At 55.6% G+C, this 57,671-nt stretch carries 56 protein-coding genes (1 of these 56 only partly in view); 20 read left to right on the forward strand and 36 right to left on the reverse strand.

What is annotated here, in order from left to right:
* Positions 1-133 precede the first annotated feature (133 nt).
* The 8 genes from CIK78_RS17320 to CIK78_RS17355 all read left to right on the forward strand — a co-directional run bounded on the left by CIK78_RS17320 (position 134) and on the right by CIK78_RS17355 (position 9,467).
* Positions 134-1,177, forward strand: coding sequence for an aminoglycoside phosphotransferase family protein (locus tag CIK78_RS17320; RefSeq protein WP_096282145.1), 1,044 nt, complete (start codon positions 134-136; stop codon positions 1,175-1,177).
* 62 nt (positions 1,178-1,239) lie between these two features.
* Positions 1,240-2,451: an ABC transporter substrate-binding protein gene (locus CIK78_RS17325; RefSeq protein WP_318781540.1), complete on the forward strand. Its 1,212-nt coding sequence runs from the start codon at positions 1,240-1,242 to the stop codon at positions 2,449-2,451.
* A gap of 3 nt (positions 2,452-2,454) precedes the next feature.
* Positions 2,455-4,134 (forward strand): ABC transporter permease subunit, encoded by a 1,680-nt coding sequence (locus tag CIK78_RS17330; RefSeq protein ID WP_096282147.1) that lies wholly within the window; start codon positions 2,455-2,457, stop codon positions 4,132-4,134.
* Positions 4,131-4,763 (forward strand): ATP-binding cassette domain-containing protein, encoded by a 633-nt coding sequence (locus tag CIK78_RS17335; RefSeq protein WP_096282148.1) that lies wholly within the window; start codon positions 4,131-4,133, stop codon positions 4,761-4,763. The genes CIK78_RS17330 and CIK78_RS17335 overlap by 4 nt, the downstream gene beginning before the upstream one ends.
* Entirely contained in the window at positions 4,750-5,451 is a 702-nt protein-coding gene (locus CIK78_RS17340; RefSeq protein ID WP_225734339.1) for a TIGR04283 family arsenosugar biosynthesis glycosyltransferase, read from the forward strand. The genes CIK78_RS17335 and CIK78_RS17340 overlap by 14 nt, the downstream gene beginning before the upstream one ends.
* Positions 5,441-6,076, forward strand: a complete 636-nt coding sequence (locus tag CIK78_RS17345; protein WP_096282150.1) for a TIGR04282 family arsenosugar biosynthesis glycosyltransferase — start codon at positions 5,441-5,443, stop codon at positions 6,074-6,076. Before CIK78_RS17340 ends, CIK78_RS17345 begins: the two co-directional genes overlap by 11 nt.
* A 119-nt stretch (positions 6,077-6,195) precedes the next feature.
* A complete protein-coding gene (locus CIK78_RS17350) occupies positions 6,196-8,340 on the forward strand; it encodes an FAD-dependent oxidoreductase (RefSeq protein WP_096282151.1) in 2,145 nt (714 codons plus the stop codon).
* Positions 8,337-9,467: an FAD-dependent oxidoreductase gene (locus CIK78_RS17355; RefSeq protein WP_096282152.1), complete on the forward strand. Its 1,131-nt coding sequence runs from the start codon at positions 8,337-8,339 to the stop codon at positions 9,465-9,467. Before CIK78_RS17350 ends, CIK78_RS17355 begins: the two co-directional genes overlap by 4 nt.
* Before the next feature lie 13 nt (positions 9,468-9,480).
* On the opposite strand, the gene CIK78_RS17360 is transcribed toward CIK78_RS17355, so the two are convergent.
* Together CIK78_RS17360 and CIK78_RS17365 are read right to left on the reverse strand one after the other, a co-directional pair.
* Positions 9,481-9,942, reverse strand: a complete 462-nt coding sequence (locus CIK78_RS17360; RefSeq protein ID WP_096282153.1) for an META domain-containing protein — start codon at positions 9,940-9,942, stop codon at positions 9,481-9,483.
* 67 nt (positions 9,943-10,009) lie between these two features.
* Complete coding sequence (locus CIK78_RS17365) at positions 10,010-10,450, reverse strand: VOC family protein (protein ID WP_096282154.1); 441 nt, start codon at positions 10,448-10,450, stop codon at positions 10,010-10,012.
* A 129-nt stretch (positions 10,451-10,579) separates the two neighbouring features.
* Between CIK78_RS17365 and CIK78_RS17370 the strand changes: the two genes are divergently transcribed.
* On the forward strand, positions 10,580-11,650 hold the full coding sequence (locus tag CIK78_RS17370) for a metal-dependent hydrolase (RefSeq protein ID WP_096282155.1): 1,071 nt from the start codon (positions 10,580-10,582) through the stop codon (positions 11,648-11,650).
* Between the two features lie 26 nt (positions 11,651-11,676).
* Here CIK78_RS17370 and CIK78_RS17375 read toward each other — a convergent pair whose 3' ends face one another.
* From CIK78_RS17375 to rho, 8 genes are all read right to left on the reverse strand, one after another.
* Positions 11,677-12,402: an MliC family protein gene (locus CIK78_RS17375; protein WP_255249115.1), complete on the reverse strand. Its 726-nt coding sequence runs from the start codon at positions 12,400-12,402 to the stop codon at positions 11,677-11,679.
* Between the two features lie 65 nt (positions 12,403-12,467).
* Complete coding sequence (locus tag CIK78_RS17380) at positions 12,468-12,980, reverse strand: DUF3087 family protein (RefSeq protein WP_096282157.1); 513 nt, start codon at positions 12,978-12,980, stop codon at positions 12,468-12,470.
* A gap of 68 nt (positions 12,981-13,048) precedes the next feature.
* Positions 13,049-14,131 (reverse strand): 3-deoxy-7-phosphoheptulonate synthase, encoded by a 1,083-nt coding sequence (locus CIK78_RS17385; RefSeq protein WP_096282158.1) that lies wholly within the window; start codon positions 14,129-14,131, stop codon positions 13,049-13,051.
* Between the two features lie 2 nt (positions 14,132-14,133).
* Positions 14,134-14,292 (reverse strand): hypothetical protein, encoded by a 159-nt coding sequence (locus CIK78_RS17960; protein ID WP_192535969.1) that lies wholly within the window; start codon positions 14,290-14,292, stop codon positions 14,134-14,136.
* A gap of 154 nt (positions 14,293-14,446) precedes the next feature.
* Positions 14,447-14,614, reverse strand: a complete 168-nt coding sequence (locus CIK78_RS17900; RefSeq protein WP_176483420.1) for a hypothetical protein — start codon at positions 14,612-14,614, stop codon at positions 14,447-14,449.
* Positions 14,615-14,841: 227 nt separating this feature from the next.
* A complete protein-coding gene (locus CIK78_RS17390) occupies positions 14,842-15,582 on the reverse strand; it encodes an FAD-binding oxidoreductase (protein WP_096282159.1) in 741 nt (246 codons plus the stop codon).
* A gap of 57 nt (positions 15,583-15,639) precedes the next feature.
* On the reverse strand, positions 15,640-17,136 hold the full coding sequence (gene ubiD, locus CIK78_RS17395) for a 4-hydroxy-3-polyprenylbenzoate decarboxylase (protein WP_096282160.1): 1,497 nt from the start codon (positions 17,134-17,136) through the stop codon (positions 15,640-15,642).
* A 31-nt stretch (positions 17,137-17,167) separates the two neighbouring features.
* Positions 17,168-18,427 carry a transcription termination factor Rho gene (gene rho / locus CIK78_RS17400; RefSeq protein ID WP_007111700.1) on the reverse strand — a complete coding sequence of 420 codons (1,260 nt, stop codon included), beginning with the start codon at positions 18,425-18,427 and terminating at the stop codon, positions 17,168-17,170.
* Positions 18,428-18,928: 501 nt separating this feature from the next.
* On the opposite strand from rho, the gene ppx reads away from it, so the two are divergent.
* Positions 18,929-20,479 (forward strand): exopolyphosphatase, encoded by a 1,551-nt coding sequence (ppx, locus tag CIK78_RS17405; protein ID WP_096282161.1) that lies wholly within the window; start codon positions 18,929-18,931, stop codon positions 20,477-20,479.
* Here the strand turns inward: ppx and tilS are convergent.
* From tilS to rpsB, 18 genes are all read right to left on the reverse strand, one after another.
* Complete coding sequence (gene tilS, locus CIK78_RS17410; protein ID WP_096282162.1) at positions 20,454-21,740, reverse strand: tRNA lysidine(34) synthetase TilS; 1,287 nt, start codon at positions 21,738-21,740, stop codon at positions 20,454-20,456. The two genes, ppx and tilS, sit on opposite strands and share 26 nt — an antisense overlap.
* Complete coding sequence (gene accA, locus CIK78_RS17415) at positions 21,721-22,677, reverse strand: acetyl-CoA carboxylase carboxyl transferase subunit alpha (RefSeq protein ID WP_096282163.1); 957 nt, start codon at positions 22,675-22,677, stop codon at positions 21,721-21,723. The genes tilS and accA overlap by 20 nt, the downstream gene beginning before the upstream one ends.
* Positions 22,678-22,791: 114 nt before the next feature.
* A complete protein-coding gene (gene dnaE, locus CIK78_RS17420; RefSeq protein ID WP_096282164.1) occupies positions 22,792-26,298 on the reverse strand; it encodes a DNA polymerase III subunit alpha in 3,507 nt (1,168 codons plus the stop codon).
* 79 nt (positions 26,299-26,377) lie between these two features.
* Positions 26,378-27,004 carry a ribonuclease HII gene (gene rnhB, locus CIK78_RS17425; RefSeq protein ID WP_096282165.1) on the reverse strand — a complete coding sequence of 209 codons (627 nt, stop codon included), beginning with the start codon at positions 27,002-27,004 and terminating at the stop codon, positions 26,378-26,380.
* A complete protein-coding gene (gene lpxB / locus CIK78_RS17430; protein ID WP_096282166.1) occupies positions 26,994-28,166 on the reverse strand; it encodes a lipid-A-disaccharide synthase in 1,173 nt (390 codons plus the stop codon). Before lpxB ends, rnhB begins: the two co-directional genes overlap by 11 nt.
* Positions 28,167-28,183: 17 nt before the next feature.
* Positions 28,184-28,951: an acyl-ACP--UDP-N-acetylglucosamine O-acyltransferase gene (gene lpxA / locus CIK78_RS17435; RefSeq protein WP_096282167.1), complete on the reverse strand. Its 768-nt coding sequence runs from the start codon at positions 28,949-28,951 to the stop codon at positions 28,184-28,186.
* A complete protein-coding gene (gene fabZ / locus CIK78_RS17440; protein ID WP_096282168.1) occupies positions 28,948-29,391 on the reverse strand; it encodes a 3-hydroxyacyl-ACP dehydratase FabZ in 444 nt (147 codons plus the stop codon). Before fabZ ends, lpxA begins: the two co-directional genes overlap by 4 nt.
* A 149-nt stretch (positions 29,392-29,540) precedes the next feature.
* A complete protein-coding gene (lpxD, locus tag CIK78_RS17445; RefSeq protein ID WP_096282169.1) occupies positions 29,541-30,575 on the reverse strand; it encodes a UDP-3-O-(3-hydroxymyristoyl)glucosamine N-acyltransferase in 1,035 nt (344 codons plus the stop codon).
* Positions 30,576-30,628: 53 nt separating this feature from the next.
* A complete protein-coding gene (locus CIK78_RS17450) occupies positions 30,629-31,129 on the reverse strand; it encodes an OmpH family outer membrane protein (RefSeq protein WP_096282170.1) in 501 nt (166 codons plus the stop codon).
* An 83-nt stretch (positions 31,130-31,212) separates the two neighbouring features.
* Positions 31,213-33,543: an outer membrane protein assembly factor BamA gene (bamA, locus tag CIK78_RS17455; RefSeq protein ID WP_096282171.1), complete on the reverse strand. Its 2,331-nt coding sequence runs from the start codon at positions 33,541-33,543 to the stop codon at positions 31,213-31,215.
* Positions 33,544-33,664: 121 nt separating this feature from the next.
* Entirely contained in the window at positions 33,665-35,023 is a 1,359-nt protein-coding gene (gene rseP / locus CIK78_RS17460; protein WP_096282172.1) for an RIP metalloprotease RseP, read from the reverse strand.
* Positions 35,024-35,070: 47 nt separating this feature from the next.
* On the reverse strand, positions 35,071-36,279 hold the full coding sequence (gene ispC, locus CIK78_RS17465; protein WP_096282173.1) for a 1-deoxy-D-xylulose-5-phosphate reductoisomerase: 1,209 nt from the start codon (positions 36,277-36,279) through the stop codon (positions 35,071-35,073).
* Entirely contained in the window at positions 36,276-37,118 is an 843-nt protein-coding gene (locus tag CIK78_RS17470; protein WP_096282174.1) for a phosphatidate cytidylyltransferase, read from the reverse strand. Before CIK78_RS17470 ends, ispC begins: the two co-directional genes overlap by 4 nt.
* Positions 37,111-37,899 (reverse strand): polyprenyl diphosphate synthase, encoded by a 789-nt coding sequence (gene uppS, locus CIK78_RS17475; protein WP_096282175.1) that lies wholly within the window; start codon positions 37,897-37,899, stop codon positions 37,111-37,113. The genes CIK78_RS17470 and uppS overlap by 8 nt, the downstream gene beginning before the upstream one ends.
* Positions 37,900-37,991: 92 nt before the next feature.
* Positions 37,992-38,549, reverse strand: coding sequence for a ribosome recycling factor (gene frr / locus CIK78_RS17480; protein WP_096282176.1), 558 nt, complete (start codon positions 38,547-38,549; stop codon positions 37,992-37,994).
* A gap of 4 nt (positions 38,550-38,553) precedes the next feature.
* Positions 38,554-39,333, reverse strand: a complete 780-nt coding sequence (gene pyrH / locus CIK78_RS17485; protein WP_096282177.1) for a UMP kinase — start codon at positions 39,331-39,333, stop codon at positions 38,554-38,556.
* A 149-nt stretch (positions 39,334-39,482) separates the two neighbouring features.
* Entirely contained in the window at positions 39,483-40,352 is an 870-nt protein-coding gene (gene tsf / locus CIK78_RS17490) for a translation elongation factor Ts (RefSeq protein ID WP_096282178.1), read from the reverse strand.
* A 242-nt stretch (positions 40,353-40,594) separates the two neighbouring features.
* On the reverse strand, positions 40,595-41,344 hold the full coding sequence (rpsB, locus tag CIK78_RS17495; protein WP_096282179.1) for a 30S ribosomal protein S2: 750 nt from the start codon (positions 41,342-41,344) through the stop codon (positions 40,595-40,597).
* Between the two features lie 348 nt (positions 41,345-41,692).
* Here rpsB and map point away from each other — a divergent pair, with 348 nt between their 5' ends.
* From map to CIK78_RS17530, 7 genes are all read left to right on the forward strand, one after another.
* Positions 41,693-42,484, forward strand: coding sequence for a type I methionyl aminopeptidase (gene map, locus CIK78_RS17500; protein ID WP_096282180.1), 792 nt, complete (start codon positions 41,693-41,695; stop codon positions 42,482-42,484).
* Positions 42,484-45,159 (forward strand): [protein-PII] uridylyltransferase, encoded by a 2,676-nt coding sequence (locus CIK78_RS17505; RefSeq protein ID WP_096282181.1) that lies wholly within the window; start codon positions 42,484-42,486, stop codon positions 45,157-45,159. The genes map and CIK78_RS17505 overlap by 1 nt, the downstream gene beginning before the upstream one ends.
* A 91-nt stretch (positions 45,160-45,250) precedes the next feature.
* Positions 45,251-46,447 carry a succinyldiaminopimelate transaminase gene (gene dapC / locus CIK78_RS17510; protein WP_096282182.1) on the forward strand — a complete coding sequence of 399 codons (1,197 nt, stop codon included), beginning with the start codon at positions 45,251-45,253 and terminating at the stop codon, positions 46,445-46,447.
* A gap of 45 nt (positions 46,448-46,492) precedes the next feature.
* Positions 46,493-46,837, forward strand: coding sequence for a Spx/MgsR family RNA polymerase-binding regulatory protein (locus CIK78_RS17515; protein ID WP_096282183.1), 345 nt, complete (start codon positions 46,493-46,495; stop codon positions 46,835-46,837).
* A 59-nt stretch (positions 46,838-46,896) separates the two neighbouring features.
* Positions 46,897-47,922, forward strand: a complete 1,026-nt coding sequence (gene dapD, locus CIK78_RS17520) for a 2,3,4,5-tetrahydropyridine-2,6-dicarboxylate N-succinyltransferase (protein ID WP_096282184.1) — start codon at positions 46,897-46,899, stop codon at positions 47,920-47,922.
* Positions 47,909-49,081 (forward strand): succinyl-diaminopimelate desuccinylase, encoded by a 1,173-nt coding sequence (dapE, locus tag CIK78_RS17525; RefSeq protein ID WP_096282185.1) that lies wholly within the window; start codon positions 47,909-47,911, stop codon positions 49,079-49,081. Before dapD ends, dapE begins: the two co-directional genes overlap by 14 nt.
* On the forward strand, positions 49,078-49,467 hold the full coding sequence (locus tag CIK78_RS17530; protein ID WP_096282186.1) for a hypothetical protein: 390 nt from the start codon (positions 49,078-49,080) through the stop codon (positions 49,465-49,467). The genes dapE and CIK78_RS17530 overlap by 4 nt, the downstream gene beginning before the upstream one ends.
* Before the next feature lie 86 nt (positions 49,468-49,553).
* Here CIK78_RS17530 and CIK78_RS18145 read toward each other — a convergent pair whose 3' ends face one another.
* On the reverse strand, positions 49,554-50,093 hold the full coding sequence (locus tag CIK78_RS18145) for a cold shock domain-containing protein (RefSeq protein ID WP_096282187.1): 540 nt from the start codon (positions 50,091-50,093) through the stop codon (positions 49,554-49,556).
* Positions 50,094-50,205: 112 nt separating this feature from the next.
* Between CIK78_RS18145 and CIK78_RS17540 the strand changes: the two genes are divergently transcribed.
* Positions 50,206-50,454, forward strand: a complete 249-nt coding sequence (locus tag CIK78_RS17540) for a SlyX family protein (protein ID WP_096282188.1) — start codon at positions 50,206-50,208, stop codon at positions 50,452-50,454.
* A 24-nt stretch (positions 50,455-50,478) separates the two neighbouring features.
* On the opposite strand, the gene ald is transcribed toward CIK78_RS17540, so the two are convergent.
* The 7 genes from ald to radC all read right to left on the reverse strand — a co-directional run bounded on the left by ald (position 50,479) and on the right by radC (position 56,036).
* Positions 50,479-51,600 carry an alanine dehydrogenase gene (ald, locus tag CIK78_RS17545; RefSeq protein WP_096282189.1) on the reverse strand — a complete coding sequence of 374 codons (1,122 nt, stop codon included), beginning with the start codon at positions 51,598-51,600 and terminating at the stop codon, positions 50,479-50,481.
* Between the two features lie 190 nt (positions 51,601-51,790).
* On the reverse strand, positions 51,791-52,225 hold the full coding sequence (locus tag CIK78_RS17550; protein WP_096282190.1) for a thioesterase family protein: 435 nt from the start codon (positions 52,223-52,225) through the stop codon (positions 51,791-51,793).
* Between the two features lie 17 nt (positions 52,226-52,242).
* Positions 52,243-53,433 carry a class I SAM-dependent rRNA methyltransferase gene (locus CIK78_RS17555; RefSeq protein WP_096282191.1) on the reverse strand — a complete coding sequence of 397 codons (1,191 nt, stop codon included), beginning with the start codon at positions 53,431-53,433 and terminating at the stop codon, positions 52,243-52,245.
* 172 nt (positions 53,434-53,605) lie between these two features.
* A complete protein-coding gene (mutM, locus tag CIK78_RS17560; RefSeq protein WP_096282192.1) occupies positions 53,606-54,466 on the reverse strand; it encodes a bifunctional DNA-formamidopyrimidine glycosylase/DNA-(apurinic or apyrimidinic site) lyase in 861 nt (286 codons plus the stop codon).
* 156 nt (positions 54,467-54,622) lie between these two features.
* Positions 54,623-54,778, reverse strand: a complete 156-nt coding sequence (gene rpmG / locus CIK78_RS17565; RefSeq protein WP_096282193.1) for a 50S ribosomal protein L33 — start codon at positions 54,776-54,778, stop codon at positions 54,623-54,625.
* A gap of 51 nt (positions 54,779-54,829) precedes the next feature.
* Positions 54,830-55,066, reverse strand: coding sequence for a 50S ribosomal protein L28 (rpmB, locus tag CIK78_RS17570; protein WP_096282194.1), 237 nt, complete (start codon positions 55,064-55,066; stop codon positions 54,830-54,832).
* 295 nt (positions 55,067-55,361) lie between these two features.
* A complete protein-coding gene (radC, locus tag CIK78_RS17575) occupies positions 55,362-56,036 on the reverse strand; it encodes a DNA repair protein RadC (protein WP_096282195.1) in 675 nt (224 codons plus the stop codon).
* A 190-nt stretch (positions 56,037-56,226) separates the two neighbouring features.
* Between radC and coaBC the strand changes: the two genes are divergently transcribed.
* Both coaBC and dut read left to right on the forward strand, forming a co-directional pair.
* Entirely contained in the window at positions 56,227-57,546 is a 1,320-nt protein-coding gene (gene coaBC / locus CIK78_RS17580) for a bifunctional phosphopantothenoylcysteine decarboxylase/phosphopantothenate--cysteine ligase CoaBC (RefSeq protein WP_096282196.1), read from the forward strand.
* Positions 57,543-57,671, forward strand: partial view of a dUTP diphosphatase gene (dut, locus tag CIK78_RS17585; protein WP_096282197.1) — the 5' end (the start) only. The gene runs 330 nt beyond the window's last position; 129 of the gene's 459 nt are visible here — the first part of the coding sequence; its start codon is at positions 57,543-57,545; the stop codon falls past the right edge of the window. The genes coaBC and dut overlap by 4 nt, the downstream gene beginning before the upstream one ends.

Consider the following 57,671-nt stretch of genomic DNA (forward strand, 5'->3'; position numbering starts at 1 on the left):
CGGTTCTCCTAGCATGTTGTATTTTGCGTCCTGCTATCGCAGCTTAACTACTTTTTCTTACCAACCGTGTAAGGTTAGTCTCAAAACTCTGACTTACTAGCATCGCTGATTCAGCAACGACACGGACTGCTTTATGCCGACACCTATCGAGGCGCGACTAGAGGCGCTGGCAAGCGAACTTAAGCGGGCAGGGATTTCGTACCGCAAGCTATCGCCGATGGCGGATACCGGGCTTGCTCACGATCACGTATGGGTTCACCGCAGCGATGGTGACGACTGGGTGGCACGACTGCCAAAGCAGAGCCAAATGAACCTGCCACCACAAGAAAACCTGGCCTACCAAGCCGCCTGTTATCAGCGCGCTAGCCCAGGTGGTCATATGCCAAGGTTTTATGGCACCTTGCCACCCAGCGATACCCTGCCACGCGGCGGGCTATTGGTCGAGGCTATCCGTGGTCGCTTAGCCCAACTGCCGGATGATCTACCCGCCATTGCGGATGCCTTGGCGAGCCTGCATCGCCAACCGCTGCCCAGTCTCGCGGCGCGAAAACCGCTGCTTGCGCCTGACGACCCGTGGCAAGCAATGGTCACTGAAGTGCGCCAGCAGGCTAACTGGCTGAGTGATGCCCAGCTTTCAAGCAAAGTCACGCAACGCATTCAGCAAGAACTGGATATGCTCTCGCCCCGCTTGCGCGATGCCACGCCTACGCTCATTAGCTTTGATACTCACCCTGGCAACTTTTTAATCCGTGACGATGGCCGCGCTGTCTTAGTGGATTTGGAAAAGTGCCGCTATGGTTTACCGGGCATTGATCTTGCGCATACCTCGCTTTATACCTCGACTACGTGGGATATCAATAGCCAAGCGGTACTGTCGCTGGGCGAGGTGATTACGTTTTACCGCCGCTGGCAAACCGCCATGGACGAAACACCCAGTGCAGAGACCTTGGTCGCTTGTCGTCGCGCCACCTGGCTCTGGTCGCTGACATGGTGCACCAAATGGCGAGCCCAGCACTTAAACGCCAAGGATGCCCAACAGCGCGGTGAAGACTGGTCGGCGGAACTCACCGATGCGGCCGTCATTGAGCACGTCCGTGATCGCGTTGAGCATTATCTATCCTTACCCATTATTGACCATGTTCACAGCGAGCTGCAGTGCTTACAGGCCTCCCTGTAGCGCTTTACGCTTTTTCTATTGCCAATCCTAAAATATCAGTCCCCACGAGGTGTGCGATGCCGATGAACCGTAATTCCTTTCGTGCCACTATTGCCATGGCGATGATGCCCATGGCTGTTACTGCCATGGCCAACCCCGATCCCAACGATTGGCAAAGCGTAACGGCGCAAGCTGAAGGCCAAACCGTGTATTGGAATGCCTGGGGCGGCGAAGCACGTACCAATGCGTATATCGAGTGGGTGGCACAGCAAGTTGACGAGCTTTATGGCATCGACCTAGTTCACGTCAAGCTAGGCGATACGTCAGAATCGGTGTCACGGGTTTTAGCAGAGAAACAGGCGGGCAATGACGACGCAGGCAGCGTCGATATGATCTGGATTAACGGCGAGAACTTTGCCGCGATGAAAAGCAGCGACCTACTGTTCGGGCCTTGGGCGGACTCACTGCCCCACTACCCGCTTACCGACCCAGACAATACGCCTGCCGTGCGTTACGACTGGACGATTCCCGTCGACGGGCTAGAGTCCCCCTGGAGCAGCTCCCAGGTAGTGTTTTATTACGATACAGCGCTGGTAGAAGACCTCCCTCACAATATGCCAGAGCTTCTGGACTGGGCTAAGCAACACCCTGGAGAGTTTACCTACCCACAGGTGCCTAACTTCCTGGGCAATGCGTTTATTACCCAGGCCCTGCTGGAGCTAGTCGACAACACAGATCTGTTCTATGAACCGATGCAAACAGACGACTTTGACCAGGCCACCGCACCTCTTTGGGCGTATCTAGACGAGCTTCATCCACAGTTATGGCGTTCGGGCAGGGCCTTCCCCTCTAATAGCGCCGATTTACGCGGCTTAATGGGCGACAGCGAAATTGGCATTGCCCTTTCGTTCAGCGCCACGGAAGCATCGGGCGCTATCGCCAACTATGAGCTTCCCGAAACGGTACGCAGCTATGTTCACGACAGCGGCATGATCGGTAATATGAGCTTTATGGCAATTCCTTATAACGCCGAGCACAAGGCGGGTGCCATGGTGGTGGCCAACTACCTGATGTCCCCCGAGGCTCAGGCGGAAAAACACGATCCTGAAGTGTGGGGCAGTGGCACTGTATTAGCGATGGAGCAGCTCACTGACGAAGAGCGTGCGCTGTTTGATGGTATTGACCTAGGCATTGCCACACTCCCGCCTAGCGAGCTTGGTGAAGTGCTCGGCCAGCCGCATCCCAGCTGGGTGGATGCCCTCGCTGACGCGTGGCAACAACGCTACGTGAACTAAGCCATGCTTTTTCTGGCGCCCTGGGTATTGATAAGCGCGCTGGTGGTGCCGTTAGCGGCGGGCCTTGCGATGATCATCCTTCCGGCGTTTGGCTATTTGCCGGTACTGGGCGGTGAAACCTTTCACTTTGATGCCTGGCGGGCTCTTTGGGCGTACCCAGGGCTTCACCGCTCAATACTGCTGAGCTATGTGAGTGGGCTGATCACCACCCTGGTAGCGCTTAGCGTTGTGGTACTGTTCCTGGCGGCCAACCGTGGCACTTGGTTAGACCGCAGCATTCGACGACTGGTCTCGCCGCTACTAGCGATTCCTCATGCGGCAGTGGCGTTTGGTTTAGCGTTTCTTATCGCTCCTTCCGGGCTGTTTGTACGATGGATATCGCCTGGGTTGACCGGCTGGGAACGCCCACCGGATGTGTTGATCGTCAATGATCCTTGGGGGCTCTCATTGATGGCCGGGCTGATGCTTAAAGAAGTGCCTTTTTTACTCTTGATGTGCCTTGCAGCCCTCCCCCAGCTAGGCACAGAAAAGCGCTTAATGATGGCGCGCTCTCTGGGCTATACGCCCACGATTGCCTGGTTAAAAACCGTGCTGCCCTCACTTTACCCGCTGATTCGGCTGCCGGTGTATGCAGTGATCGCCTATGCCACGTCGGTTGTCGATATGGCGCTCATTCTCGGCCCCACACTGCCGCCAACCCTTAGCGTGTCGATTCTTAGCTGGTTCAATGATCCGAATTTGGATCGACGCTATATGGCCTCTGCAGGGGCGGTATTGCAGCTTGGGGTCACTCTGGCGGCGCTATTAACCTGGTGGCTGGGCGAACAGTGCATCAGGCGGTTCAGCCATTACTGGCTAGTAAATGGTGCCAGGAAAGCTGGCTCTACAACTATCGCCATTAGCGGCCGTATGTTGTTAACAACGACAACGCTGCTGGTCATCAGCGCGATAGGAGGGTTGGTCGTATTTTCGCTCGCCGGTTTTTGGCGCTTTCCTGATGCTTTCCCTGGCACTTTCACGCTGGATCACTGGCAACGCATTTTGCCGAGTGTGATAACACCACTGATGAATACGCTAAGCGTGGGGCTTGCCTCAACGCTCATTGCTGGCGTACTGGTCGTGGCAACGCTTGAGAACGCTGTGCGTCACCACTTGCCGGTTAGCCGCTCCCAGTGGCTGCTGTATCTACCGCTTATCGTTCCCCAGGTCGCCTTTCTATTTGGCTTAGTCGTCGCGGCGGAGAGTATGCGTATTCGCCCCCAGTTAGCATTAGTGATTGTGGCGCATTTACTGTTTGTGGCGCCTTATCTTTACTTATCGCTCTCTGAAGCGTATCGGCGTCTTGACCCGCGCTGGGTACAGGTCGCTCATTCCCTTGGAGTAGGGCCATGGCGTGCGTTCTGGCAGGTGCGCCTGCCGCTGCTATTGGCCCCGTTGCTCACTGCCTGCGCGGTCAGCTTAGCGGTCAGTATCAGCCAGTATTTACCCACGCTGTTGCTGGGCGGCGGGCGTATTCCTACGATTACTACCGAAGCGGTAGCCATGGCTTCTGGGGGCAATCGGCGCCTCATCGCGGTGCTTGCCTTACTGCAAGCGCTGCTGCCCTTTATCGGTTTTAGCCTCGCTTTATTGATCCCGCGATGGGTGTGGGCGAAACGGCGCACTATGCAAGGAGTGGTATGAACGCCAATCCCAGGCTTCACATCAAGCAACTGACTATCTCGCTAGAGAGCGAGATGCTGCTCGCTATCGACCGTGTGATACCACCGGGCGACGTATTGACCGTGATGGGCCCTTCCGGCTCGGGCAAGTCCACCCTGCTGGCTTATCTGGCGGGCTTTTTGTCACCCGCCTTCACTGCCTTGGGCCAGCTCTACCTGGATGAACAGCGCCTGGACACACTGCCCGCCGAGAAGCGTGGTATCGGGCTACTGTTTCAAGATCCACTGCTGTTTCCACACCTGAGCGTCGGCGGCAACCTACGCTTTGGGCTACCTCGTCAGAGTAACGATAAACACCGGCAAATCTCGCATGCCCTTGAACAGGTAGGCCTGGCAGGCTTTGAAAAGCGCGATCCCGCCACCCTTTCCGGTGGCCAGAAAGCACGGGTAGCCTTAATGCGCCTGCTGCTTTCGAAGCCGCAGGCAGTACTGTTGGATGAGCCGTTTTCAAAATTGGATACGGCACTACGTCAGGAGACGCGCTCGCTGGTATTTGGCCAGCTGCGCGAGGCTGGCCTGCCTACACTGCTGGTTACCCACGACCGCGCTGATGCCGACGCTGCAGGAGGGCCGGTCATTGAGCTTGGCTAAACAACTGCCTCGGCTCAGCATCATAATGCCGGTGCTGAACGAAGCCGCCAGCATTAAGAATGCGTTGGAACCACTGCGCACACCGAACGCTGCTCAGCAAATCGAGGTCATCGTAGTTGATGGCGGGAGCAGCGATGACAGCGTTCATATCGCCAGGCCGCTGGCAGACCATTTACTCAACAGCCCGGCCGGCCGGGCGACGCAAATGAACGTGGGCGCACAGCAGGCGAGTGCACCTACGCTATTGTTTCTGCATGCTGATACTCGCTTGCCCGAGGGCGCCATGGAGCAGATAGCCCAAGCGCTAACAACCCATGCCTGGGGCCGCTTTGATATTCAGCTTAACGGCCACAGTGGCTGGCTACCCGTGGTGAGTTGGATGATGAATAAGCGCTCGCGGCTCACCGGCATCGCGACCGGCGATCAAGGCATCTTTGTACGCACCAGCACGTTCCAAGCCATGGGCGGCTTTGCCGAGCAGCCGCTGATGGAAGATATTGAGCTGTGTAAGCGGCTCACTCGCGCATCGCCTCCCGCCTGCCTAACGGCAAAAGTGATAAGCTCAGGCAGACGCTGGGATCAGCACGGCGCGTTGAAAACCATCTGCCTGATGTGGCGGCTGCGCTATCGCTACTGGCGCGGCGTTAGCGCCACTCAGCTTGCCAAGGAATATCGCGATGCCCGCTAAGATGCCTATTCAGCGCAAACCGCTGCCTCATTTGCACCTGCTGGCCAAAGCGCCGCTTGCTGGGCAGGCAAAAACGCGCTTGGCACCATTGCTGGGAGAAAGCGGTGCGGCCAATGCACACGCTGAACTGGTGCGCCACTGTGTTGCCAACGCCTGCGGGGCACTGCCCGCTGAGCAGATTACGCTATGGACGGCGCTTGACCACACCCACCCGCTATTTATTGAGTTGCACAATCAATACGGCTTGGCGTTACGCCCTCAGCCGGACGGCGATCTAGGCACTCGGGTTCGCCAGGCTCTCAACAGTACGCCGGGGCCCGCCATGCTGATGGGCAGTGATTGCCCCAGTATTACCAGTGCGCTGATTACCACCTGTGCACAGCAGCTCGCCCGCTACGATGTGGTCATTTTACCCGCGGAAGACGGCGGCTACGGTTTTGTCGGCACCCAGCAAGATTACCCTGCACTCTTTACCGACATCCCCTGGGGAACCCACACCGTGCTGAAAACCACCCAGCAGCGTATTCAGGCGATGGGGCTGCAGGCCGCTTATCCGGCAACCATCTGGGATGTAGACCGTCCAGAAGATTGGCAGCGCTGGAAAGCGTTAGCGCTTTCCGTGTAAGGAAACAGATTCTGTTCTAACTGAGTGAATCTCCCTCTTTATATAAAAGCAGTTAAACGCAATATAAAAGCAGTTAAACACAGCATGCTTACTCCCGCCCCCTGCCCCTGGAGCTTATCGTGACCCGACAACGTTTGATTCTTGCCGTGCTACTGGTCATTGCCATTGGCGTGTTTTTTCTGAGCGGTGCCCACCAGTGGTTCACGCTAGAAACCCTTAAGGCGTACCAAAGCGACTTTCAAGCGGCGTTTAATCAAAATCCATGGCAGGTGGCGGGACTCTTTTTTGCCGTCTACGTGGTGATGACCGCCCTTTCGCTACCGGGTGCCACGCTGCTCACACTGCTTGGCGGTGCGCTGTTTGGTTTGGGCTGGGGGCTGCTCATTATCTCGTTTGCCAGCACGCTGGGTGCGACGTTAGCTTTCGTACTCTCACGGTTTTTATTTCGCCAACCGATTGAAAAACGCTTTCCGCGCCAGTTTGAAGCGGTAAACCGCGGCGTTGAGCGCGACGGCGCTTTTTATCTTTTTATGCTACGCCTTGTGCCGGTGTTTCCATTTTTCATGATCAACCTGGTCATGGGGCTAACGCGGATTAAAACCGTGACGTTTTACTGGGTGAGCCAGCTTGCGATGCTGCCGGGCACGGCGGTTTTCGTCAATGCCGGTGGCCAGCTGGGTGAGCTTGAGAGCCTGGGCGGCATCGTTTCCCCGACGCTGTTAGCCTCGTTTGCGCTGCTGGCGATTTTCCCCTGGATTGCCCGGCGCATCGTGCTATTAGTGCAGCAACGCAAGGCCTACCAGGGCTTCACCCGCCCCCAGCGCTTTGATTATGACATTGTGGTGATTGGCGCAGGCTCAGCGGGGCTGGTCACCAGCTACATCGCTAGCGCCGTGAACGCCAAAGTGGCTCTAGTGGAAAAAAATAAGATGGGTGGCGATTGTCTGAATACCGGCTGCGTACCGTCTAAAGCGCTGATACGCGCCGCCCGCGCAGCCCATGAGATTCGCACCGCGTCACGCTTTGGCGTCAGCGCCAGCGAACCAGAGATCGATTTTTCCAAGGTGATGGGGCACGTTCATCAGGCAATTCGTGATATCGAACCCCACGACAGCGTAGAGCGCTACAGCAGCTTAGGCGTGGAAGTGCATGAAAATCACGCCACGCTCATCTCGCCGTGGGAAGTCCAGGTCGGCGATAAAACGCTGACTGCCCGCCATATCGTGTTGGCCACCGGGGCACGGCCACGTATTCCAGCCCTGCCGGGCATTGAGGGCGCCCCCGTTTTAACCTCAGAAAACCTTTGGTCGCTCACGGAGCTACCCAAGCGCCTAGTTGTACTGGGGGGTGGTGCCATTGGCTGCGAGCTGAGCCAGAGTTTTGCTCGCCTGGGCAGCCACGTCACGCTGGTAGAAGAAGCTGCCCAGCTGCTGGGGCGTGAAGACCATGACGTTGGTGAACTGATTGAAAACACCTTGGCTGGAGAAGGCGTCACGGTGATGTCCCATACCAAGGCATTCGAAGTGATAAGTGATGCCGCTGGCTACCAGTTGGCCGTTGAGCATCAAGGCGAACGCACGCTGCTCGCCTTTGACTATCTATTAGTGAGTGCCGGACGCCAAGCCAACCTTGAGGGCTTGGGGCTAGAAGCGCTGGGTATCACTACCACTCAAGCGGGCACGCTGGAGCTTAACGAGCGGCTGCAAACGCGGCTTCCTAATATCTGGGCCTGCGGTGATTTAGCCGGGCCTTATCAGCTCACCCACGCTGCGTCACATCAAGCATGGCACGCAGCGGTCAACGCACTGTTTGGTGAATTCAAGAGCTTTGCGGTGGACTACCGTGTTATGCCCGCCGTCACCTACGTTCAGCCTGAGGTGGCCAGAGTAGGGCTGAATGAGAAAGAAGCTGAAGCAAAGGGTATTGCATTTGAAGTGACTCGCTATGCGATGAGCGAGAGCGACCGCGCCATTGCCGAAGGTGCCACTCAAGGCTTTATCAAGGTACTCACCGCACCCGGTAAAGATAAAATTCTCGGCGCGACGATTGTGGCTGAAAATGCTGGCGAGTGGCTGGGTGAGTTTACCCTCGCCATGAAGCATGGCCTGGGGCTTAACAAGCTGTTGGGCACTATTCATCCCTACCCCACGTTAGGTGAGGCGGCCAAGGCAACGGCAGGCGTATGGAAAAATGCGCATAAGCCCGAGCGGGTGCTGGCGCTATTGAAACGCTACTTCAACTGGCGGCGCGGTGACGCAAAATGAAGCAGCTGCTGCTGATCGGTGCAGGCCATGCCCATGCCTTTGTGCTGGAAGCGTTTGCAAAGCGGCCAGATCCAAACATTGCCATTACCGTTGTCAGCGACAGTGCTTTAGCAGCTTACTCGGGTAGCGTGCCGACATGGCTAGCAGGTGAATGTACGCTGCGTGAGACTCAGATCGACGTGGCGGCACTGTGCCAGCGCGCCAATGCACGGCTGCTGCTTTCTTCCGTTCGCCACATCGACACGCTATCGCGTTACGTAACGCTGGCAAATAGCGACCGGATTGATTTTGACATTGCCTCGTTCAACATCGGCTCCACCCTCGTTCCACCTCAGCAGCATGGCGAACGGCTGCCCAAGCTGATGGCGATGCGCCCGTTAAGCTCGCTACATGAGCGCTGGCAAGCCTTACAGGCGCATGTTCAGCACCTGCCCAGCGGCGGCGTTCAACGCGTTGTCGGCATTGGCGGCGGTGCGGCAGGCTGCGAAACGCTGATGAGCGTGATGGCGCAGCTACGCCACCAGCGTGCAGATATTGACTGGCAGGGGCATCTGCTCAGCGCATCTGATCGACTGTTGCCCGGCGCGGGACGCCTGCCTCGCGGCCTAACTCAGCGTGCGCTATCACGCGCGGGCATTAGTGTGCACACGCAAATACGCGGAGCCGCGCTGGTTGACGGCGGCGTTTTAACGCACTGCAACATGCTGATTCGCGCAGATATCGTGCTATGGGCAACCGGCGCCGTTGGCCATCGCTGGCTAGCAGAGTCGGCATTACCGCTGGATAAATATAACTTTATTCGGGTAAACAACACGCTAGAAGCCAGCGATCAGCCGGGGATTTTTGCCGCCGGTGACTGTGCCGCGCTAACGCCAGCACTGCCTAACGCCGGCGTTTACGCGGTGCGCATGGGGCCTCATCTAGCAGAGAACCTTCGCCGCGCTTGCCACGACGAGCCGCTGACGGACTGGCAGGCGCCGAAGCGCGTCCTGGCACTGATTGGCACCGGCGATGGCCGGGCCATTGCCAGCTATGGTCACGCTGGCATCTCAGGCCGATGGGTTTGGAAATGGAAAAAGCGGATCGATGCGCGCTTTATCGCACGCTTCAATCCGCCTAATAAGTAGTGCTCAGAACAGCCTACTTGCCTTCGCGCCAGCCGCCGAGCACTCGGCTGTCCGGACCAAAAAAGACCAGCCGATCATGATCAATTAAATAACGGTAGGCCGTTTCCATCATATCCGTTACCCGCTTTGCATCGGCCATTTGGGGGCACGCCATGCGGGTTGTCGCTAATTCGCTAAACGCTATGCGCTGGCTATCGCCAAGCGTCACTTCACCGGTAAAGCGGTTGCAGCCATCATAACCGCTGACCTTGCCGTCCTTTGCAATCTGGAAATAGGGCGTTTCCGACATGGACAGCCGCTCGTCAGTGCCAACCAGCAATAGATTCCAGCGCTGCTCAACGATAGGGCCTGAGAGCGAAGAGCCGCTCATTTGGCCTCCCCCTGCAGAGCTCGGCCCTGGGGTGCTGCTACAGGCACTTAACAACAGTGCGGCCGAAGCAAGCAGCGGCAATAAACGCCAACCTTTCATGGTCATGATGATCCTTTCCCTCTTTAGCGATTAAGCTTAACGACGATCAGCAGATAGATGACCCGCGAATGGATTACCAGCTACCGCTATTTTCCATAGAAGCCCAGGGTTCTTGCGGTGCTAACGCATCGCCTTTCTGCAGCAGCTCTACCGAAATACCATCCGGCGATTTAACAAACGCCATATAGCCGTCGCGCGGCGGACGGTTGATAGTGACGCCGTTATCCTGCAGGTATTGGCAAAGCGCGTAAATGTCATCGACACGATAGGCTAAATGGCCGAAATTGCGCCCACCTGAATACTCTTCTGGGTCCCAGTTGTAGGTCAGCTCTAGCTCAGGCGCGGTCAGCCGCTCTGAACGCTGCTCGTCCGCTGGCGCCGCTAGGAAAATCAGCGTGAAACGGCCTTGCTCATTTTCTTTGCGACGCACTTCCTTGAGGCCCAACAAGTCGCAGTAAAAATGTAGTGATGCGTCTAAATCGCTAACCCGCGCCATGGTATGAAGATATTGCATAACGACTCCTGTGAATAATTCATCTTAGCCATGCTTTACAAAAGCGTGACAACAAGACCAAAACATTGCAACGCTGTACAATGACACCATAACGTTTATCTTAACTGGGTTTACCCGACGGAGAAACCTGTGGATTCAGTCACTCAAGCCGCGCTGGGTGCTGCCATTGGCGGTGCTGTGCTAGGACGCCGCCTTGGCGGCAAAGCATTACTCATTGGCGCAGTGCTCGGCACCTTACCGGACCTGGACGTGGTGTTGGATTATGGCGATGCTGTGGCCAATGTCACCGAGCATCGCGGCTTTAGCCATTCGCTGTTTGTGCTTACCGGATTAGCCACGCTAATGGCACTGCTGTGCACACGCTTTGCCCCTGCCCGCGATATCTCCTTTCAACGTTGGTGGTGGCTTTTTACTCTGGGGCTGACCACTCACCCATTGTTAGATTCGCTGACCACTTACGGCACCCAGCTATTATGGCCTCTCGACCTCCCCCCAGCCGCGCTGCCCATTGTTTTTATTATCGATCCGTTCTACACGCTGCCCCTGCTGATTGCCCTCGGCATCGGCTTGGCTTCAAGGCGGATAGCTAAAGCCTGCACCTGGGGATTAGCCATCTCCAGCGTTTACCTCATCATGGCGATAGGCGCCAAAACCGCGGTGGAGCATCGTTTAGCGCCGGTGCTAGCGGCACAAGGCCTGGAAGATGCGCCCTTACTTATCCAACCAGCGCCGTTCAGTATCGCGCTATGGCGCGTAACGCTGGTGGACGGCGATCGCTACTATGAAAGTTTGGTCAGTCTGTTTGATGGCCAGCATTCACCACATCTTGAGCCGCTACGTCGAAACGCTGAGTTAGAACAGGCCGCTCTCGCTAGCCAGCAGGGCCAGCGTTTAGAATGGTTTGCCGGCCCATTCTTACGCTACGAGACACGCTTGCTGGACGGTAAAGAGACGCTGATTGCCACCGATGTCAGGCTCGGCTTTCCAGGCTTTCACCCGTTTAGCTTTACACTCGCAACCTTAGAGGATGGCGGCTGGACACCCATGGCGGTAACCGAGCAGCTAGAAAATACGCGTGAACTGCCTATGCAAACGCTGTTACGCCTCGCCGCTCGCGCCACCGGCAACCCTTCCGCTCTATGCGCTAACGAATTTGTGGCGGATGCATGGCGAGCGGAGCCCACGGCTTATCGCTGTTAAGTTAATGCCTGAGCATTGGGCAGGGCTTATGGAGCGATACCCTGGCCGCAGCCACTGTACTGCTCGCCACCATAGGTCAGCGTGACTCGGGCGGGGAAAGGCTTGCCGCTCATGTCATCGAAGCAGGCCCCCGCCTCAATGCGAACGCGAAAGAAGGGCTCGACATCGCCATTTTCAATCACCACTCGGCCGGCCTCGTTATCCATCACGCTGACCATGTAGGGCAGTTGGATTTTATCCTCACCATAATTGAGCTCGATCATTAGCGTCGGCGTGTCGTGGGCTAACGCAATCGACCATCCTGGCTCATTGCCCTGGCCAAAGAACATGACGCCGGGCTGCTCTGCACGAGTTAAGGCATCACGCTGCTCAGCAATCGAGCACTGCAGCTGGCCCCGCGGCGTTTCCACGCGTGCCTGGTCACCGCGATTCCAGAAGCTAATTTCACCATCCTGATAGCGAGCGCCGCTGGCCACAATCGCCTGGGGCAATCGCCAAGCACCATGCAGTGACCAAAGGCGCAGGTCGCTGTCATTGGTCGCGGTGACGAGGTGCTGCTGAGCGGGCATGCAGTGCCACGCTTCAAACTGCTGCGCAGAGCCGGGAAAAAGCGCCGAGGGTAGAAACGGTGCCCGGTTTTCCAGCGTTGCCTGGTTAGCAACGGCCGTTTCGGCTGAAGGCGTTGCTGCACAGCCCGTTAAGGCGACCATCAGCCCTGTCACGACCGACGCCCATACGCGTGTTGTTAGCATGTTCATTGTACTGGATTCACTGTGATGGGTTCCCTGTATGACGGATTCTATGGCTTGCGTTGTGCCTACCCGCGTTTGAACGCTTGCAGGTCTTGAGTATCGACACTTTCTACTCGTGGTGATAACCCCTGCTCTTCGCGCTTTATTTTAAGCTGGCTTTTTTCGGCGAGACGCTCTGGATCACTATTGGCGGTACGCCCATTAAGCTCGGCTAACTGCGCCATGCCCTGATGATAAAAAGTCAGTAGGTCCAGCGCAGTGCGATTGTTCTCTTCGAGTTCACGCCGCAGCGGAGCAAGATAGCCGCTGACTTGTGACAGGTGATGCTTAAGCTGCCAAACATAGCGCACCTCTGCCATCCACGGGCGCTCACGCAGCACGGCAAATAGTGCGCTGGTTGCTAGTAATCCAAGCACAACGCCTAAGACGTTGAGCCACAGGCTGCTGCCAAAGGTAGAGGTCAGCAGCATTGAAAATAATAGACCAAAAATAATCAGCTGCCCCGCCATGGCAAAGCTAATCATACGAGCTTTGCGACGGTAGGCCTCAGGGTCGTGATGTTCTAGGTTAAATACCATAGCCAGCCTCGTTATCTTTGGAAACGCTCTTATGATACGGGGCTGGCCAGGGCAAACAAGCACTTGCGCTAAGCTAAACGCTCCGCGGCCGTTTTGAGCAGATGTTCGGTGGTTTCCCAGCCCATGCAAGCATCTGTGACCGACACGCCGTAGCGCATTGCGCCGGGCTTTAATGGCTGTTTGCCTTCAAACAGATGGCTTTCTAGCATTAGTGCGACTAGGTTGGCCTCGCCTGACTGGCGCTGAGCCAGCACATCCAGCATAACCTCACTCTGGCGACGATGGTCTTTACGCGCATTGGCGTGGCTGCAATCCACCATCAGCCGTGGATTTTGCCCAGCGTTACGCAACGCGGCAATAGCCGCACGCACGTGATGCGCCTGGTAATTGGGTTCACCGTGGCCACCACGTAATACGACGTGAGTATGCGGATTGCCTGCCGCCTGCTGGACAATAGGGTGACCCTGAGAATCAACCGCGAAGCGCTGATGTGGATGCGCCGCTGCCTCCATGGCATCAATCGCCACCTGTACATCGCCGCTGGTGGCATTTTTAAACCCCACCGCGGCGGCTAAATCACTGGCTAGCTCGCGGTGCAGCTGCGACTCTGTTGTGCGTGCGCCAATCGCCACCCAGCTCAGCAAATCGTCCAGATAAGGTGCCAGCATTGGCTGCAAAAGCTCGGTAGCCACCGGCAAGCCGCGTGCTGCAACCGCATGCATCAGCTCACGGGAAAGTGCTAAGCCACGCCCCATATCGCCACTGCCATCCAAATCAGGATCGTAGGCTAGCCCCTTCCAACCCACCGTAGTGCGCGGCTTTTCGATATAAACGCGCATCACCGGTAAAATATGCTCGCTCACCTGCTCGCTGAGTGCGGCCAAACGATCGGCGTACTCTAGCGTCGCCTTGGGGTCATGCACCGAGCAGGGGCCTACAACGACCAGCAGGCGATCATCCTGACCGCTTAAAATTTGCTGCACGGCGTGACGCTGGCGCGCAATCTGCTCACGTAGCGAGTCATTAAGAGGAACACGCTGGCGAAGCGTATCGGGGGTAGGCAGCCTTGCAGATGACGCAGTGAAGGCTGTATCGATACTAGGGTTAGGTATTACAGGGCAATTGACAGCAGAACTGATGGGCGCATTCATGATTAACTCTCCGTAATCGTACATCGATTGACTAAGTGACCACCTAGGCGAACACGATCGGAGGTGGCAGCTAGCACCGATCGCGCGTCACTAAATCGCCAGCCATAGCAATAGCCCACAAAGCCGATAGCAAAAGCGTTAGTCAGTGCGCGATAAATCATGGTGCCGCTCCTTAATGAAATAATGATGACGATCACTCTCGATACGTACAAGAACTTAAATACGTCCAAAAACGCCAAAAGCCCCGGCGGGGTTACCGACCGGGGCTTCTGTGCTTGCGGCAGGCAACCTAGTGGTGTGCCTGGTAGCGCGACGTTAGGCGTCGGCCAAGGGCACACCGTGGCTAAACCAATACCAATAAGATGCGATGCTGTTAACCCGCTCAGCGCTACGCACTGGCTGAAGGCTTTCCACGCTCACACGCAAGCCTTCAGCCGTTATCGGCTGGGGCTTAACTGTGAATGGCGTGGCGAGTCGTAGCATGCTGATTTTCCGCTGGTAATGGTAAGCTCAGACCGATAGCCCTAAGTGCTGCCGCGGTGGCGTAATGACTTTATCCTGCCTGCAAGCGTTTCAAATGGCAATACTCATGTGCTAAAAGCTTGCAGCTCAGCGGTGCCCTTCAAGTCAAACAGGGCTTAAAACTGGGTTTAAAAACGGGGTTTAAAAACAGAGATTGAGTGTGCCTAAGCCGGCTCATGCTTGGGATGCTACTTAGCCCGTGGCGCATAGGCGAACACATCTGAAAACACGCGTTCTAATGGCATGCCTTTACTTTCAAGCACGTCCAGGCAGGCATACACCATGCCTGGCGAGCCTGATAAATAAACATCATGCACATGCGGGGCAATATCCGCGGCCTTCAGGGCGTCATCAATACGCCCCTGCTGATGGCTAATCCGCTCTCCTGCCGCTAGCGGCTCCTCTAACGGAAGCTCGGTGACCGCATGGAATGAAACGTTGGAATACGTTTGCGCCCAGTGGCTGGCCAGCTGCTCTAGATAAAGATCCCGGTGCTCGCGTGCGGCCCACCATAGCGACACTTGCCGATCTGGCTGTTCGTGCAGCACCGCCTCAACCATGGCCTTCATCTGTGAAAAACCGGTACCTGCGGCGATGAGCATTAGCGGCCGCTGGCTTTGGAGATCCAGCACACATTCACCGCTCGGCAGCCGCAGCGTCAGCTGGTTTGCTACCTTCAACAGCTCTCGCAGGCGCACGGAGTTGCTTCGCTCCGGCCAATGCTGAACATGCAGTTCGATAATGCCATCCCCGCGCTCGAAGCTGGCAATCGAAAATGGCACCCAGGTGGTATCGTCTAACTTAAGCTCTAAATACTGGCCCGGTGCATGCTGCATGGCTTCGGCGCGCCCTTCAAGCGTCACGCCAAACACATCGGGATTCAAGTTCTCAACTTCGGTAACTTGGCAAGTCAACGTCCTTGCACTCATGAAAGCCTCTTTTTGCAAATTCGGTCAACTATTTAGGCCAACTATAACGCCGCACGTTTAACCGCCGTGGCGAGAGGGCGGCAAATCAAGGCCAATCCCAAGCGCTTCCCAGCGATCATCCACCCGCGCTTTAACGGCTTCGTCCATCACAATGGGGGTGCCCCACTCCCGGTCTGTTTCACCCGGCCATTTATTGGTAGCGTCTAGCCCCATTTTCGATCCAAGGCCTGAGACCGGCGAGGCGAAATCGAGATAATCAATCGGCGTATTCTCTACCAAGACGGTATCGCGTGCGGGATCCATTCGCGTGGTGATGGCCCAAATGACGTCTTCCCAGTTGCGCGCATCAACGTCGTCATCCAGCACAATCACAAACTTGGTGTACATGAACTGGCGCAGAAAGCTCCAGACCCCCATCATTACGCGCTTGGCGTGGCCAGGATATTGCTTCTTCATCGTGACCACCGCCATGCGGTACGAACAGCCTTCTGGGGGCAGATAAAAGTCGACAATTTCTGGAAATTGTTTACATAGAATCGGCACAAATACTTCGTTCAACGCTAACCCAAGGATCGCTGGTTCGTCAGGCGGACGCCCGGTGTAGGTTGAATGATAAATCGCGTCACGGCGCATGGTCATACGGGTGACGGTAAAGACAGGAAAGTGATCGACCTCATTGTAGTAACCGGTATGGTCACCAAAGGGGCCTTCCGCTGCCATGTCGTCGGGATAGATGAAGCCTTCGAGGATGATTTCGCTCGATGCCGGCACATCAAGATCCGCATGGCCGCACTTGACTAGCTCAGTACGCGAGCCACGTAGCAGCCCTGCAAAGGCATACTCTGAAAGCGAATCTGGCACGGGCGTAACGGCGGCAAGAATCGTTGCCGGATCAGCGCCCAAAGCCACCGCCACCGGAAACGGCTCACCGGGATGTTCTTTTTGAAACTCTAAGAAATCCAAAGCGCCGCCACGATGGGAGAGCCAGCGCATAATCAGGCGATTTTTACCGATTTTCTGCTGACGATAAATACCAAGATTTTGGCGCTTTTTATGCGGCCCTTTGGTAATCACCAATGGCCAGGTGACCAGCGGCCCTGCGTCGCCAGGCCAGCAGTGCTGGATTGGTAGCAAATCAAGGTCGACGTCGTCATCCTCATAAACCACTTCTTGCACCGGCGCCCCTTTGACGTTTTTAGGCCCCATGCTTAGCACTTGCTTGAAAATCGGCAGCTTGTCCCAGGCATCTTTTAAGCCTTTAGGCGGGTCGGGCTCTTTGAGAAACGCCAGCAGCTTGCCGACTTCTCGCAACGCTTCTACCGAGTCCTGCCCCATGCCCAGCGCTACCCGCTTGGGCGTGCCAAACAAGTTGCCCAACAGCGGCATGTCGTGGCCTTTGACGTTTTCAAATAACAGCGCCGGGCCACCGGCACGCAGCGTGCGGTCGCAAATTTCGGTGATTTCCAGATAAGGATCGACTTCGACGTGGATACGCTTGAGTTCACCCTGGGCTTCAAGCGCCGCGATGAACTCACGCAAGTCTTTATACTTCAAGGCACGCTCCCTGGCTGGCTACTGCGCCGCTCTAGCGGCGCTTCATCGCTTCAAAGAATTCGAGATTGGTCTTGGTGTCTTTCAGACGATCAATCAGGAACTCAGTCGCGGCGGTGTCTTCCATCGGATTGAGCAGCTTACGCAGAATCCACATACGCTGCATTTCATCCTCAGAGGCCAACAGGTCTTCACGACGTGTGCCACTGCGACGGATATTGATCGCCGGGAATACGCGACGCTCGGCCAGCTTGCGGTCCAGGTGGGCTTCCATGTTGCCGGTACCCTTGAACTCTTCGAAGATGACTTCATCCATCTTAGAGCCGGTATCAACCAGCGCTGTGGCGATAATCGTCAGGCTACCGCCCTCTTCGATATTACGCGCCGCACCGAAGAAGCGTTTTGGTTTCTCGAGCGCGTGAGCATCGACACCACCAGTGAGTACTTTGCCGGAGCTTGGTACCACGGTGTTGTAAGCGCGGGCTAAGCGAGTAATCGAGTCGAGCAGGATGACCACATCTTTCTTGTGCTCAACCAAACGCTTGGCTTTCTCGATGACCATTTCAGCCACCTGTACGTGACGCGCTGGCGGCTCATCGAAGGTCGATGCAACCACTTCGCCACGCACGGTGCGCGACATTTCGGTGACTTCCTCAGGGCGCTCATCGATCAACAGCACAATCAGATGACACTCTGGATTATTACGCGTGATAGAGGTCGCGATGTTTTGCAACATCAGCGTTTTACCCGCTTTAGGCGGCGATACCAGCAAGCCACGTTGGCCTTTACCAATCGGCGCGGTGAGATCAATGATACGCGCGGTAAGGTCTTCCGTGGAGCCGTTACCGATCTCCATACGCATGCGATCGTCTGGGAACAGGGGTGTTAAGTTCTCAAACAGTATCTTGTGCTTGGCATTTTCCGGACGGTCAAAGTTGATTTGACTGACCTTCAGCAGGGCGAAATAGCGCTCACCCTCCTTCGGCGGACGGATTTTGCCTGAAATGGAATCGCCCTTGCGCAGATTGAAACGACGGATCTGTGAAGGCGAAATGTAAATATCATCTGGACCGGCCAGATAGGAGCTGTCAGCGCTACGCAGGAAGCCAAAGCCATCCTGAAGAATTTCCAGCACACCATCGCCATAGATATCCTCGCCACTTTTGGCGTGTTTTTTCAGGATGGCGAAAATGATGTCCTGCTTGCGCGAACGGGCCAAGTTATCAATACCCATTTCACGGGCGATATCGAGGAGCTCGGGAACGGTTTTTTGCTTGAGTTCAGTAAGATTCATCGGTGTGTTAGAAAATTGCTCATGGAAGCTGGGCGCTAGGCGCCGGGAATAAGACAGGAGGCGTTTAAGTTACGCCGTGTGATGCGTTCAGACCCCGGAGAAGACACGCGCTCGAAAATGAAAGGAACTTGATTGGGCTCAGTTAATAACACTATTGATTAGTGTAATTAAGGCTCAACTCGAGGGTGCTAACAGTTGTTTAATCCGGCTCGCACAGGAGAGTGGCGAAACCAGTGGGCTATCTGACGACTTGGAAATCTGGCTGACGCTAACGAGATAAACCATGAGTAACGTCTGGGGCGACCAAGATGCCGTACTTGAACGACGAATGTAAAACGGTTTGTTACCATAACGCCGCGCTTGTGGACACACTAACAAACTAGGTCATATCAAGCCAGTAGCTCGATGGTAGTCAAGCATCGCGACAAACGCAAGTCTTTGGTAATTGACAATGGATAAAGCTCACCGCAACCTTGGCACAGATCATAAGAAGGATAGCGTATGCCCCAGGACCTTTCGACACCCACTACCGCCACTGCGGAGACAGAAAGCGTTGCGCCGCAGCGTTTTGCCGCGATTGACCTGGGCTCCAATAGCTTCCATCTTTTGGTGGCCAACTATCAGCATGAGCGCCTACAGGTCGTCGCCCGACTGGGCGAAAAAGTCCAGCTGGCAGCGGGTTTAGATGATGATGGGCTGCTCAATGAAGCAGCCATACAGCGTGCGCTGGACTGCCTGGGCCGCTTCGCGCCGTTTCTAAGCGACATTCCCTATGGCAACTTACGCATCGTCGGCACTAACGCGCTGCGCGACGCGCGTAACAGCCAAGCCTTCATTGAGCGCGCGGAAGCTCAGCTGGGTCACGCTATCGAGATTATTGCCGGTCGCGAAGAAGCCCGCCTCATTTACCTGGGTGCTGCTCACGCGCTGGCTGAAAACGGCCGCCGCTTAATTGTCGATATCGGCGGCGGCTCCACCGAGTTCATCATTGGCGAAGCCTTTGAACCCAAAGCATTGGAAAGCCTACGCATGGGCTGCGTGACCTTTTCTCGACGCTTTTTCCCCGATGGCGAGTTAAACGAAAAACGCATGCGCCGTGCTGAAATTGCCGCCCTTTCAGAGCTCGCCAATATCCAGCGCCCTTATCAGCGTTTAGGCTGGGACGACCCGGTCGGCTCAAGCGGCACGATCAAAGCTGCCGCTAGCGTGCTGCATGCTTACGGCGATACGCCTCATGAAGGAGTTATTACGCGAAGTGGGTTAAAAAAACTGCGCGAGCGCCTGCTGAAATGCAAGCAGCTGGATAAAGTCGAACTCGATGGTCTAAAGGCTGATCGCGCTAAAGTCTTTCCTGCAGGGGTTGCCATTCTAGGCGCAATTTTTGAAGCCTTCGATCTCACGCAAATGCGTTTTGCGGACGGCGCCCTGCGCGAAGGCGTGCTCTACGATATGGCGGGACGCAATAGTGCTGAAGACTCACGCTCGAAAAGCCTGGAATCGCTGAAGCGAATCTACGATGTAGATACTCGCCAGGGAGCCAATGTCGCCGACACCGCCGAGCGCTTATTTAATCAGGTACGTCATGCCTGGTCGTTGGGCCCTGCCCAGGCACGCCACTTACAGTGGGCAAGCCATGTGCATGAAATTGGCCTTGCGATTTCCCATAGCCAATTTCACCGCCATGGGGCCTACCTGTTAGAACACTCGGACCTGGCCGGCTTTTCACGCCCGGAACAGCGCCAGCTTGCCTTTCTAGTGCGCGCCCATCGACGCAAATTTCCGCTCAAAGAGTGGCAGGCGCTGCCAGAAACACAGCAGGCAAGCGCTCAAAAGCTTGCCCGACTGCTGCGCTTGGCGGTTTTATTTAATCATTCTCGACCTGAAGCGATGCCAGCGCTGCCGCTAATAAACGTCGATAGCGACAGTTTGACGATTACACTGCCGGAAAGCGATGAACCCACCCTGCTGAGCACCGACCTCGAACAGGAGCAGGCGTTTATGCAAGCCGCGGGGTTTAACTTTGCGGTTAAGCAGGTAAAGGCTGAGGAGTAAATTCGACGCCTTCAGCCTGCCAGAGCAGTCTCTCAGGAGGAGAAATCACACCAATACAGGCCCCTGCCTGCATCACCACCACTAGCCGTTCGCGCTCCCAGGGCGGCACGGATGCCTCTTGCAGCAACCGCTTTAAATCGCGCCGACCACGCCCGGGCAACTGAATCACTTCGCCCCCCTTGCGCCAGGCTACCCGCAGCCGTTGTGAGCAAGCCACCTGCCAACCTAACCGCCCCAATGGCGTTTCCAGCGGCGTTTGACCGTCCCAGAAAACGTCCCATGGCGGTAGCGATTCAAACTTTGTCATCACGTAGAGCCGCTGACGCCATAGCCGCGCCTGAACACCCGGCCACTCAACGCAGACTTCTGCACTCGCCTTAGCTGTAAGCTGCTCCAACAGGCTTTCTAAGCGTTTTTGCGGCGGCGGCGGCAAGCCTTGCTGTTGGCACAGCGCCCGCACCAGCAGCCGCTGACGCGGGCGTGAGCATCGATTAAGCGCATCGACATCCACCTGACCATCATTGGACATAAGGCCCGCTAGCTCTGCTGCCACATATTCGCCCAGCACGGCATCCGCCTCATACGCATGCGCCGCGCTATTCGCTAACGCGCGCGCGGCTCCTGGCCAGCGCTCCTGGATCTCCGGCAGCACGCGATGGCGCAGGCGATTACGATCAAAGCTGATATCGCTATTGGTAGGATCTTCACACCACGTTAGCGCTAACGAACGCGCTGCGGCGTCCAACTCGGCTCGACGTGCGCTCAGCCAGGGGCGCACAAGCGTAATGCCCTGAGATTCACGCCGATAAGGCATGCCCACCAGGCCACGCAACCCGCTGCCACGTAGTGCAGCGAGCAGAAACGTTTCTGCCTGATCATCCTGGTGCTGGGCAAGCCATAGCGCATCACCAGAGGCTAGCGTGGCGTAAAAAGCTTCGTAGCGAGCGTTACGCGCCGCGGCTTCGATACCCTGCCCCTGCACAGCCACCGTGACATTGACCACTGTCAGCGGCACATTCAAGCGTTCACACAGCGCCCGCGAATGCGCCTCAAAGGTCTCGGCAGCCGCCTGAAGGCCGTGATTGATATGAACAGCGCGAACGCAGCGATTAGCCTGCTTGCCTACCATGGCGGCGAGTGTTACCAGTAGGCACGAATCTAAACCGCCGGATAGCGCCACCCAAACAGAGCGCCCCGGCGGGGTTTCCGCCAGGGCGTCGTTAAGCAGGCTTTGCAGTGTGCTAAGCGGCTGGGGCGCCATAGCTCATTAAGCGCTTGTAGCGGCGTTCCAGTAGCGCCTCGGTGTCCATCGACTGCAAACGCTCTAAGCTGGCAGACAGCGCCTCTTTAACGCGCTCAGCGGTGGTTAGAGGATGCCGATGCGAGCCGCCTAACGGTTCTTTAATCAATGAATCGACAAACCCAAGCTCTTTTAGACGCTCGGCGGTAATGCCCATGGCCTGAGCAGCGTCAGAGGCTTTGGTCGCGCTCTTCCATAGAATCGAGGCGCAGCCTTCCGGCGAGATCACCGAGTAAGTCGAGTACTGCAGCATTTGTAGCTCGTCGCAAACGCCAATAGCCAGCGCGCCACCGGAGCCACCCTCACCCACCACGGTAGAAATAATCGGTGTTTTCAACCGAGACATAACGGCCAAATTGTAGGCAATTGCTTCTGACTGACCGCGCTCTTCGGCATCAATGCCTGGGTATGCGCCGGGCGTATCGATAAAGGTCAGAATCGGCATTTTGAAACGTTCGGCCATCTCCATCAGGCGGCACGCTTTGCGATAACCTTCCGGACGCGGCATACCGAAATTGCGGCGCACCTTCTCTTTCACGTCACGGCCTTTTTGATGGCCAATCACCATTACCGGCGCATCGTTCAACCGCGCAACTCCACCAACAAGAGCGGCATCGTCGGCGAAGTTACGATCGCCATGCAGCTCATCAAAGTCAGTAAAAACATGCTCAAGATAGTCGAGCGTATAGGGACGCTGCGGGTGACGCGATAGCTGAGAAACCTGCCAGGGAGTTAAATCCTTGAAGATCGACTCCGTCAGTTTGCGACTTTTTTCTTCCAGCCGAGAGATCTCATCCGAGAGATTTACCTGACTGTCGGAGCTGACTAAACGCAGCTCTTCAATTTTTGCCTGAAGTTCGGCAATGGGCTGTTCAAAATCGAGATAATTAGGATTCATCGGCGCTACCTGTAAGAAGCCTGATCGAAATAAGCATTGATAAAGAATGAGAGAATAAGAGCATTATCGCACCCTGATTCTGCCACGCAAGGTGAAGGCTCCGTGGTCGCCTGGCTAGCGGTAGCGAAGTTGAACACCCGCCTGGCCCTGCACATCTCGCAGCGCTAGCAATAAATCGTCGCTCGGCGCGACCTTCCACTCATCGCCAAGCTCAAGCCAAGCCACCGCTGCCGGATGGCGGTACTGCAGGCGTACTGGCAGCCCTGCTTCATCGCGGTAGGGCGTAAGGCTATCACGCAGGCTCTCAATTAAACGGCCGTTGATTTGCTCAGCGTCTAGGGCAAGCTCAACCGCCTGACCATAGCGAATTCGCGCTGTCACCATAGGCGTGACATCTTTACCACGCAGGCGCAAACCGCCAGAAAATTCGTCGCTAGAGACTTCGCCTTCAACAATTAACACCTGATCGGACTCAATCTGGCCGCGCAGCTGCTCAAACAGCTCGCCAAACAGCGAGGCTTCAATGCGTCCGGTGCGGTCATCCAAGGTGATAAACGCCATGGTATCACCACGTTTGGACTTCATCGTGCGCACGCCAACCACCAGCCCTGCCACACGCTGAGGATCGCGAGAGGGTTTTAAATCACTGATGCGAGTGGAAACAAAGCGCTTTAACTCACGCTCGTACTCGTCAATCGGGTGACCGGTTAGGTAAAGCCCCAGGGTATCTTTCTCCCCCGAAAGCCTTTCGCGATCAGTCCACTCACGCGCGCTGAGATACTCGGTGTAAACGTTGCTCTCGCTGTCGTCGGCTTCGGCGAAGGCATCGCCAAACATATCCAGCATGCCCAGATTCTGATTGGTATGATTCTGCGCAGCGGCTTTTAGCGCGTCTTCCATCGCCGCGAACAGCACCGCACGATTAGGACCTATCGTATCGAGTGCACCGGAGCGAATCAGCGCCTCCAGGGTGCGCTTATTCATCCGTTTAGGATCCATACGCCGGCAAAAGTCGAAGATATCCTTAAACGGGCCGTCCGCCTTACGGGCATCAACAATGGCACCAATCGGCCCTTCGCCCACACCTCGGATCGCGCCCAGGCCATAAACAACGCGAGCGTCCGTATCCACCGTGAATTTGTAGCCCCCCACGTTAACGTCTGGGGGCGTCACCGTAAGCTTAAGATTGCGACACTCTTCAATCAGCGGCACCACTTTATCCAGGTTGTCCATTTCGGTGGACATGACGGCCGCCATAAAGGGGCCCGGATAGTGGGCTTTCAGCCAAGCGGTTTGGTAAGACACCAGCGCGTAAGCAGCCGAGTGCGACTTGTTAAAGCCGTAGCCGGCGAATTTTTCTACTAAGTCAAAGATGTTACCGGCCAGATTCTTATCGATACCGTTGGCGGCACAGCCATCCATAAAGCCGTCGCGCTGCTTAGCCATTTCTTCGGGTTTTTTCTTACCCATGGCGCGACGCAGCATATCGGCCTGGCCAAGGCTGTAGCCTGCCATGACCTGAGCGATCTGCATGACCTGCTCTTGGTAAAGAATGATGCCGTAGGTAGGCGCCAACACCGGCTTAAGCAGTTCATGCTGGTAATCCGGGTGTGGATAAGAAACTTCGGCCCGGCCGTGCTTACGGTTGATAAAGTCGTCGACCATGCCCGACTGGAGAGGCCCGGGACGGAACAGGGCCACTAGGGCAATCATGTCGTCTAGTGAGTCGGGCAGCAGGCGCTTAATCAGCTCCTTCATGCCACGCGATTCAAGCTGGAACACCGCGGTGGTTTCGGCGCGCTTTAGCATTTCAAAGGTCGGTGCGTCGTCCAGCGGAATGCTGTCGATATTCAGCGCCCCCTGGCCGTTAACGCTACGCACTTTATCGACCATCTCCAGCGCCCAGTCGATAATCGTCAGCGTACGCAGACCCAAGAAATCGAATTTGACCAGGCCCGCTTCTTCAATATCGTTTTTATCGAACTGGACGACGAGGCCTGAGCCATCTTCATCACACAGCAGCGGTGAGAAATCGGTGAGTTTGGTCGGCGCGATTACCACGCCGCCCGCGTGTTTGCCGGTACCGCGCGTGGTGCCCTCTAACTTAAGCGCCATCTCCCAGATCTCTTCGGCCTCTTCGTCGTTGCCGATAAACTCTTTAAGCGCTGGCTCTTGCTCAATCGCTTTGGACAGCGTCATACCAACTTCAAAAGGGATCAGCTTAGAGAGCTTGTCGCCCAGCGAATAAGGCCGGCCCTGAGCGCGAGCAACATCGCGCACCACGGCCTTCGCCGCCATGGTGCCAAAAGTAACAATCTGCGAGACCGCGTTACGCCCGTAGCGCTCGGCCACGTACTCAATGACTTTGTCGCGTTTTTCCATGCAGAAATCGACGTCAAAGTCGGGCATGGAAACACGCTCAGGATTCAAAAAGCGCTCGAATAGCAGGTCGTAACCAATCGGATCTAAATCAGTAATTTTTTGCGCGTAGGCTACCAACGAACCTGCACCCGAACCACGCCCAGGCCCTACCGGCACACTGTTATCCTTCGCCCACTGGATAAAATCCATAACGATCAGGAAGTAGCCGGGAAAGCCCATCTGAATAATAACGTTCAGCTCAAATTCAAGTCGCTCGCGATAGCGCTGCTCGATCGCTTTGTATTCGTCACTCTCGCGAGGATAGCGCTCAACGGGAAATAAGAAATCCAAGCGATCCGTCAGGCCATCGTGGGAAACCTTTCGGAAAAATTCGTCCTGCGTCATGCCCTCGGGAATTTCGAACTCAGGCAGGAAAATCTCGCCAAGGCGCACATTGACGCTGCAGCGCTGGGCAATCATCACGCTATTTTCTAGCGCTTCGGGTATATCGGAGAACAGCGCCGCCATCTCATCGGGACTTTTGAGGTACTGCTCTTCGGTATAACGACGCTCGCGGCGCGGGTCGTCCAACGCTTTGCCTTCGCCAATCGCCACCCGGGTTTCATGCGCCCAGTAATCCTCGCGAGCCAAAAAACGCACGTCGTTGGTCGCGACTACCGGCGTCCCGGTCTCGATGGCTAACTTGACGCTTGCGTGAACACAGGCCTCTTCCAAGGGGCGCCCGGTGCGCACTAACTCTAGATAAAAACGCTCAGGAAAGGCTGCCTGCCATTCTTTCAATAGCGCTCGCGCATCCTGCTCGTGATCAGATAGCAGGTGGCGGCCAATTTCGCCCTCACGGGCGCCGGAGAGCGCAATCAACCCCTCGCTCTGCTCCATCACCCACTGTCTATCGAGAATGGCGCGCCCTTGGCGCTGGCCGTGAGTCCAGCCCTTAGAGATCAGCTCAGTGAGATTACGATAGCCAACGTCATTCATCGCCAGCAGCGTTATACGGTAAGGGTGCGATTCGTCGTGCGGGTTCTGAAGCCATAAATCGCTGCCAATCAAGGGTTTTAACCCAGCGCCTTGGGCCGCTTTATAGAATTTTACCAAACCAAATAAATTGGTTTCGTCGGTCAAGGCCAGCGCCGGCATCGCCCGTTCAGCGGTGGTACTGACCAGCGATTTAAGCTTAACCAGGCCGTCGACCAGGGAGTACTCACTGTGCAAACGCAGATGGACAAACGGTACCGTCATGAGACTCTCGCTAACGTCATAACACCCTCAACAAATTCATAACATTCTCGGCAAATAAAAACATTGGCTTAAAGCAGCGCTAGGGTATGTTGGTCGTTGATAGCTGACGCTGAACGGGCGCAAAGCTGCGTCGATGTTCGGGTAAAGGCCCATGCGCAGACAGTGCCGCTAGGTGCTCTTTTGTGGGGTAGCCTTTGTGACGGGCAAAACCATACTCAGGATAGCGCATATCCAGCGTCACCATTTGGGCATCGCGCCACACTTTAGCCAAAATTGATGCTGCGGCGATAGCCGCATGGCGGGCATCGCCTTTTACCACGGCTTGCCCGGGCAACCGGTGACCGGGAAGCTTGTTACCATCGATGAGCAGATACTCGGCCGAAGGCGCCAGCGCATCAATGGCTCGGCGCATAGCTAAATGAGTGGCGTGATAAATATTTAGCGCGTCCACTTCGGCGGCACTGGCCTCTGCTATCGCAAACGCTATTGCCCGCGCGCGGATCTGTTTGTCCAGCGCTTCACGGCGACGCGCGCTTAATTTTTTCGAGTCAGTCAGACCTTCAATCGGATGGGCAGAATCCAGAATGACCGCAGCGGCCACGACGCTGCCGACCAGTGGACCGCGCCCAACTTCATCGACCCCGGCAAGCCGCTGGCCGATATAGGCAACCTCTAAAGGCGGATAGTCGGCGTTGTTAATCGTCATAAGCCTCCTCCCATGGCTGCCCGGCTGCCAAAGCGCCGAGCGCTTGCGCCGCACGCTGGCTAGCGTTGCGCTGCAGCGTGGCGTGTATCTCGGCAAAGCGCGCTTCAAGCGCGTAACGGCTCGGCTCATCGGTCAACATAGCGCTGAGCTGGTCAGCAATCGCCTCAGGCGAGGCAGCCTCCTGAATCAACTCAGGCACCAGTGTTTCTTGCGCGATCAGGTTCGGCAGCGACACCCACTGAGTTTTCACCAGCCGCTTCGCCAGCCAGTGAGTGGCTGGCGCCATTTTGTAAGCGACCAGCATCGCCCGGTGGCAGAGCATCGCTTCAAGCGCCGCCGTACCGGAGGCGAGCAAAACAATATCGCTTGCCACCATGGCTTCGCGGGCTTGCCCATCTAGCAAACTAGTACGCTCTGCAAGCCGCGGGTAGTCGGCAAGTAGTGCGCTTATTTCACGACGTCGATCAGGCGTTGCGGCGGGAATAACAACGTGCAGCGCGGGATGACGCTGACAAAGCTGCTCGGCAGCGGCCAAAAAAGTAGCGCCTAAAAAACGCACTTCGTTAGCGCGCGAGCCCGGCAGCAGAGCCATCACCGGCGCATCAGCAGGCACGTGGAGTTCACGGCGCGTGGCATCACGATCATTTTCAAGCGGTAGCTCGTCGGCCAGCGGGTGGCCAACAAACACGACGGGGACTCGATGGGCGCGATAAAAAGCAGCTTCAAAGGGCAGCAGAGTCAACATGCCATCGACTGATTTGGCGATGCCTTTCACTCGGCCCTGACGCCACGCCCAAACGGAGGGGCTGACGTAATGAGCGGTCGTGATACCTGCCTCGCGGAGCTGTCTTTCTAGCCCCAAATTGAAATCAGGTGCGTCTATGCCCAGCATAATATCCGGCTGCCAGGCCAGCGCTTCTGTTTTTAAAGTACGCCGCACACGAATCAGCTCAGGCAGATGCTTGAGCACTTCAACTAGCCCCATGACTGACAGGGTTTCTAATGGAAAACGACTTTCCATGCCCTCAGCCTGCATGCGAGGCCCGCCCATACCTCGAAACTCAACGCCCGGATGACGCGCTTTCAACTCGCGCATCAACCCTGCGCCCAGAATATCGCCGGAGAGCTCCCCAGCCACGAGATAAACGCGTTGCAGGGTCATAAAATAATTCGCATGGGCTAGCGGGTAATGCCGCGTGTCGAGCGCTCAATAGAGGCGGCGAAATGCTCGACCTCAGGCAAATCAAAGCGGCTGCGCATCTCGGCAAGCGCCTGCTCTGTCGTCAAGCCCTGGCGATACACCATTTTGTAGGCTGCAGTAAGTGCGTTAATCGCTTCGCGACTAAAGCCTCGACGCTTCAAACCTACTAAATTAAGGCCGCGTGCTTCAGCAGGATTACCATTAATCATGATATACGCAGGCGTGTCTTTGGTAATAATCGAGCCACCGCCCGCCATCGCATAATCGCCAAAGTGGCAGAACTGATGTACTGCCGACAAGCCACCTAGGATGACGTAGTCGCCGACGGTGACATGGCCAGCCAAGGTGACCTGATTAGCCAAGATGCAGTCGTTACCAATAACGCAATCATGCCCAACGTGCACATAGGCCATAAATAAATTGCGCGAACCAATCGTGGTTTCACTGCGATCCTGAACCGTACCGCGATGCAGCGTGGCGCCTTCGCGAATTACGTTATCGTCGCCCATCACCAGGCGCGTTGGCTCGCCTGCGTATTTTTTATCCTGGCAGTCTTCGCCTACAGAGGCGAACTGAAAGATACGCGTACGCTCGCCCAGAGTAGTGGGGCCTTTAACCACCACATGAGGGCCAATGACAGAGCCTGCGCCGATAGTGACGTCTGGCCCAATAACACTAAAAGGACCCACCTCAACGTCATCGGCGAGACGCGCCGCTGGGTCGACCAAGGCAGTAGGATGTATCAAGCAACCTTCCTCTCGGCACAAATAATTTCCGCTTCGCAGGCTAGCTCGCCATCAACAGAAGCGCGACAGGCGAATTTCCAGATACCGCGTTTACCTTTGATAACGTTCGCTTCTAACGTGAGCTTGTCACCGGGCATAACCGGGCGCTTGAAGCGCACTTTATCGCTACCTACTAGATAATAGACGTAACCATCGGCCGGTAATTTATTAACCGTTTTAAAGCCAAGAATGCCACATACCTGTGCCAGCGCTTCGATAACAAGCACGCCGGGCATGATCGGATGGTGCGGAAAATGTCCGTTGAAAAACGGCTCATTGATGCTAACGTTCTTGTACGCAACGATGGACTCACCGATGGTCAATTCCGTTACTCGATCCACCAGCAAAAACGGATAGCGGTGGGGCAAGTATTCGCGAATTTCATTGATATCCATAACCATCGTAGCGACCTCTAAAATGACAAAAAAACCTGAAACACCTGAAGGGGAATCAGGTAAATACCAGCACGCCTGCTGGTGAAAAGGCTGTGGATTATACCCCGCCGCGATCTAGCCTCAAGCTAACGGCGGATAAAATCATTCAGCACTTGTTAATCTCGCTGCTTTTTTTCCAATCGCGCTAAACGCTTGGCGATATCATCGAGCTGCTTAAAGCGCACCGCGTTTTTCCGCCACTGGTTATTGGCCATGGCACCAGTGCCCGAAGAGTAGACACCAGGCTCATGAATAGAGTTCGTGACCAGGCTCATTCCCGTCACCTGAACGCCATCACAAATGGTCAGGTGGCCGGATAGCCCGACGCCGCCGCCCAACATGCAGTGCTTGCCGACTTTCGTTGAGCCCGCAATGCCGACACAGCCTGCCACTGCACTGTGGTCGCCAATAATAACGTTATGGGCAATTTGCACCTGGCTATCGATTTTAACGTCATTGCCAATTACCGTATCACCCAGCGCGCCACGATCAATACTCGAGCAACTGCCGACTTCCACATCATCACCCAGCACAACGCCACCTAACTGAACAATTTTATGCCAGCCGGCACCATCGTGAGCAAAGCCAAACCCATCGCCGCCGATGACACAGCCACTTTGCAGGATCACGTTCTTGCCAATAACGACGCCATGGCAGACGGTAACGTTGGCGTGCAGGCGCGTACCTTCGCCGAGCTGACTATCGGCCCCGACCATACTACCGGCACCAATAACGACGCGGCTGCCAAGCACCACTCCTGCTTCCACGACTGCGTGCGCCTGGATAGAAACATCGGCACCTAGCTGAACGTCATCAGCTACCACCGCCGTCGGGTGAATACCGATCACATCGCGCGCCGGCAACGGATCAAACAGCTGAGAGAGCTTGGCATAGCCTAAATACGGGTTATCAATTTCCAGACGCGGCACAGGGCAATCTTTGCCATGCTCGGGGTGTAATAACACCGCCGCTGCCTGAGTCGTCGCCAAATCTTTCAAATAGGCACGGTTCGCCAAAAAAGCCACTTGATCCGGCTGCGCTTCTTTTAGCGTCGCAAGACCGCGTATCGGCTGCTCAGCATTGCCCTTAAAGGCAACGCCTAAGTGGCGAGCAATGTCTGCAAGAGTAAGGTGATGAGAAGCGTGCGTCATGGGAACCCAGAGAAGCTTTGGTGTGGCCAGGCCACACCAAACATCATTTAAATTTAGTTCAAGCCATCAAAAATCTGAGTGACTTCGTCGGTCAGATTAGGCAGGTCAACACCGGAGTGTAGTACACCCTGTGGCTCAACCAGCACGTCTATGCCGTGACGCTCTAGCACTTGCTCTACGGCTTGCTCTAGCTTGGATTCAGCGCTTTCTAAAAACTGCTGTTCAGAACGCTGCTGTGCCTGCATCACTTCTTGACGAAGTTGCTCAAAACGGCTGCCCTTTTGCTGCAATTCGCCTATCAGCGACTCACGCTGGGACTGCCCCATTGTTTCACCTTCGTTTTGCAAGCGCTGCTGGAGCTGCTGAAGCTCGTTGCCAAGAGACTGCGCTTCCCGCTGCTGGCTGCCGATCTGACCTTCCAGACTGCTCAGTGACGCTTGAGCAGACTGGGTATTCATCAACGCTGCTCGCCAATCAAGTACGGCCACTTCCGCCGCATGAGCAGGTAAAATCATCGCGCCCAACAAGCATACAACCGCTGTCAGTTTACGCATTGTGTTAACTCCTTAGGTCACGCTAGTGCGCGCCACCATGGCACGCGACCTAGCAAAATTAGAACGGCTGCCTCTTAGAGCTCTTAGAACGTTTGTCCCAATGAGAACTGGAAGAACTGTGTATCGTCGCCGCTCTCATCGTTCAATGGGCGAGCAACACTAAACGTTAGCGGGCCCACTGGTGTCAGCCAAGAAAGGCCAATACCTGTGCTGTAGCGCAGGTCACCTAAATCAACGCCCGAGTTACACTGCTGACGGCCGGCATCTTCATCCAGCACATCGTAGCAAGAGCTCAGGAAGGTATTACCACCATCTAAGAACAGCGATGTTTGAAGTGCGCGCTGATCTTCAATAAAGGGCAGCGGGAAAATGATCTCGGCGCTGCCTTCGATTGAAACGTTACCACCCAACGTACGATTACGGCCGCCTTCAGAAGATGGCGTCGTGCGCTGACCTAACGTATTAGAGGTAAAACCACGTACCGAGCCTAGGCCACCGGCGTAGAAGTTCTCATAGAAGGGGAACGGATCGTTGCCGCCTAACGTGTCGGCATAGCCAACATTACCGGTAAATTTGAGCGCGAAGGACTCATCATCGTTGATCGGGAAAAGCTGCTGGGCACGCGCACGCAGCTTATAATATTCCGCATCGCTGCCCGGCACACCGGTTTCTATTGAAAGACGCTGGTAGTTACCATCCGTCGGCATGATACCGCGGTTAAGGTTATTACGTGTCCAGCTGGCCGTTAGCTTAAGGCTTTGCGCGTCCTCACCCTGGTCTTCCACATAGCGGCGAATTTCAGAGGCCGTATCAAAGTAGGTTTTGACCGTTAGGTCTTCAAGACTGGCGCCAAAGTTTAGCCGCGATAGCTCGCTGACAGGGTAGCCGAAGTTAATACCCGCACCATAGGCATCCGTCGAGAACGTAGAAATATCGGAATCGGCATAGTCGGTTTCGCGGTAGAAAACATTGTAACCGCGAGAAATCCCATCGAGCGTCCAGTAGGGGTCGGTGAAACCAAAGTTGACACTGGTAAAGGTATCGCTGCGCTGAGCCCCTATGTTGACCCGATTACCCGTACCAAGGAAGTTGTTCTGCGATAGACCTACGCCATAGATAACGCCGGCACTTTGAGAAAAGCCAACGCTTGCCGACACCGAACCGGAAGGCTGCTCTTCAACGTTATAGGTAACATCCAGCAGATCCGGCTCACCAGGAACAGGCTGCGTATCCACTTCTACTTGGCTAAAGAAACCCAGTCGCTCTAGACGCTGACGCGATTGAGTGATGGCATCCGTCGAAGCAGGCGCGCCTTCTAGTTGAATCATCTCGCGACGCAGCACTTCATCTTGAGTGGTGGTATTACCGAAGAACTCAATGCGGCGCACATAGGCACGCTCACCTGAATTAACGGCGATGACCAAATCGACCGTCTCACCATCGTCCGATATTTCAGGCACGCCCTGAATATCAGCAAAGGCAAAGCCCTCCGCACCTAGCCGCTGACGCAGGGCTTCAGTGGAGGCATTGACATCACCACGCGAGAAAATCTCACCTTCATTAACGGTGAGCAGCTGACGGGCTTCGTTTTCGCTGATCTGTAGATCACCCGCAAAACGAATATTACCAACGCGATACTGTTGACCTTCATCAACGTTTAACGTGATGAAAATCTCCGATTTCTCGGGACCAATCGATACCTGAGTCGAGGTAACGTCAAAGTTGACGTAGCCGCGGTCTAAGTAGTAAGAACGCAGTCGCTCAATATCGCCCGACAATGCTTCGCGGGAGTACTCGTCGCTAGAGAACCAGCCAAAGAACCGCCCCGGCCGATCGTTTAACTCAAATACTTGGCGCAGCGTTTCATCATCAAAGGCCTCATTACCAATAATATTGATCTGGCTAATTTTAGCAATTTCGCCTTCATTGATGTTGATATTGACCTGAACGCGGCCTTCATCAATTTCTTCAACTTCGGTATCAATGCTGGCGCTGTAGCGACCCTGAGACTGATAAACACCTTCCAGCTCGCGCTGAATTTCCTCTAGCGTAGAAAGCTCCAGCACCTGCCCCTCAGAAAGGCCCGATTGGCGTAAGCCATTACGCAGATCGTCTTCAGATATCTGGTCGTTGCCGTTGATCTGTAGCCGTGCAATGGTCGGGCGTTCAACGACCTGAATAACGAGCACATCTCCCTCGCGTGCTAAGGAGACATCATCAAAAAGTCCCGTTGCAAACAAATCACGAGCAGCGTTAGCCAACTGGGCCTCGCTGACGCGCTCATTGGCACTGACTGGGAACGCATTGAAGACCGAGGCGGCAGATACCCGCTGTAGTCCTTCCACTCGAATGTCTGAAACATCAAAGGATTGTGCTTGGGCGCCGCTGGCGCCTGCCAGCAAAAGTGCCGCCATTCCAAGGGTCTTGATTTTCATGCAGTCAATTCGCTCGCGTTGGTCTGCCCATCATTCCAGACAGGCACCATATACATTTGTGCAGGCAGATGACAAGGCATCCTGCGCGCTACACGCGTCATTACCACAGGCGCATCAGATCAAAATAGAGGGCCATCAACATCAGGGTGCCAACCATGGCAAGCCCAATGCGCAATCCTACGGCTTGTGTTCTTTCAGATACTGGCCGTCCACGCACGACCTCCATGAAATAATAAAGCAAATGGCCACCATCAAGCACGGGGATTGGTAGTAAATTAAGCACCCCAAGGCTGATAGAAAGATACGCTAGAAAGCCGACAAACGCTTCTACCCCCGCACGCGCTGAATCTCCAGACACCTGCGCGATGGTAATCGGCCCGGATAAATTGGAGGGAGAAATAAGCCCAACCAACATCTTCCGTATGGCATCTACGGTTAATAGCGTCATCTCTCCGGTGCGCGAAAGCGCCTGTCCAACCGCTTCAATAGGGCCATAGCGGATTTCACGCTGGAACTCCGCAGGCCACTCAACCTGCTGCGCGCCGGCACCGATATAACCAATTTCTACCCCTGTATCTAAGCTGTTACGCCCTGGGGTTAAATCTATATTCGACCGTTCGCCGTCTCGTTCGTAAGTGAGCTGCAGCGTTTCACCAGGGCTGCCCCGCACGATATTGACGAAGTGCATCCAATCATCCACCTGCTCGCCATTAATCGCCACCATGGTATCGCCAGCCATAAGGCCCGACTGCTCGGCGGCCTCACCACTCACGACTTGGCCTAAAATAGCCGGAAACTCTGGCTGCCACGGCGTGATACCCAGCGTTTCCAACGGCTGCGGTGGATCCTGACGCACCAAATAATCTGCCACCGGCAGCATATAGCGCTGGGAATCACTCGCCCCTTCTGGGCGTGCATCAATACTCAGCTCGCCGCTAAAGCCAATGATAGACACTAGCTTTAGATTAACATCTTCCCAAGAGCGCATTTCATCGCCTTGAACAGCGACAATTTCATAGCCACGCGCAAGCCCTGCCTGCTCGGCGGGGGAGTTCGGAATAACGTCCCCCACCATGGGCGCAACGACCGTGGTACCGGCCACAAATAGCCCCCAGTACACAACGATTGCTAGCAAAAAATTAGCGATCGGCCCCGCTGCCACAATAGCAATGCGCTGCCAAACTGTCTTGCGGTTAAACGCCTGGTCTAGCTGATCTTCTGGAACCGGCGCTTCGCGCTCATCAAGCATTTTGACATAGCCGCCGAGCGGAATCGCCGCGATAGCGTACTCGGTGCCTTGACGATCAACCCGGGACCACAAAGGTTTACCAAAACCTACCGAAAAGCGCAGCACTTTGACGCCGCAACGGCGTGCCACCCAAAAATGGCCAAACTCGTGAAAAGTCACTAGCAGGCCCAGCACCACAATGACCGCTAAAATATTTTGTATCAGGCCCACACTAAACTCCTTTACGCCCCGCTCTTAACGACCAGCTCAGCGGATGCTTAAGCGGACCACTTGGTTACCAGCTCAATCGCCTGATGTCGCGCCCACTGGTCGGCTGCCAATACGCTTTCCACACTATCAACGCGACCTTCAGAGGGACGCGAAAGAATTTCTTCTACCAGCTGTCCAATCGCAGAAAAGCCCAGCCGATGCTGCAAAAATGCTTCAACCGCTATTTCATTCGCTGCATTTAATACGGCCGGCGCCAATCCGCCTTGCTGCATCGCTGCGCGAGCAAGGCCTAAACAGGGAAAACGCGCTTCGTCAGGGGCTTCAAAATCGAGCCGTGCCACCTGAAAAAGATCAAGAGTTTCCACTCCAGCGTTAATACGCTCAGGCCAAGCAAGCCCGTAGGCAATAGGCGTGCGCATATCTGGATTACCCAGCTGGGCAATCACTGACCCGTCATGATACGCCACCATGGAGTGAATCACGCTTTGCGGGTGAACCACCACCTGGATTTGCTCAGGGGTTGCATCAAATAACCAGCAGGCTTCAATCAGCTCTAATCCTTTATTCATCAACGTTGCGCTGTCGACTGAAATCTTGCGCCCCATTGACCAATTAGGATGGGCACAGGCCTGCTCTGGCGTTGCGCTATCGATGTCGGCCTGACGCCAAGTGCGAAACGGCCCTCCAGAGGCCGTCAACATAAGCTGGGTAATACCGTGTTGTGCCAACCCACCGCGATGCTTCACGGGTAGACACTGGTAGATGGCATTATGTTCGGAATCAATTGGCAATAACGTTGCGCCCGAGCGGGAAACAGCCTCCATAAACAGCGCGCCACTCATGACCAGTGCCTCTTTATTGGCCAGCAGCACTCGCTTGCCTGCTTCCGCCGCCGCCAGTGCTGGCAGCAAGCCTGCGGCACCCACAATAGCGGCCATAACACAGTCGACACTGGCATCTCGAGCAACGTCACATAGCGCTTTCGGGCCGGCATTGACATCGACCTGCTGCCCAGCTTGCTTAAGTTCACGACGCAGCCATGCGGCATCAGCATCGCTATCTAGCACGGCGACCGCCGGTCGATGCACCAAACACTGGGCTAGCAACGCTTCCTTTGAGGTGTGTGCAGTTAGCGCGTGAATTACATAGCGCTCGGGATGGCGGGCAATCACGTCAAGCGTGCTAGCCCCCACAGAGCCCGTCGATCCTAGCACCGTAACTCGCTGCAACGATGATGGCTTAGCTGACTGAATCATAGCGGCAGTCCTTGGACCAGCATTGGAGCAAACCTTGCGACCAAGACTTCGAGATACAGCAGCGCAAACAGCGGAATGGCGGCTGTCAGGCTGTCAATACGGTCTAAAACTCCGCCGTGACCAGGCAGCAGCTGACTGGAATCCTTAATATTGCGATATCGCTTCAACATGCTTTCTAACAAATCACCAAGCACGGAAATCAGAGTGACCAGAGCGGTGATTATGATCAACGCTAATCCTCCCGCGACGCCCAGCGGCTGCCAAATGGCAAACGCTAGTGCCAGTAGTGAGGTTGCTACCAGCCCTCCAATAACGCCTTCCCAGGATTTTCCGGGGCTAACGCGGGGTGCAAGCTTGCGTTTACCCCATCGACGACCTGCAAAATAAGCACCGATATCGGCGGTCCAGACAAGCAGCATCACGAACAACAGCCAAATCGCGCCGCTATCACGCAGCACGTTAAAGCCCACCCAACACGGTAGTAGCACCCATAAACCCATTGCTAAGCGGCGCCCTGTGGCTTGCCACTGCGCCCCCGCTGCCGGGTAGCGGACGACCCAGTAAAGGTTTACTAACCAGCCCACTGCGGCGAGCCATAGCGGCCAAACGGCAAATACCGCACCGCTCAGCCACATAATTGCCATCAGCAAGGCTAAAGCGGCTACCAGCTGTAAGCGGACACGCTGGCGAGTAACGCCGGCTAAATTGGTCCACTCCCAAGCGCCAAGCACAACTATCAAGGCTGTAAACAGCGCAAACGCACCGCCTTGTAATCCGAACAGGCCGATTAGCGTAAGAGGCGCTAACCAAGCCGCGGTGATAATCCGCTGTTTAAGCACCTTGCGCCTCAATTTGTTCGTCTGTCATACCAAAGCGACGACGACGCTGACAGAAGTCGTTTAACGCCAAATCAAAAGCGTCTGCGCCGAAATCAGGCCATAACAGAGGTGAAAAATACAGCTCAGCATAGGCAAGCTGCCAGAGCATGAAATTAGATAGCCGCTGCTCACCGCTCGTCCGTATGCACAGGTCGACCGGCGGCACTCGCTCGCTGCCCATCGCTGCATCGAAGCAATCTTCATCAATGGCGGAAGGTGCTAAGTCACCGGCGGCAACCTGCTCAGCTAAAGCTCGCGCCGTGCGGGCGATTTCCCACTGCCCGCCATAGTTGGCGGCAATCACTAAATGCATACCCGTGTTATGCGCCGTTAGCGCCTCAGCACGCTGAATATGCTTTTGAATAGCGTGTGAAAAACCACGCTCCTCACCAATAATCGACAGCCGTACATTGCGCTCATTGAGCTTTTTGACTTCACGCTTAAGCGCCATTAAAAACAGCTCCATCAGCGCATTAACCTCTGCTGCTGGACGTTTCCAATTTTCGCTGGAGAAAGCGAACAGGCTAAGCGTTTTCACCTCACGCTCAGCGGCACGCTGAATCACCGCACGAACCGCTTCAACGCCTGCACGGTGTCCACGCACGCCAGAAAGCCCACGCGCACGCGCCCAGCGGTTATTACCATCCATAATGATGGCAACATGAGACGGCATAGCCTCCCCATCCAGGGAAAGAACGCTGGCATCGTCCGGTTGTTTTTTGGGAAACTGCGGTGACGTCATGGATTCTCGCGCCAAAGTTCAGTCATAAAACACCCGCCAGAGCGTCGAAAAACGGGCAGCTAACGCTGCCCGTCATTAAATAAAACACAGACTTATACCTGCATAAGATCCTGTTCTTTTGCGGCCAACGCTTTATCGACTTCAGCGATATATTTGTCGGTCAATTTCTGAACCTCATCTTCACCTTGACGCTGATCGTCTTCGGTAATGTCTTTTTCTTTTAACAGCGACTTAAAGTCACCGTTGGCATCACGACGCACGTTGCGCACGGCAACGCGAGCATTCTCTGCTTCGCTGCGCGCCTGTTTAATGTAAACCTTGCGAGTTTCTTCAGTCAGCATCGGCATCGGAACACGAATGACGTTACCCGCGCTGGCCGGGTTAAGGCCAAGGTCAGACGTCATGATGGCTTTCTCGATCTTCTGAACCATGCCCTGTTCCCACGGCGCAATGCTCAGCGTACGAGCATCTTCAACGTTCACAGAGGCTACTTGGGTAAGCGGCACCTGGCTACCGTAATAATCAACGGTGACCGCGTCCAGAATACTCGGATGAGCGCGCCCGGTACGAATTTTATTGAAGTTACTATTCAGTGCCTCAACGCTTTTCTTCATGCGCGATTCGGCATCTTTCTTAATATCGTTGATCACGTCATTACCCTCTATATATCAGCGTGCCTTCCTTGCCCCCCACCACCATATTCAGCAGGGCACCAGGCTTATTCATATCAAACACCCGCACCGGCATATTATGGTCACGTACCAGGCAGATAGCGGTCAAATCCATCACGCCCAGCTTTTGATCTAGGGCGTCGTCGTAAGAAAGCTGGTCATACTTCACAGCATCCGGGTGTTTTACCGGATCTTTATTGTAGACGCCATCAACTTTGGTCGCCTTGATCACCACATCAGCATCCACTTCAATGCCGCGCAAACAGGCAGCTGAATCAGTGGTAAAGAAGGGGTTACCCGTTCCCGCCGAGAAAAGCACAACATCACCGGAGGTTAAGTAACGAATGGCAGTGCGCCGATCGTAGTGCTCAACCACACCGCTCATCGGGATAGCCGACATAACGCGCGAACGGATGTTGGAACGTTCGAGTGCGTCACGCATGGCCAGCGCATTCATGACCGTGGCCAGCATCCCCATATGGTCACCAGTCACACGATCCATACCGGCCTCGCTGAGCGCGGCGCCGCGAAACAAGTTACCGCCGCCAATCACGATACCCACTTGCACGCCAATACCCACCAGTTGACCGATTTCCAGCGCCAGGCGGTCAAGTACCTTGGGGTCAATACCAAAATCGTGCTCGCCCATCAGCGCTTCGCCCGAAAGCTTGAGCAAAATACGTTTGTATTTTGACTTCGAACTCTCAGCGTTGCCTTTGCTGGGTGCGACGTAAGGGGTCGGCTCTTGAACATCACGTGACATGGCATCTCTCCTGAGGCAGGCCTGAACACAAGCAGGCGGGGTAGCCCTGATTTGTACAACCATCCGTTGCACAAGAACCAATTACAAGGGCCGGATACGCAAAGGCGTGCGCTCGCGCGCACGCCATGTTCTTCTTGAAACCTCTGACCTTAGCGACGGCCAGCCTGTTCCATAACTTCTTTAGCAAAATCGACTTCTTCTTTTTCGATACCTTCGCCTACTTCAAAGCGCGTGAAGCTCACGACTTCGCCACCCGCTGCTTTAACGAACTCAGCGACGGTCTGGTTAGGGTCTTTAACAAACGGCTGCTCGGTTAGGCTGTTTTCGGCCAGGTACTTTTTCAAGCGACCCTGCACCATTTTCTCAGCGATCTGCTCCGGCTTACCGGCCATATCCGGCTGTGCCAAGATAATAGCTTTTTCTTGATCAAGCTGTTCTTGGGGCATGTCAGCAGGAAGCGCAACCGCAGGATTGATAGCGGCCACGTGCATCGCAACATCTTTCGCGACGGCCGCGGTACCGCCAGTCAATACAGTCAAAACGCCAATGCGGCCACCGTGGACGTATTCGCCAACCAAACCACCTTCTACAGCGTTAACAACGACGGCACGACGCACGCCGATATTCTCGCCAATTTTCTGAACCAACTGCTCACGTGCAGTTTCCAGATCGCCCGCCATTACAGCAGCGACATCTTCGTTTTTAGCGGCGAAGAAACCACTAACGATTTTGTCAGCAAACGAAATGAAGTTGTCATCACGCGCAACAAAGTCGGTCTCGGAGTTGATTTCGACCATTACGCCGTAGCTACCGTCTTCCGCTACGCGCGTAACTACCACACCTTCTGCGGCGATACGGTCGGCTTTCTTCGCGGCTTTAAGGCCTGAATTTTTGCGCAGGTTTTCGATTGCAACGTCGATATCGCCATCGGTTTCGGTGAGTGCTTTTTTACACTCCATCATGCCGAGACCGGTACGTTCGCGAAGTTCCTTGACCTGAGAGGCGCTAATAGCTGCCATGAGAATTCACCTCTGAAATAGTGCTATTGAAGTAGCACTTGAAAATAGTGCTATGAGAGTTAGACGCAACACAGGCGAGTATAGCCAAAATAGATGACCATCATGTATCACTCTGCATTACGAAGCCGGCTTCGACGAGCGGGCAAATTCGACTTGCTCAGATTATTCATCTGTAGCGCGACAAAGGGGGCATAGCCCCCTTCATCACGATGCGGCTAAATCAACCGCATCCACAGCGGCTATTACTCAGCAGCCGTGTTGTCTTCAGCTGCAGCGGCCTCTTCGGTCACTTCAACAAACTCTTGAGCATTGCTTTCTTTGGCACGACCACACGCATCCGCAATCGCTTTAACGTAGATCTGGATAGCGCGGATAGAGTCATCGTTGCCTGGGATCACGTAATCAACGCCATCGGGGTTGGAGTTAGTATCCACCACGCCGATGACCGGGATGCCAAGCTTGTTGGCTTCGTTGATCGCAATACGCTCATGGTCAACGTCGATGACGAACAGCGCGTCCGGAAGGCCGCCCATGTTCTTGATGCCGCCGATAGAACGCTCAAGTTTTTCTTGCTCGCGAGTCGCCATCAAGACTTCTTTCTTGGTCAGCTTCTCGAACGTACCGTCTTCACGCATGGTTTCAAGATCACGCAGACGCTTAATAGACTGGCGAATGGTCTTGAAGTTGGTCAGCATGCCGCCCAACCAGCGATGGTTGACGAACGGCTGGCCACTGCGATTGGCTTCTTCTTTAATTACCTTGCTAGCGCTGCGCTTGGTGCCAACAAACAAAATTTTGTTGTTGGATGCCGCCATCTTCTCAACCACATCAACCGCTTCATTCAGTGCCGGCAGAGTATGTTCAAGGTTGATGATGTGAATCTTGTTGCGCGCGCCGAAGATAAACTTGCTCATCTTCGGGTTCCAGTACTTGGTCTGGTGACCGAAGTGAGCGCCTGCTTTAAGCAGGTCACGCATATTGACGTGAGACATGGTAAAACTCCTCAAACTCGGGTTAGGCCTCCACGCACCCCATGGATCCGACCGTTGACTGCGTTAGACGCTGCCAGCGGCACCCGGGACCATGTGCCGGTGCATGTGTGTTTTTAAGGCTTGACGTTTTTAGTGATTAAGCAAGCAACGCGCCGCTTCGTGGCACACTGCATATTCATTGCCCCGCCCTTCAGTGTGCACCCAGCCAATAAAGAAGCTCGGAATCACGATTGCAGGAAAGCGCGCGGCTTTATACCATAGATCATTGCCAAGATGAAGTCGCGCCCCGTTTTACGGTTTTAAATTGCGCCATTCTATTTGCCCCATTTACATTCAAATCGAGTATTCATGAACGTTCCTATCAAGACGCCTTCTGAAATCGAACACATGCGCGAAGCCGGACGCCAAGCGGTCAGCGTCATCGAAATGATCACCCCGCATGTGCAGGCGGGCATCAGCACCGGCGAAATCGACCGCCTTTGCCACGCATACATTGTTAATGAACTGGGCTCAACACCTGCGCCGCTGAACTACCATGGCTTCCCCAAGGCGACCTGCACCTCGCTGAATCACGTGGTGTGCCACGGCATTCCCGACGATGCCAAGACGCTGAAAAAAGGCGACATCATGAATCTGGATATCACCGTTAAGACCCCAGCGGGTTATCACGGCGACTCCAGCGTTATGTTTATCATCGGTGAGAACATTCAGGGCGAGCGACTGAGCCGCATCACTCAAGAGTGCCTGTATAAAAGCATCGAATTAGTAAAACCCGGGGTACGCCTTTCTGAACTCGCCCGCGTGATTCAAAAGCACGCTGAAGAGAACGGCTATTCGGTCGTCCGCGACTTCTGCGGCCACGGGCTAGGTGCCGAGTTTCACGAAGAGCCGCAGTTTTTACACTACGATGGCTACGCGCCGGATGCCGACATTAAACTGGCGGCGGGTATGTGCTTCACGATCGAGCCGATGATCAACGTTGGTGGCTACAAAACCAAGGTACTGCGCGATGGCTGGACGGCCGTCACCAGAGATCGCAGCCTTTCTGCCCAGTGGGAACATACGCTGCTGGTCACTGAGTCTGGCGTTGAGGTGCTGACTGCACGTAGCGAAGAAGACTTCAGCTTTTTGCCCAACTGATGCTCCTACACCACTACCGGTTTGAACCGGACACCTCGCTTTACGACCTGCACGCCTTTCGCGCCGAGCTTGCAGGTTCGCGCTCACCGATTGCACCGTTTAAGGCGGCCCTGCGCGAGCTACAGACGCGCCTAGATGACCAGTTTCGTGCCGGAGCGGATATTCGCGACTTGGTACGTGGGCGCGCCTGGTATTTAGACCAACTGCTGGCGATAGCCTGGGCACTGCAAGCATGGCCTGATGACGGTATTGCATTGGTCGCAGTGGGTGGCTACGGCCGGGGCGAGCTCCACCCTCACTCGGATATCGACCTGCTACTGCTGCTGGCACAGGACGATGACACCGCTTACCGCGAGCCGCTCACCGCGTTTATCACTTTTTTGTGGGATATCGGCCTTGAAATTGGCCATAGCGTGCGCTCACTCAACGACTGCGAGCGAGAAGCCAAAGCCGATGTGACGGTGATTACCAACCTGCTTGAATCGCGCCTAATCGCAGGCCCCGAAAGCCTGCGTGTCGCCATGCAGCAGCGCTTAAGCGCCAGCAACATTTGGCCCGCCGACCGTTTTTTCGAGGCCAAATGGCAGGAACAAATATCTCGCCACTACCGCTACAACAACTCTGAATACCATTTGGAGCCCAACCTTAAAAGCTCCCCAGGCGGTCTGCGCGACATCCAAATGATCGGCTGGGTCGCGAAGCGCCATTTTGATACTGAGCAGTACACCGACATCGTGGCCAAAGGGTTTATGAACGATGCCGAGCTGCGCATTCTAAGCCAGGGCCAGGCGTTTTTATGGCAGGTCCGCTATGCCCTGCATATGCTCACCGACCGCGCTGAAGACCGCCTGCTGTTTGATCACCAGCGCACCATTGCCGACATGTTTGGCTTTCGCGATACGCCGGAACGCCTGGCGGTTGAGCAATTCATGAAACGCTACTACCGGCATGTCACCGCGCTCGCAGGCCTTAACGACATGCTGCTACAGCATTTTGACGAAGTCATTCTGCGTGGCAAAGAGGCCCTAGAAACCGTCAAACTCAATGAGCGCTTTGAGACCAAAGGCGGCTACATTCAAGCGCGCTCGCGCACTTTATTTCGCGAGCAGCCCGCGGCCATGCTGGAACTGTTTCTCCTCATGGCCCAGCACCCAGAGATTGAAGGGGTTCGCGCGGACACGATCCGGCTGATTCGTGATCACCGCCACCAAATTGACGATCACTATCGCGACGAGCCTCGCCACCAGCGGCTATTCATGGCCATTATGCGCGCCCCTGGCAACGTGCCACGCCAGCTGCGCCGCATGAACCGCTACGGCATTCTAGGCAAGTATCTGCCTGAATTTGGCCGCGCGGTGGGCCTCATGCAGCACGATCTGTTTCATATCTATACCGTCGATGCTCACACCCTGCGGCTGCTTAAGTTTCTGCACGGTTTTCGCAAATCGGACGCCAAGAGCGACTTCCCAGTCGCGGCTGCGCTAATACCGCAGCTGCCAAAGCTGGAGCTGCTTTGGATTGCCGGCCTATTTCACGATATTGGCAAAGGCCGCGGTGGCGATCACTCAGAAATCGGCGCCCGCGATGTCGAGCAGTTTTGTCAAAAGCATCACGTATCGCTGCATGACACCAACCTCGTTAGCTGGCTTGTCGAGCACCATCTGCTGATGTCGATGACGGCACAAAAGCGCGACATTACCGATCCCGACGTGATTCGCGATTTCGCTCTGATCGTGCGCAACGAGACCCGCTTAGATTATCTGTACGTGCTCACCGTCGCCGACATCAATGCCACCAACCCTACGCTATGGAATGGCTGGCGTGCATCGCTGCTGCGCCAACTTCACGCCGAAACCAAACGCGCCCTGCGCCGCGGCCTGAACAATCCACCGGACCGCGACGACTGGGTACGCGAGACGAAAACAGAAGCGCGTTCGCTGCTACAAACCATTGGCGTCAATCGCGGCCAAATTGACCAGCTTTGGGATTCGCTCGGGGAAGACTATTTTCTACAGTACGCGCCCAGCGAAATCGTCTGGCAAACCCAGGGCATCCTCAATCACAACCCGTCGCCGCTACCGCTGGTGCTGATTAGCGCGCCCACGGCAGATATGGCCGAAGGCGGCACCAAGGTATTCATCCACACCCGCTCGGTGGATGATCTATTCGCTGCCACCGCTGCCGCCATGGAGCAGCTCGGCCTATCAATTCACGATGCGCGTATTGCTACCTCGCATAACGACTGGACGCTAAATACCTTTATCGTCCTTGATAGTCACAGCCAGCCGATCCGCGATCCTGCGTACATCGAGGAGATGCGTCAGCATTTAGTCGAAGAGCTCGATGATCCTGATGACTACCCCACGATTGTCACCCGCCATACTCCGCGCCAGCTCAAGCATTTCAAGGTACCCACCGAGGTCATCATTGAACAAGATCCGGCTAATGAGCGCACCCTATTAGAGCTAACGGCCCCCGACCGCCCCGGCCTGCTGGCCCGAGTAGGGCGTATTTTCATGGAGCAGGACATCGCTATTTCCGCGGCCAAAATTGCCACGCTAGGCGAGCGCGTAGAAGACGTATTTTTCATTACCACCAAAGCCGGTGAGCCGCTTACTGACCCCGAGCGCCAGCAGCAGCTGCGCGAGCGCTTAATAGAAGTATTAGGGGTTTAGAATGCTCTGCAAGCCCAGTAAGGTTTGAGCCAACACTGGGGCTTGCTTATAATTGTCGGTCTACGCCCGCCACGCCACCAACGGACATATCATGAACGCCGACCTTGACGCCCTGCATCCCTACCCGTTTGAAAAGCTGGCCGCGCTCAAGGCAGCGCTCACCCCACCGGCTGAGATCGCACCTATCTCGCTGACGATTGGCGAACCCCAGCACGCCCCCTACCCCGCAGCGCTGGAAGCCATGGTGGCGCATCAGCTGGAAATGGCCCGCTACCCGGCCACTAACGGCCTGCCTGCACTGCGCCAAACGATTGCTGCCTGGGCAGCCCAGCGTTTTCAATTGCGCGAGCTGGATAGCGAGCGCCACGTAGTGCCGGTTAACGGCACGCGAGAAGCTATCTTCGCCTTTGTTCAGGCGGCGCTGGACCGCACCCGCCCGGCCAAAGTTGCCGTACCCAATCCGTTTTATCAGATTTACGAAGGCGCGACGCTGTTAGCCGGTGGCGAGCCGCTTTACCTGGACTGCACCGCTGAGAATGGCTTTCGACCCGACATTAGCGCGGTGCCCGCCGCCACGTGGCGCGAGGTGCAGATCGTCTTTATTTGCTCGCCGGGCAACCCTACCGGTGCGGTCACGCCTCTTGATGAGTTCAAGCAGCTGATTGCGCTGGCTGATGAACATGATTTTATTATCGCCTCCGATGAATGCTACTCGGAGCTGTATCTTGACGAAGCCGCCCCACCGCCCGGCCTGTTGCAGGCCTGCGCAGAGCTTGGGCGCGACGATTACCGGCGCTGCGTCGTCTTTCATTCGCTTTCCAAACGCTCCAACTTGCCAGGGCTGCGCTCTGGCTTTGTGGCGGGCGATGCGGCATTACTGACGCCCTTTAAGCGCTACCGTACCTATCACGGCTGCGCAATGTCGCTACCACTGCAACATGCTTCTATCGCCGCCTGGCAGGATGAACACCACGTGCGCGCGAATCGCGACGCCTATCGCGAAAAGTTTAGCGCCGTTACCGGTGTACTCGCACCCGTAATGGACTTTCCGGCGCCAAAGGCTAGTTTTTATCTATGGCCTGCGGTACCGGGCGGTGACGACATCGCCTTTACCCAACGCCTATTCGCTGAGCAGCACGTGAGCGTTTTGCCCGGCAGCCTAATGGGCCGTACCGGCAGAAGTGGCAAAAATCCCGGAGCCGGCCGTTTGCGATTAGCGCTGGTCGCTGAGTTAGCGCCCACGCTTGAAGCGGCCCAGCGAATTCGCCAGCTGATAGAGCTCGGTTAACAGTGATTACTCACCGCGCCCTTATTTAACGTTCTTGGAGGTCGTATGCGAACGCTCTACATTATCAATAATTGCGACACTTGCCGTAAGGCACAAAAAGATTTAGAAGCGAAAGGTATTGCCTTTAAAAGCTATGATTTACGCAAAGATGGCCTTTCAGCGAGCTTGCTTGAGCACATCCTTGAGCGCGTAGCACTAGTGGAGGCAATCAATAAGCGCAGCAAAACCTGGCGCGAGCTTTCCGATGAGGAGAAAAACTACGACGCCAACTCGGCTCGCCAACTGCTGATCAAACATCCGACGCTGCTTAAGCGGCCGCTGCTCGAAGTAGACGACGCCACCATTTTAGTCGGCTATCGCGAGGGCGATTACGACCAGCTACGCGGCTAGCCGCGGCCACACACTGTTTATTTTTACGACCCTTTTCCCTAACCACAGGACGACGACTTATGCTGAGCTTTGCGCTTGGAATCGGCACTCAAAACACTCAGGGCAACTGGCTGGAAATTTATTACCCGGCGCCACTGTTCAACCCAGAAGCGAGTCTGGTGGAGGCCGCGCAACAAGCGCTAGATGCGCCCAAGGGCAATGCCGCCATCAGCTTTCTACCCGAAGACTGCACGCGGCTGGCCAAGGCGTTAGAAGCCGCCGGCCATTCTGCCCAAGCGGAGCTTGCTGAAGCGCTTTCTGCCAGCCAGCGCCCCCTGGTAGCCATGTTCCTGGACACAGACCAAGCTCCGCAAACCGTGCCTGAGGTGTATTTAAAGCTGCACCTACTGTCGCATCGCCTAGTTAAGCCTCACGGCCTCGATCTCACTGGTATGTTTGGCCTGCTGCGCAATATCGCCTGGACCAACGAAGGCGCGATTGATATTGAAGAGCTACCAACGCGCCGCCTGAAGGCGCGCATGGCCGGCCGCGCGCTGTCCGTTGACTGCGTTGACAAGTTCCCCAAAATGACCGACTACGTGGTGCCCACCGGCATTCGCATTGCTGACACCGCCCGCGTGCGTCTGGGCGCTTATTTGGGTGAAGGCACCACCGTCATGCACGAAGGCTTCGTCAACTTCAATGCCGGCACTGAAGGCCCTGGCATGGTTGAAGGCCGTATTTCAGCCGGCGTCATGATCGGCAAAGGCTCTGACCTTGGCGGCGGTTGCTCGACCATGGGCACGCTCTCCGGCGGCGGTAATATGGTTATTAAGGTCGGAGAAGGCTGCTTGATCGGCGCCAACGCAGGCATCGGCATTCCGCTGGGCGACCGTTGCACGGTAGAAGCAGGCCTGTACATCACCGCAGGGTCTAAAATTACGCTTTTGGATGAGCAAGGCCAAGAAGTGAATACCGTCGCTGCGCGCGAGTTAGCCGGCCAAGATGACCTGCTATGGCGCCGCAATTCACAAAGTGGCCGCATCGAGTGCTTGACCAATAAAAGTGCGATCGCCCTAAACGAGGCGCTGCATGCCCATAACTGAGTCTGAATCACTGTCGCCGACGCTCACGCTCGCCTTTGAGCTGCTGCGCCGTGCGTCGGTCACGCCAGACGACGAGGGCTGCCAGCCGCTGATGATCGAGCGCTTAGAAGCGCTCGGTTTTCATATTGAGCGTCTGCCGTTTGGCGATGTGCAAAATTTTTGGGCAATACGCGGCCATCACGGCCCCGTCATAGCGTTCGCGGGGCATACCGACGTGGTCCCCAGCGGCCCGCATATCAATTGGCAGCATCCGCCGTTTGAACCCTGTATCGACGACGAGGGCATGCTCTGCGGCCGCGGCGCTGCCGATATGAAAGGCAGCCTGGCCTCAATGCTGACAGCGGTTGAGCGTTTTGTTACTCGCTACCCTCAGCACGATGGGCGAATTGCCTTTCTGATTACCTCCGACGAAGAGGGCCCCGCAGTGGATGGCACCCGTGCGGTGGTTGAGCATTTACGCGAGCGCAATGAACGCCTTGATTACTGCATCGTCGGCGAGCCTTCCTCTACTGAGCGCCTGGGCGATGTGATTAAAAACGGGCGCCGCGGCTCGCTCGGCGGCGTACTGCACGTCGAAGGCATTCAAGGCCACGTGGCTTACCCGCATTTAGCGCGCAACCCTATTCATCAAGCGATGCCTGCGCTAACGGCGCTCATCAACGAGCACTGGGACGCTGGCAACGATTTCTTCCCGGCCACCAGCTTTCAAATATCTAACCTTCGAGCGGGCACAGGCGCCACCAACGTGATCCCTGGCGACGTGGAGGTGGTATTTAACTTCCGCTTTTCCACCGAGGTGACGCACGAGGAGCTCAAAACGCGCACACACGCTATTTTGGACCAGCATGCGCTTGAGTATCAGGTAGACTGGACGCTCAATGGCGAGCCATTTTTGACTGCAGAAGGCGAGCTTGTCGATGCGGCCATTAAAGGTGTTGAAGCGGTGACCGGCCTGAGGCCCACGCTTTCAACCAGCGGCGGCACGTCTGATGGCCGCTTTATTGCCACCCTGGGCGCGCAAGTGGTCGAGCTAGGACCGCTTAACGATACCATCCACAAGGTCAATGAGCGCGTTCGCGCCAGCGATCTAGACGATTTAAGCCGGATTTACGAAGCCACGCTACAGGCGCTGCTCACACCCGGCGAGGCAAACGTATGATGGAGCGTTACCCCGATATAGAAATTTACCTGAAGAGCATTTCGCTTGACGCACTCAATGCGTGGCTTAAAAGCTCGCTGATAGCACCGCCGCTTAGCCCAGCCGGTAAAGGCCAGTGGAAAACCCGCGGCCAATATCAGGGCGACTGTGTACCGGTTTTATTGGTTGATAGGGCTGCGGATGGGTTTGCTAGCCTTTGGTTTGATAGCAACCATACCCCCTGGCTAACCGACCAAGACTGCGCCCAGCAGGCAGCCGAAGCGCTGCAAACCGAGGTGCGCTGCTCGCTAGGCGGCTGGCACCCTGGCGATGATCCTGATCGCTTTTGGCAAGTATTCCCGGGCGGCAAAGAAGGTGAAATTGCGTGGCCAGATTCGGGCCGCTGATATCAGGCTCACTAAACCACCCAACGAGCTAAACGCAAACGACCCCGCCTTGGCGGGGTCGTTTGCTATCAAATAAGTGGTTAAACCTACTCGATAATACTCACATCGTCAGCTTGCAGGCCACGCTCATTTTTTATCACGTGGTAACGCACAATTTGACCTTCTGCCAACATACGCGGGCCACGACCACGAATGGCGCGAAAATGTACAAATACGTCTTCGCCATTGTCGCGGGTAATAAAACCGTAACCTTTGTTAGTGTTGAACCACTTTACATCACCTTCTTCACGGCCATCATTGGGGTCGATGATGTCTTCTTCCTCATCATCTTCCAAAGGAGCCGCCTGGGGCGGGCGCGACGCTGACTTGGAGCGTGCCATAGCGTCTGACGCCACCATTGAAGGCGCAAGCGCCGCTGATGCCAAGGTGCCGAGGAACAAAACAATAAAACACCCTATAGCAACGGCAATATACACACCGCTCATACCACTGATGGCTAACTCGGCCAACCATAGCTCAGCGAGCGCACTATCGGTTAGATGAACAATCCCCGCCAGCAGAAATGGCGTGGGGGCGGACAGTAATACACTGATTAAGAAACAGCGAAACACAACTTTTGGGTTCATAGAAAAAGAAAGCTCTCTTGTTGTATGGGTAACAGACGAAGGACAATACCCGAACTATCAGGCCCACTCCCAATAGCACCGGCATACTACTACATAAGGCTGCAATGTTATCATGACCCACGAATTAACGCCTGCTGAGCTAACTCAACTTCTTGAATCGTTAGAAAGTCGTCTCGCCTACCAAGAACACTGGCTGGACACGCTAGACCAAGCGGTCGTGCAACAGGAGCGGCGCCTGGAAAAATTAGAGCAGCTAAGTGGGCTAATGCGCGAACGTCTGCGCGAGCAACATCAGGCACTCCAAGATAGCGAGCCCCAGGGTGGCCGACGCCCTGAGGATGAGCTGCCTCCGCACTATTAAACCGACGGCCAGCGGGTGGACGGTTTAACTGCCGCTGATGACGCTGGCGGGATCAACACCATCAAGACCAAACGCTTGCGCCACCGCAGGGTACGTCACTCGCCCGGCATGGACATTAAGGCCCGGCAGAAAATGCGAGTCATCACGCAGCGCCTGCTGCCAGCCTTTATCTGCCAGCGCAATCACAAACGGCAGCGTTGCATTGGTTAGCCCTTGGGTAGAGGTCCGCGCTACCGCACCGGGCATATTGGCCACGCAGTAGTGCACAATGCCATCAACGATGTAGGTCGGCTCGGCGTGCGTCGTGGGTTTGCTGGTTTCAAAACAACCGCCCTGGTCAATCGCGACATCGACCAATACGCTGCCGGGCTTCATATTAGCCAGCATATTCCGAGTGATTAATTTGGGAGCGGCCGCACCAGGCACCAGCACTGCGCCAATGATCATATCGGACTCACGCACAGCGCTGTCTAATGCGTCGGTAGTTGAATAAACCGTTTTAATGCGCCCCTGATAACGATCGTCCAGCACTTCTAGCCGGGCCAGCGACTTATCCAGGATGGTGACGTCAGCACCTAGCCCCAGCGCCATACGGGCCGCGTTTTCGCCGACCACGCCTCCCCCAATCACGGTCACTTTGCCCGGCGCAACGCCAGGGACACCGGGCAGCAGCACGCCAGCGCCCCCCTGGGCTTTTTCTAGGCTGTGCGCACCGGCCTGAACGGCCATTCGACCGGCCACCGTGCTCATCGGCGCCAGCAGCGGCAGGCCGCCACGCGCGTCGGTAATGGTTTCATAGGCGATACAGGTCGCGCCGCTTTCCATCAGCCCACGGGTAAGCGTTTGTTCAGCGGCAAGATGTAGGTAGGTGAACAGCGTATGCTTCGCGGTGAGCCGTGCCACCTCCTCCGACTGAGGCTCTTTGACCTTAAGAATCAGCTCTGCACCGCGCCACAGCGCCTCTACATCGGTTTCTATCTGCGCTCCGGCGGCGTGATAGTCGTCATCCGCAAATCCCGCACCCTCACCGGCACCGGCCTGAACACTGACGTGATGGCCACGCTCGACTAGCTCGCGTGCGCCGGCGGGTGTTAAAGCCACTCGATATTCATGATTTTTAATTTCTTTAGGGATGGCGATATTCATTGGCGGCTTCCTTTTTAATGTAACGTCGGCGCTCAGCAGAAAAATTAGCTCTGTTAGGCAAACTACATCACCCCTAACGTTGACCACCAGCCCAGAAAATAAAAACAAAAAAAACGCCGGCTAAGGCGTTTTTTAGGAGAAAAATCTAGCGAATGCCGTTTCTACACGAAAAATTCAACTTGTCCCTGCGTCACTCCACCACCACCGCGCCGCCATAGATACGCCGATACTCATCGGGCAGCCGCTTGGGCCGCCCCGTACTAAGCGCGACACAGGCAAAGCGCGTGCGTGCGTTTAGCAACGTTTTGCCATCCCGCGGTCGCTTAAGCTGAAAACGCCGGGTCAAACTGAACCGCTCATCACAATCGACAATCCAGGTCGCCAACAGCAGTTCGTCGCCTGCAAAGGCGGGCGCGAGATAGTCCAGCTCATGGCGATGAACCACCATGGCACGATCAAGCTTACGATAACGCTCAAGCGACAGCCCGAGCGCCTCCGAGTGCGCCCAACTGATCTGCTCAACCCAGCGCAGATACTCGCTGTTGTTGGCGTGCTGATAGGCGTCAATCGCCTCATCAGCCACGCGGATATCAATCATGAAGGGATCAGGCAGCGCCCACTCCATTAGCTTTTTCCTTTCGATTAATCGCGGAACACACGCACGCCGAGTGCTTTTAGGTAAGACGTTTCTGGGATAGCCGGGTGTACCGGGTGATCAGGCCCTTGGTGGCCCTGGAAAATCACCTGGCCTTGACGGTCTTGGTGGCGTACCGCGCCACGCACGACATCCATTAGCCGATCATTCGCCAAGTGCATAGAGCACGAGGCGGACATCAGCAGGCCATCGCGACCCAGTAGGCGCATAGCTTCGCGGTTTAAGCGGGCATAGGCACGCTCGCCGTTGGGAATATCTTTGCGCTTTTTGATAAACGCAGGCGGATCAAGCACGATGACATCAAATTGCTCACCGTCTGCTTTCAAAGCCGCCAGGGCTTCAAAAGCATCGCCCTCACCCACGGCAACCTGCTCCTGAACACCGTTCAGCTCGGCGTTGCGAGCCACTTGCTCAAGCGCTGTCTTGGAAGAGTCTAAGCACAGCACATCTTTGGCACCGTGAACCGCGGCCTGAACACCCCAGCCGCCCACGTAGCTGAACACGTCCAGTACGCGCTTACCCGACACTTGGCGATTGAGCCACTCGCGGTTCACCCGGTGGTCAAAGAACCAGCCGGTTTTCTGGCCGTTAATAACCGGCACAGCAAAGCGCGCGCCGTTCTCTTCAAGCAAGACTTCGTCAGGCAAAACGCCTTTGATCACTTCAACGTGAGCCTCTAACCCTTCCTGACGACGCCCGCCGGTATCGTTACGGAAGACGATCACTTCAGGCTTGATGACTTTTTCCAGCGCATCAACGATCTCATCTGCCAATGCCTGCATGCCGGCAGTATTGAGCTGAACGACGACCACATCGCCAAAGCGATCAACCACCAAACCTGGCAGCAGATCCCCTTCGCCGTGGATCAAGCGGTAATAGGGCTGGTCATACAGGCGCTGGCGCAGAGCAAGCGCTTGGTTAAAGCGGTGCACAAACAGCGAGCGGTCCAAGCGCATTTCGGGATCGCGTGACATGACCCGCGCCGCAATAAGCGAATGAGGATTCACATACGCCACCGCCATGACTTTGCCGTTGGAAGCTTCTACCAGAGCGGTTTCGCCTGCCGCAAAGTTTTTCAGCGGCGTCTCTTTAATATCGACCTCGTTGGAGTAGATCCAAAGATGTCCCGCTTTAAGGCGGCGGTCAGCGTGTTTATTTAGGCGCAGGCGTTGGGTCACAAAAATCTCCAAAAGCGCTGTTTTAGCGCTTTGTCTTAAAACGTTGCCTTAAAACTTAGGCTTGAAAAACCTGAGGCTTAGAAAATCTTAGGCTTAATAAAACCTAGGCATGGCAACAAACTTGAATAGGGCAATCATTTGAGGTGCAAAACAACAGTATTAGGGGCGGCCATTAGTGCTGGCAGCCGGGACAGAACACGCTGGCGCGCTGGCCAAGCGTAATGCGGCGCAGTTCAGCACCACAGCGAAAGCACGGCTGGCCATGGCGCCCGTAAACCTTCAGGCGCTGGGCAAAGTAGCCCGGCTCACCCTGGCCGCTCACAAAATCGCGTAGCGTAGTGCCGCCCTGAGTAATCGCAGCGGCCAGCACCTCTTTTACCGCTACCGCCAGCTGCTGATAGCGCGCGAGGGACACGCGGCCCGCTGCGCGCCGTGGATCAATACCGGCCATAAATAACGCCTCGGCCGCGTAAATATTCCCGGCGCCAACCACTACCTGGTTATCCATCAAAAAAGGCTTAACCGCCACCCGCTTGTTGCGCGAGAGCGTGTATAGCCATTTACCGTTAAACGCATCAGACAGCGGCTCTGGTCCTAAGTGCGCAAGGCGCTTATCCAGCGCTGCATCCTCTTGCTGCCAATCCACAAAGCCAAAGCGGCGAGGATCATGGTAGCGCAACACATAGCCGCTGGCAGTCACCACATCGACATGGTCATGCTTTTTAGGCAAGTCCCCCACCCTAGCAATACGCAGGCTACCCGACATACCTAGATGCCATAGCAGCGTTGCATCCGCTTGTTGCGCGGTATCACGTTCGCCTTCTGGCGCTTGGCCAGCGTGAATGGGGATCTGCAAATATTTAGCACGTCGCGTCAACACGCCAATCCGCGCGCCCACCAACCTCTCAGCGAGATCCTCTGGCACCGGCACACGCAGCCGTGGCTGCCGCACCAACACCTCGGTAATTTCCTGGCCCTCAATATAGGGGGCTATCCCGCGTCGGGTCGTTTCAACTTCGGGGAGTTCGGGCATATTTGGACACTGTACCGGCCTATTGATGACAGCCTTGTGAAAGTGGCAAAGAGACGCATGTAACATGAAAGACATGCATGCAAAAACCCGGCTTGGGGCCGGGTTTTTGAACAGGCGCTAGCCTGCAGTGAAAGCCGATCTTCATCGCAACAGCGATTACTTGATCTTAGCTTCCTTGTACATAACGTGCTTACGGACGACCGGATCGAATTTTTTGAATTCGAACTTGTCCGGCGTGTTCCGCTTGTTTTTATCAGTGGTGTAGAAGTGGCCTGTACCGGCACTAGACACCAACTTGATTTTATCGCGCATGGTTTAATCCTTCCAAAATGCTTGGTCCGAAACGCTTGGCCAAAAGCTGGCTTAGATAGCGTCGCCGCGCTTACGAATACCAACCAAAACTGCGTCGATACCGTTTTTATCAATAATGCGCATTCCTTTGGTAGAAACGCGCAGCTTGACGAAGCGGTTTTCAGACTCAACCCAAAAACGATGGGTGTGCAGGTTTGGCAAGAAACGACGACGTGTCTTACGCATTGAGTGTGAAACGTTATTTCCAGTTACCGGACGCTTACCGGTAACCTGACATACTTTGGACATGAGAGCCTCTCAACTGCTTGGCCAGGATATAATAACCTGAGTGTTCAAAACTGTCGGGCAAACCGGAGCAAGGAAGGCGTCGACGCGGTTAACCGGCCAAGCTTTATCCAAATCCGTTATTCAACCCAAGTTTAAAGGTGGCACTTTATACCAGAGCACCTGACTAGCAGCAAGCTAAACCGACCCAAAAGGCTAAAAAACAGCCTTTTTGCTCACAAAACTTAGCAAAACAAGGATGGCGCCATGTTCTACACCGCGAATCTCTTAGCGGCTAAGAACGATGCACCAATTGAGCTTATAGCCAGCCACGCTCGGCAAAAGAGACCACGTCTCCATCCCCCACCACGAAATGATCCAGCACGCGCACGTCAAACAGTGCGAGAGCGTCTTTTAAACGTTCCGTAATACGTCGGTCAGCATCGCTTGGCTCTGCCACGCCAGAGGGGTGGTTGTGAGCCAGGATAACGGCGCCAGCGCTAAGTTCTAACGCGCGCTTGGCAACTTCGCGGGGGTAAACAGATGCGCTGTCTAGGGTACCGCGAAACAGCGATTCATAGCGAATAATTCGGTGCTGAGTATCTAAAAAAAGCACCGCAAATTCTTCATGCCCTAAATGGCGCAGCTGTGAACTCAAATAGTGACGTACCAAGGCAGGTGACGTTAGCGCATTGCCGCGTGCCAACTGACTGGCCAAATGACGTCGCGACAACTCAAGCGTCGCCTGAAGCTGGGCATACTTAGCACTGCCCAATCCATGCGCGGCGCAAAAGCTTGCCTGATTAGCCTCTAGCAGGGGCCGCAAGCCGCCAAAGCTGCTGAGCAGGTCTCGCGCTAAATCAACCGCCGAGCGGCCTTGCACGCCAACGCGCAGGAAAATCGCCAGTAGCTCTGCATCTGAAAGCGCCTGAGCGCCGTTATTTAATAGTTTTTCTCGGGGCCGCTCACCTTCCGGCCAATGATTGATTCCCATGACACCTTCCTGCCTTCATCTCTTTTGTGCTTATTGATATCCGCCTTATTGAGAATAGTCGCCCACAGACAAGCCTCATTAAAACTAGCCCGGATAATGCTAGCTTAACCTTGTTTACCCCTAGCATGCCAAATCGCGATGCCAATGGTATGGTAAGCCTCCTCACGAACGCTGACGTGGATCACTGCTCATGGCTTCTGGTACTTCAATAAGCGCGCCTGACAAGGCGTCGACGCTCACGGGAAAGCGTGTGCTACTAGGGGTTAGCGCGGGTATCGCGGCCTATAAAAGCGCCCTTTTGGTGCGCTTGCTTAAGCAAGCAGGCTGCGAGGTACGCGTGGTGATGACCAGCGGGGCACAGGCGTTTATTACGCCACTAACGCTGCAGGCGCTTTCTGGCGAGCCGGTGCGCACGTCCTTGCTCGACCCTGAGGCCGAAGCGGGCATGGGGCATATTGAGCTAGCGCGCTGGGCAGATGTCGTGCTGATTGCACCGGCCACCGCCGACTTGATCGCACGTCTAGTACACGGCATGGCCGACGACCTGCTCACTACGCTGTGTTTAGCGTCTGATGCGCCTAAACTCATTGCCCCGGCGATGAACCAAGCCATGTGGCGCCATCCCGCCACACAGCGCAACGTAGCGCAGTTGGAAAACGACAAATGGCAACTGATAGGCCCCGCTGCCGGCGACCAAGCCTGTGGCGATGTCGGTCCTGGCCGCATGAGCGAGCCTGACGCGATTTTTAGCGCGATTGTCGACCTATTTATGGCATCTCCCGCCACGCCACGCCCTGCAGCGAGTGCTCCTCATATTGTTATTACGGCGGGCCCTACCCGTGAGCCGCTCGACCCCGTGCGCTACCTCTCCAATCACAGCTCGGGGAAAATGGGCTTCGCGCTGGCCGCTGCGGCGGCGCTTGAAGGCGCCAACGTGACGCTAATCAGCGGTCCAGTTGAGCTACCCACACCAAAAGGCGTCACGCGTATTGACGTAGAGTCTGCCGAACAGATGCACGCCGAGACTCAGCGGCTAGCGCCCCGCGCCGCGCTGTTTATTGGCTGTGCCGCCGTCGCCGACTATCGCGCCGCGGCCCCCGCCGAGCACAAACTCAAAAAACAGGAAACGGGTGATACGCTTACCCTGACCCTGGTAAAAAACCCTGACATTATCGCCAGCGTCGCGGCACTGCCTGCTGAGCAGCGTCCGCTGGTGGTCGGCTTTGCTGCCGAAACCCAGGACATCGAGCGCTACGCACGTGACAAGCTGCAGCGCAAAGGGCTGGACATGATCGTCGCTAATGACGTCTCTTTAGCCGGCCTTGGCTTTGGCAGCGACCAGAACGCTGCTTGGCTCCTGTGGCGCACGCCTCAAGGCGTTGAAAGTCGATCAGAAGCGCCCCAGCCAAAAACACAGCTGGCTGGCACCATTATTCGTCAAGCGCTCGCCCTACTAGCGACACAAACAGCTGAAAAATCATCTAACACCGCTTCTGGAGACATCCTATGACCGCCCGACCTCGGCTACAGTGCAAACTGCTGGATGAGCGACTAAACGACTATTTGCCAACGTATGCCACCGAAGGCTCCGCAGGCATGGATCTTCGCGCCCTGCTAGATGAGCCGCTAACATTA

This window comes from Halomonas sp. JB37, assembly GCF_002332255.1.
GTDB lineage: Bacteria > Pseudomonadota > Gammaproteobacteria > Pseudomonadales > Halomonadaceae > Vreelandella > Vreelandella casei.

Bases quoted from the DNA above. Each gene is read 5' to 3' on its own strand.
- CIK78_RS17320 (WP_096282145.1), top strand. From the start codon at position 134: ATGCCGACACCTATCGAGGCGCGACTAGAGGCGCTGGCAAGCGAACTT.
- CIK78_RS17325 (WP_318781540.1), top strand. From the start codon at position 1,240: ATGAACCGTAATTCCTTTCGTGCCACTATTGCCATGGCGATGATGCCC.
- CIK78_RS17330 (WP_096282147.1), top strand. From the start codon at position 2,455: ATGCTTTTTCTGGCGCCCTGGGTATTGATAAGCGCGCTGGTGGTGCCG.
- CIK78_RS17335 (WP_096282148.1), top strand. From the start codon at position 4,131: ATGAACGCCAATCCCAGGCTTCACATCAAGCAACTGACTATCTCGCTA.
- CIK78_RS17345 (WP_096282150.1), top strand. From the start codon at position 5,441: ATGCCCGCTAAGATGCCTATTCAGCGCAAACCGCTGCCTCATTTGCAC.
- CIK78_RS17355 (WP_096282152.1), top strand. From the start codon at position 8,337: ATGAAGCAGCTGCTGCTGATCGGTGCAGGCCATGCCCATGCCTTTGTG.
- CIK78_RS17360 (WP_096282153.1), bottom strand. From the start codon at position 9,942: ATGACCATGAAAGGTTGGCGTTTATTGCCGCTGCTTGCTTCGGCCGCA.
- CIK78_RS17365 (WP_096282154.1), bottom strand. From the start codon at position 10,450: ATGCAATATCTTCATACCATGGCGCGGGTTAGCGATTTAGACGCATCA.
- CIK78_RS17375 (WP_255249115.1), bottom strand. From the start codon at position 12,402: ATGCTAACAACACGCGTATGGGCGTCGGTCGTGACAGGGCTGATGGTC.
- CIK78_RS17380 (WP_096282157.1), bottom strand. From the start codon at position 12,980: ATGGTATTTAACCTAGAACATCACGACCCTGAGGCCTACCGTCGCAAA.
- CIK78_RS17385 (WP_096282158.1), bottom strand. From the start codon at position 14,131: ATGAATGCGCCCATCAGTTCTGCTGTCAATTGCCCTGTAATACCTAAC.
- CIK78_RS17960 (WP_192535969.1), bottom strand. From the start codon at position 14,292: ATGATTTATCGCGCACTGACTAACGCTTTTGCTATCGGCTTTGTGGGC.
- CIK78_RS17900 (WP_176483420.1), bottom strand. From the start codon at position 14,614: ATGCTACGACTCGCCACGCCATTCACAGTTAAGCCCCAGCCGATAACG.
- CIK78_RS17390 (WP_096282159.1), bottom strand. From the start codon at position 15,582: ATGAGTGCAAGGACGTTGACTTGCCAAGTTACCGAAGTTGAGAACTTG.
- rho (WP_007111700.1), bottom strand. From the start codon at position 18,427: ATGAATCTTACTGAACTCAAGCAAAAAACCGTTCCCGAGCTCCTCGAT.
- ppx (WP_096282161.1), top strand. From the start codon at position 18,929: ATGCCCCAGGACCTTTCGACACCCACTACCGCCACTGCGGAGACAGAA.
- tilS (WP_096282162.1), bottom strand. From the start codon at position 21,740: ATGGCGCCCCAGCCGCTTAGCACACTGCAAAGCCTGCTTAACGACGCC.
- accA (WP_096282163.1), bottom strand. From the start codon at position 22,677: ATGAATCCTAATTATCTCGATTTTGAACAGCCCATTGCCGAACTTCAG.
- dnaE (WP_096282164.1), bottom strand. From the start codon at position 26,298: ATGACGGTACCGTTTGTCCATCTGCGTTTGCACAGTGAGTACTCCCTG.
- rnhB (WP_096282165.1), bottom strand. From the start codon at position 27,004: ATGACGATTAACAACGCCGACTATCCGCCTTTAGAGGTTGCCTATATC.
- lpxB (WP_096282166.1), bottom strand. From the start codon at position 28,166: ATGACCCTGCAACGCGTTTATCTCGTGGCTGGGGAGCTCTCCGGCGAT.
- fabZ (WP_096282168.1), bottom strand. From the start codon at position 29,391: ATGGTTATGGATATCAATGAAATTCGCGAATACTTGCCCCACCGCTAT.
- lpxD (WP_096282169.1), bottom strand. From the start codon at position 30,575: ATGACGCACGCTTCTCATCACCTTACTCTTGCAGACATTGCTCGCCAC.
- CIK78_RS17450 (WP_096282170.1), bottom strand. From the start codon at position 31,129: ATGCGTAAACTGACAGCGGTTGTATGCTTGTTGGGCGCGATGATTTTA.
- bamA (WP_096282171.1), bottom strand. From the start codon at position 33,543: ATGGCGGCACTTTTGCTGGCAGGCGCCAGCGGCGCCCAAGCACAATCC.
- ispC (WP_096282173.1), bottom strand. From the start codon at position 36,279: ATGATTCAGTCAGCTAAGCCATCATCGTTGCAGCGAGTTACGGTGCTA.
- uppS (WP_096282175.1), bottom strand. From the start codon at position 37,899: ATGACGTCACCGCAGTTTCCCAAAAAACAACCGGACGATGCCAGCGTT.
- pyrH (WP_096282177.1), bottom strand. From the start codon at position 39,333: ATGTCACGTGATGTTCAAGAGCCGACCCCTTACGTCGCACCCAGCAAA.
- tsf (WP_096282178.1), bottom strand. From the start codon at position 40,352: ATGGCAGCTATTAGCGCCTCTCAGGTCAAGGAACTTCGCGAACGTACC.
- rpsB (WP_096282179.1), bottom strand. From the start codon at position 41,344: ATGTCTCACGTCAATATGCGTGACCTGCTTAAAGCAGGCGCTCACTTC.
- map (WP_096282180.1), top strand. From the start codon at position 41,693: ATGAACGTTCCTATCAAGACGCCTTCTGAAATCGAACACATGCGCGAA.
- CIK78_RS17505 (WP_096282181.1), top strand. From the start codon at position 42,484: ATGCTCCTACACCACTACCGGTTTGAACCGGACACCTCGCTTTACGAC.
- dapC (WP_096282182.1), top strand. From the start codon at position 45,251: ATGAACGCCGACCTTGACGCCCTGCATCCCTACCCGTTTGAAAAGCTG.
- CIK78_RS17515 (WP_096282183.1), top strand. From the start codon at position 46,493: ATGCGAACGCTCTACATTATCAATAATTGCGACACTTGCCGTAAGGCA.
- dapD (WP_096282184.1), top strand. From the start codon at position 46,897: ATGCTGAGCTTTGCGCTTGGAATCGGCACTCAAAACACTCAGGGCAAC.
- dapE (WP_096282185.1), top strand. From the start codon at position 47,909: ATGCCCATAACTGAGTCTGAATCACTGTCGCCGACGCTCACGCTCGCC.
- CIK78_RS17530 (WP_096282186.1), top strand. From the start codon at position 49,078: ATGATGGAGCGTTACCCCGATATAGAAATTTACCTGAAGAGCATTTCG.
- CIK78_RS18145 (WP_096282187.1), bottom strand. From the start codon at position 50,093: ATGAACCCAAAAGTTGTGTTTCGCTGTTTCTTAATCAGTGTATTACTG.
- CIK78_RS17540 (WP_096282188.1), top strand. From the start codon at position 50,206: ATGACCCACGAATTAACGCCTGCTGAGCTAACTCAACTTCTTGAATCG.
- ald (WP_096282189.1), bottom strand. From the start codon at position 51,600: ATGAATATCGCCATCCCTAAAGAAATTAAAAATCATGAATATCGAGTG.
- CIK78_RS17550 (WP_096282190.1), bottom strand. From the start codon at position 52,225: ATGGAGTGGGCGCTGCCTGATCCCTTCATGATTGATATCCGCGTGGCT.
- mutM (WP_096282192.1), bottom strand. From the start codon at position 54,466: ATGCCCGAACTCCCCGAAGTTGAAACGACCCGACGCGGGATAGCCCCC.
- rpmG (WP_096282193.1), bottom strand. From the start codon at position 54,778: ATGCGCGATAAAATCAAGTTGGTGTCTAGTGCCGGTACAGGCCACTTC.
- rpmB (WP_096282194.1), bottom strand. From the start codon at position 55,066: ATGTCCAAAGTATGTCAGGTTACCGGTAAGCGTCCGGTAACTGGAAAT.
- radC (WP_096282195.1), bottom strand. From the start codon at position 56,036: ATGGGAATCAATCATTGGCCGGAAGGTGAGCGGCCCCGAGAAAAACTA.
- coaBC (WP_096282196.1), top strand. From the start codon at position 56,227: ATGGCTTCTGGTACTTCAATAAGCGCGCCTGACAAGGCGTCGACGCTC.